Raw genomic sequence first — 57671 nt, forward strand, 5'->3', positions numbered from 1 at the left:
CGTATCATCAGGATATGGATACACGCGATACCATTCTCCTGAGCAAACCCGAGTACATCCATATCATCCATGCTGTCTTCTGAGACGTACTGCTGCTCTTGAACACGCCTAATCGCTTGGATTTGATCGCGAAATTTAGCGGCATCTTCAAAGCGCAATTGCTGACTGGCATCTTCCATTTTCTCAATCAACTGTTTGAGTACTTGCTGATCTTTGCCTTGCAAAAACATGCGCACAAAGCCAACCAACTCTGCATATTCTTCATCAGAAATGATGGTATTAACGCATGGTCCTGCACAACGACCAATTTGGTACATCAAACATGGGCGCGTTCGGTTGGAATAGACAGTGTCTTCACACTGGCGCACAGGAAATATCTTTTGCAGCAAATGCAATGTTTCTCTTACTGCACCAGAATCTGGGTAGGGGCCAAAATATTCACCTTTGCGCTTCTTGGCGCCACGGTGGATAGAAAGCCGTGGGTGCTTATGACCGCTAATAAAGATATAAGGGTAAGACTTATCATCTCGCAGCAACACATTGTATTTCGGTAAATACTGCTTGATGTAGTTATGCTCTAAGATCAGCGCTTCTGTCTCAGTATGAGTCACCGTGACGTCTATTTTGGCGATATTACTGACAAGCGCGCGAGTTTTCTCACTGTCTACTTTTTTTCGAAAGTAGCTTGAAAGGCGCTTTTTAAGGTCTTTGGCTTTACCTACGTAGATTACAACAGCTTCGGCGTTGTACATTCTGTAAACGCCGGGCTGATGAGTTACTGTCTTGAGAAAGGAAGCCGAATCGAAAGGAGGATTCACGCTAAAGGGTCTCGGTGTCCAGCATTCCGTGGCGAATCGCTAAGTGAGTTAACTCAACGTCACCATTAATGTCCAATTTACTAAAGAGTCGGTAGCGATAGCTGTTGACTGTCTTTGGACTTAAATTAAGTTGCTCAGAAATATCCGTTACCTTTTGACCTTTGGTGATCATAAGCATGATCTGCAATTCACGTTCGGATAAGTCTTTAAAAGGGTTCTCAGAGGCTGGAGAAAATTGACTCAATGCCATCTGCTGCGCAATCTCTGGCGAGATGTAACGCTGCCCACTATTAACTACACGAATCGCATTCACCATTTCGTCAGGGCCAGCACCTTTGGTTAAATAACCAGACGCACCTGCCTGCATCACCTTGGTTGGAAACGGGTTTTCTGTATGAACGGTAAGTACGATGATTTTCACATCAGGATTCACGCGAAGAATTTTTTTAGTGGCTTCCAAGCCGCCAATTCCTGGCATGTTCATGTCCATTAAAACGACGTCAGCATGATTACTGCGACACCATTTTACTGCATCTTCACCGCTGTCAGCTTCTCCTGCTACGTTCATTCCACGGACGTCTTCAATAATACGTCGTATCCCTGTGCGAACCAGCTCGTGATCATCTACAAGGAAAACATTTATCAAACTTGTATCTCCACACTTTGTATTGGTTCTGCACCCACATAACCATTATTTGTTAAATGTGGATATCAGTATGACTGCCTATATACTAACGTAATCGACAAAAAATTGCTTTCTATGAATATGTGCTGAAACGCAAACTTTAGCAAGAACTTATTCATAAACCACTCTATTATTTTAGAGCGTGATGAGCAGAACCGAAATCTAAGAAAAGACAATTAACAACATTAAGTACAATAAATCAAGTAACTAGGTTTCATATTGCCCAGAGAAACACGCTATAACTTAAAATGACACTGTCCCTCTTGCACCAAAGACTAACTTGTAATCACTAATTCCAGCAAAAATTTGAGACGCTTTCTTTACTGGTTATTTTTACAGTTCTTAGTGTTAAACTAACGTTCTTCAAGTTTTCTAAGGTTTCTCACATTTGAATATTCAACAAGGCTTCCTGCTAACTCGACATGCACGAGACATCAAAGGTCAAACTCAAATCGAGCTGTGGCTTTCGACAGAAGCAGGCCCTACTCAGTTACTTATTAATGGTGAGAAGCCAGTATTTTTCATCGCTCAGAAACACTCAGAGCAAGCAAAGACACTCGCACGAGAAAAAAACATATTCGTCGACATCCGCCTTTTGGATCTCAAAACGTTTGAACATACGCCTCTTGCTGCCTGCTATACCAATGTAACCAGAGACACTCTCGCACTCAAAGACACATTCGCTCAAAAAGATATCACTACGTATGAAAGTGATATTCGCCTCGCCGATCGCTACCTAATGGAACGTTTTATCAAAGGCAGTATCGAGTTTACAGGCAATGTGACTCGCACCAATGGCTACCAACACGTCCAGAGCGCAAAATGCCGTGCGGGGCAATATGAGCCGAAGTTAAACGTTGTCTCGTTAGATCTAGAATGCTCTGAGAAAGGCATTCTTTACTCAATCGGATTAGACAGCGTCATGGATTCCCGCGTTATAATGATCGGAGAACCAGAACCTTCGGAGACACCGATACAATGGGTTAAGGATGAAAAAGCGCTTCTAGAAGCACTCATCGTTTGGTTTAAACAATTCGACCCCGATGTCATTGTCGGTTGGAACGTCATTGATTTTGACTTTCGTCTGCTACACAAACGAGCAGAATGGCACAACATGAAACTAATGCTTGGTAGAGCAGACCAAGCCAGCTTTTTCAGAAGTTCATCTCAAAGCCAACAAGGGTTTATTTCCATTCCAGGGCGAGTTGTAATGGACGGTATCGATACGTTAAAAACGGCGACTTATCACTTTCGGTCTTGGTCATTAGAGTCTGTATCTCAAGAACTCTTAGGGGAAGGGAAAGAAATCCACAACGTTCATGACCGCATGGATGAGATCAATCGTATGTACCGCTCCGACAAACCATCGCTGGCTAAATATAATTTACAAGACTGCGTGTTAGTGAATAAGATTTTCAATCACACTCACCTGCTAGACTTTGCAATAGAGCGCTCTCGTCTCACTGGTGTCGAACTGGATCGTGTCGGCGGTTCGGTTGCAGCATTCACAAACCTATACATGCCTCAGATACACCGAGCAGGCTACGTTGCTCCGAACCTACACCCTGAAAATTGGATTGCCAGCCCCGGAGGTTACGTGATGGACTCCATCCCTAACCTATATGATTCTGTTTTAGTATTGGATTTTAAGAGTCTATATCCATCGATTATTCGCTCTTTCTTGATTGATCCTATGGGTTTAGTTGAGGGGTTATTGCTCGATATTGGAAAAGAAGAAAATCAGGCTGTACCTGGCTTTCGCGGTGGGCAGTTCCATCGTACGAAACACTTTTTACCAGAAATGATTGAAAAGCTTTGGGCAGCACGTGATGTTGCAAAGAAGAACAATGAAAAAGCTTTTTCTCAGGCAATCAAAATCATCATGAACTCCTTTTATGGCGTACTGGGCTCATCGGGATGTCGTTTCTTTGATACTCGGTTAGCTTCTAGTATTACCATGCGCGGACATGAAATCATGAAGCAAACTAAGGTGCTGATTGAGGAGCAAGGATATCAAGTGATTTACGGCGATACGGATTCCACATTCGTGTCGTTGAATCGACCATACAGTCAAGTAGAAGCTGACGCTGTTGGAAATCAATTAGTTGATTACATCAACTCTTGGTGGCAAAAACACCTGCGTTCTGAGTACAACCTAACATCTATGTTGGAAATCGAGTATGAAACCCATTATCGCAGATTCCTTATGCCAACGATTCGTGGCGCGGAAACTGGCTCGAAAAAGCGCTATGCGGGTTTAATCGGTGAAGGAGAGCAAGAACGGATTGTATTTAAAGGGTTAGAAAGTGCCCGTACTGACTGGACCTCGTTAGCACAGAAATTTCAAAATACACTCTATAGCATGATTTTCCATGGTGAAGATCCAAGCGACTATGTCCGAGAGATGGTTGAGAAAACTAACAACGGTGAATTTGATGAACAGTTGGTGTATCAAAAGCGACTGCGAAGAAAACTGCATGAGTATCAGAAGAACGTCCCGCCACAAGTGCGTGCAGCTCGTTTAGCCGATGAGATAAATGCCAAGCTTGGCCGCCCATTACAGTATCAAAACAAAGGGCGAATTGAATACATTATTACCGTGAACGGCCCTGAACCTTATGAGTACCTCAATAGCCCGATTGATTATCAACATTACATTGATAAACAACTCAAACCCGTTGCGGATGCGATTCTCCCTTTCATTGGGACGGACTTTGACAGGCTTTCAGCGCCACAAATGGGGTTGTTTTAGCCGATACGAAACTCTGTTTTCTGGTACTGTTTGACTAACCAATCACCAAACGCATCAATTAGCCCGATAACAGAACGCTTGGGAATACCCCGGCCAGAAAGTAAAATTTCTAGCCGCTCGATCTCAAGCTGCTTTTCAGGATGATAAGTTAAGAATACCTTGCCACATTGTATAGGGTCATCAAACCAACGTTTATCTCGATACATCACCAAAGAGTATGACGCTCTTAGTAACTTTTTTGCAATCACGCGCTGGGTGGCCACCTGCTCTTCTATCGTCTTCGCTTGTACGATTTTTTTGCGATACACCGTAATCCAATCTTCCACATCCATATTCCAGTGCTTAGCAATTTCCCAACTTGGGACGTAATCACCGAAGCAGTCTGCTAGATCATCACCATAAACACAGACACAGCAATGCTTAAGCATAAAGCCCCAAGTAAAAATACTATCTAAATTAGCCACTTCGCTCACTAAGGCTGTACGGACCGATACACCATTAACGTGAGGGTAACTCTGCTGCGCACGCCACTTAATTGTGCTGAGCAAAGTCGCGCGATTGTGCTCAAAGGATGATTGAGTAACGACAACCAAGTCTAAGTTCGACTTCCCAACGATCGCTGTTTTGCGAGCAACACTACCGTATACATAAACGCTGTGTAAGTTTTGCCCCAGTCCACCTTTGAGACAAGCGGTGACTTCCCTAATTAAAGGCGCAAACTCTGGTTGAAATGGTTGTTTAGGATCGATAACAGGCAGAGACATGACTTAAAACGTGTTCTCAGATGGTTCAAGAAGTTGGACTATATGTTCTCTTAGCCGACTCACTGAATCAAGTCCATTCAGGTGTTTAGTCATGGGAGTAACAACAAATTTCTGCAATGAATTTTAATGCTAGGCGGCTAACTTAGCGCTATAATCACCGAGTTTTGCTTAATAAGTATGAATAGGAATATACAATGCCAAAGGCAAGTGAAATCAAAAAAGGCTTCGCAATCGAGTCTAATGGTAAAACTCTTCTAGTTAAAGACATCGAAGTAACGACTCCTGGCGGTCGTGGCGGCGCTAAAATCTACAAAATGCGTTGTACAGATCTAAACACGGGCGCACGTGTAGATGAGCGTTACAAGTCTGATGACGTTGTTGAAACGGTAGAAATGAACAAACGTGCAGTTGTGTACTCATACGCTGACGGAGATGAGCACATCTTCATGGATAACGAAGACTACTCACAATACACATTCAAGCACAATGAAGTTGAAGACGACATGCTGTTCATCAACGAAGATACACAAGGTATCCACATTATCCTTGTTAACGGTGCTGCAGTGGGTATTGAACTACCATCTTCTGTTGAGCTAGTGATTGAAGAAACTGACCCTTCAATCAAAGGTGCTTCTGCATCTGCTCGTACTAAACCAGCACGCTTCGCTTCAGGTCTTGTCATCCAGGTTCCTGAGTACATTGCAACTGGTGACCGTGTTATCATTAACACAGCTGAACGTAAATACATGAGCCGAGCATAAGCATGTCTGATTTGATTTCTTACGACGACGTCATCGACGCAGCGTACGACATTTTCCTTGAGATGGCTCCAGATAACCTAGAGCCTGCTGACGTGATTCTGTTTACTGCGCAATTTGAAGATCGTGGTGCCGCAGAACTTGTTGAAACCGGTGATGACTGGGTTGAACATGTTGGCTTCGAGATCGACAAAGAAGTATATGCAGAGGTTCGTATCGGCCTAGTAAATGAGGAAAATGACGTTCTTGATGACGTATTTGCTCGTATGCTAATCAGCCGAGACCCTGAACATAAGTTCTGCCATATGCTTTGGAAACGCGATTAACGTTTCTTCATCATGAACAAAGATACCAGCCTAGTGCTGGTATTTTTTTATCTGCTGTTTTTGTTTAGCTGAGATATTTGTTTATCCAAAACACCCTGCTCTATATCGGCTTTAGATCCTTTTGTTATGTAACAGATAAGAAAAAGGCTTGCCGAATTGGCAAGCCTTTCTGATGTTTTGCTATCGATTAACGATGCTTGTTGCGTGCGCCTTGGTCACCAGCAGTCTTCTTCGGCTTACGACGAGAAGGGTTGTTGCTGCGACCTTTTGGTGTGTTAACACGCTCTTCATGGCGCTTAACTGCGCGACGAATTTTTTGGCTGCGTGCACGCTCACGTTTGCGTGACGTGTTGTCTTTGTTCAGATCAAGCATGGTTTCTTTCTCTGGACGAAGCTCTACAAGCTCACGCAAGTAGTTTACTTCTTTCAGGTCAAGCTCCATCCAACCGCCACGAGGCAGTTTCTTGTCTAAGAAGATGTCGCCGTAACGAACACGTTTCAGACGGCTAACGGTACACTCTTGCGATTCCCATAGTCGACGAACTTCGCGGTTACGACCTTCGTTGATAACAACGTAAAACGTGTGGTTCATGCCTTCACCACCCGCGTAAACAACATCTTCAAAGCGAGCTAAACCGTCTTCCAGTTCAACACCTTTTACTAGATTACGAACTTTCTGTTCAGTTACTTCACCGAACACACGTACTAGGTATTCACGTTCAACTTGGCGGCTTGGGTGCATTAAGCGGTTCGCCAGTTCACCATCCGTTGTGAAAAGTAGAAGACCAGAAGTGTTCGCATCCAGACGACCAACTGAAATCCAACGAGAGCCACGAATTTTTGGCAGACGATCAAAAACAGTACGACGACCTTCTGGATCGTGACGAGTACACAGTTCACCCTCAGGTTTGTAGTACGCAAGTACACGACAAATCACTTCTTCTTGAATCTTTGCAGAGACAATGTGACCATCGATACGAACTACGCTGCTCTCGTCTTCAAGTCTTTCACCAAGCTTAGCGACTACACCGTTCACGCTAACGCGACCAGATTTAATTAACGATTCAATCTCACGACGAGAACCGTGACCAGCACGTGCTAATACTTTTTGTAACTTTTCGCTCATTTATCTACCTATGTGTCGTCTTCACAGACGTCTAGACCAGGATTGGTCTGTATTTTGCTATTTACCCATTTCAGTGGGATTTTTCGGTCGGACATTATACGTAACTTTCTTAGTTAATGTAAGCTAAATCGGCGCCATTCTCCACACCAAAATTCACTTCAAAAATGACCGAAATATTTGTCCTATTCTGCAACTTTTTTACTACTTAAAGCAGGCATTGCTCAACGAGAATCCCACTAATATCGGTCTTCCTGAACCACTTTAACCACGCGGTACCTGATAAAATTGTCAGGGTTACAACAATAACCACTTGGGGTGTGTTTACTGTTCGTATTGCTAGAAAGCAACGAAAAATAAGCCGTCCCTGTTTGCTGCTAAGTAATACCAATCACCGCAGACAATGAGCGCTCATAGCAAAGCAAGGTCGTGGGTAACAAGACAAAAATTGTCTTTAAGTCATTAGTTCACATCAAAAATAACACTAATGCTATCGTGTACTCTGACTCACTAGGTTCGCTCTGCACTCTCGGCGATTGGCATAAATCAGACAAAAAGGAATAGAACAATGTCTATGCTAAATCTCGACCTAAATTGGATTTTTGGGACATCTCAAGATGACGATATGACAGGCACAAAAGGCTCTGAAACAACCGATATTTTCTTCGGCTTCTGTGGTGATGATAAGTTTGTAGGATACGGAGGTAATGATATTGTCTTCGGTGGCTGGGGAGACGATACCTTGCTTGGTGGCCGAGGTAACGACTTTGTTTCTGGCGGCTTTGGAAACGATTTCCTATCCGGCGGATTAGGAAACGACAAACTCTTTGGTGGCTGTGGCGACGACACAATTTTTGATTATTCAGGCAACAACTACTTGAGTGGTGGCTGGGGTAACGACACGCTCGTTGTTGGTGATGGTGAATCAGTACTGAGCGGTGGCTGTGGAGACGACACCTTCGTGCTTACAAACCGCCTGGCTATTGGTGTACCTGATCAGCCAGTGTCTTCCAACGATATTGATGTTAAAGCCGACATTGTCGATTTTAATATTTTCCATGACAAACTTGTCTTTGATATGGGCCGAGACACTGATAACGATGGCATTCGAGATACGTTCTTGGATTCAGCGGATGATCTGACTTTATCGTACAATGAGTGTGGCTGGGCAGTATTCTCAAGTGATGAATACAATGTTGAAGTGACACTAAACGGTGTGAGCTCTGCATACATCAACTATGCAGAACAAAATGGTATCGACATTTTCGATTTCGCTTAACCTCAATCAGTTAAGTTCAATGAGATATTCGATATGACAACTAAAATAGGAGGCGCGATGCCTCCTATTTTGTTTGACGGTGGTGTGCGTCTACTATTCGAATGGTGCAGGATCACCTGATCCTAAACGCACTACAACAGGTTCACCTTCGCTAAAGTCAATTACAGTCGTAGGTTGTTCACCTAGGTAACCGCCATTAAGAATCACATCAACCGCATGTTCTAGTTTATCGCGAATATCCTCTGGATCAGATTCTGTTACGTCACTGCCAGGTAGAATCAACGACGTAGACATCATCGGCTCACCTAATGCTTCCAACAAGTCCAAGGCAATTTGATTGTCTGGAACACGGATACCGATGGTCTTACGTTTTGCATTCATCAAACGACGCGGCACTTCTTTTGTGCCTTTGAAGATGAAGGTGTAAGGACCTGGTGTGTTATTTTTCAGCAGTCGGAATGCAGAGTTATCCACTCGCGCATAGAGAGAAAGCTCCGACAAATCACGACACAGTAAAGTAAAGTTATGCTTATCATCCAGACGACGAATCTGACAGATTCGTTCCAGTGCCTGTTTGTTCTCCAACTGACAGCCAAGTGCGTACCCTGAATCAGTAGGGTAAACCACAACGCCGCCGTTACGAATGATTGCTACTGCTTGATTAATCAAGCGAGCCTGTGGGTTTTCTGGGTGAACGTAAAAAAACTGGCTCATTGTAATTCCTCATTATCGAGCCTCTCGGCTCTATATTTTTATGGGTTCTCGACTTCGTATTACTGAGTATTATTCAACGAAGGATCTATTCCCCAATCTTTCCAAACTGGTTCGACGCCAGCAGGCAACCATAGGTTCCTTCCTAGCTCCATCCACGGTGATGGGTAGTGAAAATCACTGCCTTGAGAGGCTAATAGTTTGTATTGTATAGCATAATCAGCCAAGTTGCGCCTTTCTTGTTGCGCTTGCTGTGGCTGTGCAACTTCCATCGCATCACCACCTGCTTCGACAAACGCTGCTAGAAGACGCTTAATCCACTTCGCTGTCAACTTATATCTGCCAGGATGCGCTAATACCGCCATTCCACCAGCCGCATGGATAGCATCAACCGCATCCTTCATCGAACACCAATTCGGTGGTACATAACCTGGGTTATTACGCGTTAGGTATTTTTTAAACACCATTTGCATGGTTTTTGCGTAACCATTATCTACCAACCATTTCGCGAAATGCGCTCTTGTCACTGGAGCATCACCGGCGATTTGCCTTACCTCTTCAAGCACACCTACTCGAGTTGCTTTTTGTAGTCGCTCTGCAATTAACTCAGATCGTGTTATGCGATGCTGCTTCTGCTGTTCTATGAGGGCAGATAATTGTTCATTTTCCGGATCAATATTCAGGCCGACAATATGAATGTCTTTGTTTTGCCAGACGGTCGATATCTCAATGCCATTGATGATTTTTATCGGCAAATTATTATCTTGAACGTATTGCTTAGCTAACGCCAAACCGTCAACCGTATCGTGATCAGTGATCGCCAAAACCTCGATATCAAAACTCAGCGCCCTTTCCACTAAATCTTTAGGTTCTAACCGACCGTCCGATGCAGTGGTGTGACTATGTAAATCAATTCTCATATTTTTATCGTTTTAATGCCGTTTTGGGGTTGACTTTTTACTCTCGCACTAGTTAACTAGTACACAAATACAAAGTACGTAATTTAAGGTTCACCATGTTACAAGAATTTAACCAAAACCAAAAAGCGAAAGTTGCGGTTTGTCTTAATAAGGCAAACTCATCAGATCTTGCTTGGTGGCGCACTTGGACTAGTTCTTGGTGGGCAAACGTATACTTCTAGTTTATAGAACCAAACGTTGTAAAGCCCGCTACTTAAGCGGGCTTTTTTGTTTTGTTGCTCATTTCACATTCAACTGCCTAAACATTAATCGAATATAGCCAACTCTAGATTGGGAGAACGTTTGCTTTATGCGACTATGTACGGCAGGAAGATTTAAACAGCTACAAGGAGGTCTTGTGAACAAGGCCATTGAAATTAAGAAACTTGGACAGCTTGAAGTGCTAACGGCTTCCGTCCCTTATACTCAAGACCCGACTCGCTTGTTCCACACACTATGTGAGAACAAAACTGACAGCCTATTGCTGGAATCTGCTGAGATCGATTCAAAGCAAAATTTAAAATCCCTGCTGATCGTAGATTCAGCGGTTCGCATTGTTTGCTTCGGCCATACCGTTAGCATGCACGCCTTGACCAATAACGGTAAAAACCTACTGTCTCACCTAAACCAGAACATCCGTGGTGACGTTGAGAGCAAGTTCGATGGCGAAACGCTAACTTTGCAGTTTAACCAGCCATGCGACACGTTAGATGAAGACTCTCGCCTACGTGAAGCCTCTTCTTTCGATGCGCTGCGTTTGGTTCAGCATAGTTTTGATATTTCACAGCAAGACAAACACGCAATTTTCCTTGGTGGTCTGTTTGCCTACGACTTAGTCGCAAACTTTGAGCCGCTTGGTAATGCCGAAGCAACAAATCAGTGTCCAGATTACGTTTTCTACGTCGCGGAAACACTACTTGTTGTCGACCATCAAACGGAATCTTGCCAGCTTCAAGCGACGTTGTTTGTTGATGGTTCAGAGAAAACAGCGTTAGAGACTCGTATTGCAGAAATTAGCGCCCAATGTGCAGCGCCAAAACTGTTGCCGAGTGCAGAGCAAATAACAGATGTAACGGTAGAACCTAGCGTGTCTGATGCAGACTTCTGCCAAACCGTTCGCGACTTAAAAGAGTTCGTAGTGAAAGGCGATGTATTCCAAGTTGTACCGTCTCGTAGATTCACTCTACCTTGTCCTTCTCCACTGGCTGCTTATAAAGAACTGAAACAAAGTAACCCAAGCCCTTACATGTTCTACATGCAAGATGAGCTGTTCACTCTGTTTGGCGCATCACCAGAAAGCGCGCTTAAGTATGAAACCGATACCAACCAAATTGAAATCTACCCAATCGCAGGCACTCGTCGCCGCGGTAAGCGCCCTAACGGCGAGATTGATTTCGACCTAGACAGCCGCATCGAACTTGAACTGCGCACCGACATGAAAGAAAACGCAGAACACATGATGTTGGTTGACTTGGCACGTAACGACGTCGCTCGTATTGCTCAAGCTGGTACTCGCCACGTAGCAGACCTTCTAAAAGTCGACCGCTACAGCCACGTAATGCACTTGGTGTCTCGTGTGGTTGGTCAACTGCGTGAAGACCTAGACGCGCTGCACGCATATCAAGCATGTATGAACATGGGTACGCTCACCGGCGCACCTAAGATTCGTGCCATGCAGTTGATTCGCGATGTAGAAGGCGCACGACGCGGTAGCTACGGCGGCGCTGTTGGCTACCTCACTGGTGAAGGCACACTCGACACCTGTATCGTGATCCGCTCAGCGTACGTTGAGAACGGCATTGCTCAAGTTCAAGCTGGTGCTGGCGTGGTGTTCGACTCTGATCCGCAAGCGGAAGCAGACGAAACGCGCGGCAAAGCACAAGCGGTAATCTCTGCTATCCAAGCAGCGCATAAGTCACAATAAGGAATAGGGTTCAGAGATGGCTAATATCATTTTTATCGATAACTTTGACTCGTTCACCTACAACCTTGTGGATCAGTTCCGCTCGTTAGGTCACTCGGTCAAGATTTACCGAAACAACATCCCAGCAGAAACCATCGAACAAGCGGTAAACGAGCTTGAAAACCCAGTGGTTCTGCTATCGCCAGGCCCTGGTGCTCCTTCAGAAGCAGGCTCAATGCCTGAGCTTATCCAACGCATGAAAGGCAAAGTGCCGATGATCGGCATTTGTCTTGGTCACCAAGCGATTGTTGAAGCGTACGGTGGCACCGTTGCTGGCGCGGGCGAAATCATTCACGGTAAGGTCTCTATGATGGAGCACCAAAACCATGCGATTTACCAAAACCTACCATCACCACTTGCAATTGCACGTTACCATTCGCTGGTTGCGACCAAGGTTCCTGAGAGCCTAACCATCACAGCAGAAGTGGATGACTTGGTAATGTCTGTTGTACATGAAGAAGATAAAGTTTGCGGGTTCCAATTCCACCCGGAATCTATTATGACGACCTACGGAGCAACACTGTTGGCCAATGCCATTGAATGGGCACTTGAAGAACAAACTTCAGCGAACCCACTCACTGCTTAAAAAGCACTTGGCACATAAGAAATTTATGAGAGGAAATATGGAAGCAATCATCAACCCTATTATTACCAAACTGTACGAGCAAGAATCGCTTACTCAGGAAGAGAGCCAACAGCTATTCGACATCATTATCCGTGGTGAACTAGATCCAATTTTGATGGCGTCAGCGCTGACTGCACTAAAAATCAAAGGCGAAACGCCAGACGAAATTGCAGGCGCGGCAAAAGCACTGCTGGCAAACGCAAACCCATTCCCTCGTCCAGATTATGATTTCGCGGATATCGTAGGTACTGGCGGCGACGGTCACAACACCATCAACATTTCAACCACTGCGGCGTTTGTTGCTGCAGCATGTGGTCTAAAAGTAGCGAAACACGGTAACCGCAGCGTTTCAAGCAAATCTGGTTCTTCTGACCTTCTTGATTCATTTGGTATCAACCTAGCTATGAGCGCAGAAGATACGCGCAAAGCGGTAGACGATATTGGTGTTGCTTTCCTATTTGCACCTCAGTACCACGGTGGTGTACGCCATGCGATGCCAGTGCGTCAAACCATGAAAACACGCACCATCTTTAACATTCTTGGCCCACTGATTAACCCTGCTCGTCCTAACATCGAATTGATGGGCGTTTACAGTAAAGAACTGGTTCGTCCTATCGCAGAAACCATGCTACAAATGGGTATGAAGCGCGCCGCTGTAGTACACGGCAGTGGCTTGGACGAAGTAGCAATTCACGGTGAAACAACCGTTGCCGAAATCAAAGACGGTGAGATCACAGAATACAAATTAACGCCTGCAGACTTCGGTCTAGACGCGCACCCACTAGAAGCAATCAAAGGTGGCGATCCTGAAGAAAACAAAGCGATCATTACCAACATTCTGACGGGTAAAGGTACAGACGCACAATTGGGCGCAGTGGCAGTGAACGTTGCTCTGCTAATGCGTCTATTCGGCCACGAAGATTTAAAAGCCAACACGCAACAAGCGATTGAGGCAATGAATTCAGGCAAGGCGTACCATTTGGTACAACAACTTGCCGCACACGCTTAAGGAATTGAAGAAGATGACTGACTTCAACACTCAGCAAGCTGACAACCTGTCTGAACACGTTTCTAAGAAAGAAGCAGAAATGGCAGAAGTACTGGCGAAAATTGTCCGCGACAAATATCAGTGGGTAGCAGACCGTAAGGTGTCTCAGCCGCTAAGCACATTTCAGTCTGATTTACTGCCATCGGACCGCAGCTTCTACGATGCTCTGAGTGGCGAAAAGACGGCCTTCATCACCGAATGTAAGAAGGCATCTCCTTCTAAAGGTTTGATTCGTGATCACTTCGACTTGGATTACATTGCATCGGTTTACAACAACCATGCTGATGCGATTTCAGTCCTAACAGACGAGAAGTACTTCCAAGGTAACTTTGACTTTCTTCCTCAAGTGCGTGGCCAAGTCAAACAACCGGTTCTGTGCAAAGACTTCATGGTAGATACCTACCAAGTTTACCTAGCGCGTCATTACAGTGCTGATGCCGTGCTACTGATGCTTTCTGTCCTGAATGACGAAGAGTACAAAGCGCTAGAGGAAGCAGCGCACAGCCTGAACATGGGTATCTTGACCGAAGTCAGCAACGAAGAAGAGCTTCATCGTGCCGTTAAGCTTGGCGCACGCGTTATCGGCATTAATAACCGTAACCTTCGCGACCTAAGTACTGATTTGAATCGTACTAAAGAACTGGCACCGACCATTCGCGAACTGGCTCCTAACGCAACAGTAATCTCAGAATCTGGCATTTATACGCATCAACAAGTTCGTGATTTAGCGGAATACGCAGACGGCTTCTTGATTGGTAGTTCACTGATGGCGGAAGACAACCTAGAACTTGCTGTACGTAAAGTGACGTTAGGCGAAAATAAAGTGTGTGGCTTAACGCATCCAGATGACGCAGCAAAAGCATATCAAGCAGGCGCAGTATTTGGTGGCCTGATTTTTGTCGAGAAGTCGAAGCGTGCGGTCGACCTTGAAGGTGCGCGCTTAACCATGAGCGGTGCTCCACTGAACTATGTAGGCGTGTTCCAAAATCACGATATCGATTTTGTTGCTTCTGTCGTGACCTCTTTGGGTTTAAAAGCGGTGCAACTGCACGGTCAAGAAGACCAAGCTTACGTAAACCAACTCAAAGCCGAACTGCCAGCAGCGGTAGAAATTTGGAAAGCTTACGGCGTGACTGATGCCAAGCCAGAACTGCTAGCAGACAACATTGATCGCCATTTATTAGATGCGCAAGTTGGCACTCAAACTGGCGGAACTGGTCAAGTGTTCGACTGGTCACTGATCGGCGACCCAAGTCAAATTATGCTAGCGGGCGGACTGTCGCCAGAAAATGCTCAACAAGCAGCGACACTAGGTTGCTTGGGATTAGATTTAAACTCTGGTGTAGAAAGCGCACCAGGCAAAAAAGATTCACAGAAGTTGCTCGCGGCCTTCACCGCCATTCGCAGCTACTAAAGCTGGATATCAGCTAAAAAATTTAAAGCTATTCGTAGCGAAAAATACGAGAAGGAATATAACGATGGCAAAACTGAATGCCTACTTTGGCGAATACGGCGGTCAGTACGTTCCGCAAATTCTAGTTCCAGCACTGGAGCAACTAGAGCAAGCGTTTATCGACGCGCAAGAAGATCCAGAATTCCGCAGCGAATTCATGACGCTTCTCCAAGAGTATGCGGGCCGTCCAACGGCTTTGACTCTAACTCGTAACCTAACCAAAGGTACGAAAACCAAACTGTACCTAAAACGTGAAGACCTACTTCACGGTGGCGCGCACAAGACCAACCAAGTGTTAGGTCAAGCTCTGCTTGCAAAACGCATGGGTAAAAACGAAATCATCGCAGAAACAGGCGCAGGCCAACACGGTGTAGCAACTGCACTAGCGTGTGCGCTGCTTGGCCTTAAGTGTCGCGTTTACATGGGTGCAAAAGACGTTGAGCGTCAAAGCCCGAACGTATTCCGTATGAAGCTAATGGGCGCAGAAGTTATTCCTGTCCACTCGGGTTCAGCAACGCTTAAAGACGCATGTAACGAAGCGCTACGCGACTGGTCTGCAACTTATGAAGACGCGCACTACCTACTAGGTACAGCGGCAGGTCCTCACCCATTCCCAACCATCGTGCGTGACTTCCAACGCATGATTGGTGAAGAAACGAAGAATCAGATTTTGGCACGTGAAGGCCGTCTTCCTGATGCGGTTATCGCATGTGTGGGCGGTGGTTCAAACGCTATCGGCATGTTTGCTGACTTCATCGAAGAAGAAAGCGTTCGCCTAATTGGTGTTGAGCCAGCAGGTAAAGGTATCGATACTGACCAGCACGGTGCACCACTTAAGCATGGTAAAACAGGCATCTTCTTCGGTATGAAAGCGCCATTGATGCAAGATCCAAACGGCCAAGTTGAAGAGTCTTACTCAGTATCTGCTGGTCTTGATTTCCCTTCAGTTGGTCCACAACACGCCCACCTAAACGCAATCGGCCGTGCTGAATACGACAACGTAACAGATGATGAGGCGCTAGAAGCATTCCAAGAGATTGCGCGTCACGAAGGTATCATCCCTGCTCTAGAATCTTCTCACGCACTGGCTCATGCACTGCGTATGGCTCGTGAGAACCCAGAAAAAGAGCAATTGTTGGTTGTTAACCTATCTGGTCGTGGTGATAAAGATATCTTCACTGTGCATGCCATCCTAGAAGAAAAAGGAGCAATCTAATGAGCCGTTATGAAAAGATGTTTGAGCGCCTAAACGAAAAGAACCAAGGCGCGTTTGTACCGTTCGTAACGGTTTGCGATCCAAACGCAGAGCAGTCTTACAAAATCATGGAAACACTGGTTGAGTCTGGCGCAGATGCCCTTGAACTTGGTATTCCATTTTCAGATCCGCTAGCCGATGGCCCAACCATCCAAGGCGCTAACATTCGTGCTCTAGATTCAGGCGCAACACCAGATATCTGCTTCGAGCAAATCGGTAAGATCCGAGCTAAGTACCCAGAGTTGCCTATTGGCCTTCTGATGTACGCGAACCTTGTTTACTCTCGTGGTATCGAGAACTTCTATGAGCGTTGTGCAAAAGCAGGCATCGATTCTGTTTTGATTGCAGACGTACCAACTAATGAAAGTGCTGAATTTGTTGCTGCTGCAGAAAAGTTTGGTATTCACCCAATCTTCATCGCACCACCAACGGCAAGTGATGAAACACTGAAGCAAGTATCAGAGTTGGGTGGCGGATACACTTACCTACTCTCTCGTGCAGGTGTTACTGGCGCAGAAACCAAAGCAAACATGCCTGTAGGTCATATGCTCGATAGACTGAACCAATTTGATGCACCACCAGCGCTACTTGGTTTTGGCATCTCTGAGCCTGCACAGGTGAAACAAGCACTAGAATCTGGTGCGGCTGGTGCAATTTCTGGTTCAGCCGTGGTAAAAATCATTGAAGCGAACGTTGAGCAGCCACAAATTATGCTCGACAAGCTAGGTGAATTCGTTTCTGCAATGAAAGCTGCCACTCAAAAATAATTTCAGTTTGATATGACACAACAACGCCCGCTTAACATTATGTTTAGTGGGCGTTTTCTTACTATCGCGTTTATACCACGTCATTTTTTGTTCAACGCCCGCACTTTCCAAATCTATCTCAAGCAGAGCACTCAAAGAGTGTTAAGCTTGGGTAACTTAACTAACTCAATAAAGCAATGTGCAGTAAGGTTGCTACATGGAAGAAGTCAAAACACTGCTAGCCAAATGTCCTGTACTATCAGGGCTGCCAGATAAAGGGCTTAGTGAAGCAGCGCAAATGACTAAGGTTCGCTGCTTCGACGAAAAAGCACTGATTTGCAATAAAGGTGCGCTTCAATCTTCTCTTATGGTCATAGCTCAAGGTGCAGTGAGAGTGAACTCAATTAGTTCAAAAGGCAAAGAAGTCACACTGATGATTTTCGAAGCTGGTGGTTGGTTTGGAGACAATGTTTTTTCTCCCGGCATGCCTCGTATTTTTGGTGCGACCGCTCATTCTGACGTGACTGTAATGGAGCTTCCTGGAGATAAATTTCGCCAATTACTCGCCAAATACCCTCAAAGTTACCCCACTATACTCGACTTACTTAGCCGCCGCTTGTGGTCTGCTATTTCTGTTATCGAAGATGACGCGATTAGAGGAATTGAAGAACGAGTCGCCAAAAGGTTGCTGCTGCTTGCTGAATACCAACTTAATCAAGCGATCGATACTCGACCATGCGTTGTCAGGGTAACAAGAGAACATATCGCTAACATGATGGGGCTAACTCGTCAGAGTGTACACAAGATACTAAAACGATTAGAAAGTATCGGGATGCTAGAGCTAAACTATGGCTCAGTAACCATTACCAATCCGAAGCGCTTAGAAGAATACTTTAAAAAACTCGAGCAATAGATCCATTCAACAAACGCTAAGTATTGTCTAACGATAGCTAAAAACCTTATGCATCTAATTGGTCAAGAGCACAACACCATTTGCGCTTAGGCAAGTGGCGCTGTGACACAAAGACCATTGAATTGACTAAGCTATATTCAATTCAGATTTCAACTCACGTTTCAAAATCTTTCCTGTCGCACTCATCGGGAGGTGTTCACGAATTTCGACATAACGAGGATATTTAAACGAGGCTAATTGCTCTTTACCCCACTTTTGTAATGAATCGGCGTCAATGTATTCTTTTGGTTTAAGTACAACGTAAGCTTTTATCTCTTCGCCATACTCTTCATTTGGAATCCCTATCACCGCGACCATTGAAACTGCAGGATGAGTCATGAAAACTTCTTCAATTTCTCTGGGATAAACATTAAATCCACCTCGAATGATCAGATCTTTCATTCTATCGACAATAAATAAATTACCAGAACTGTCAAAGCGGCCCACATCACCAGTATGGAACCAACCATTTTGTAGCGCAGATTCAGTAACTTCTGGACGGTCAAGATATCCCTTCATAACATTATGACCACGCACAACAATCTCACCTTCTTCGCCTATCGGTAGTGCATTGCCTTCAATGTCGATAACTCTTACTTCGACGCCTTGAACCGGTTGACCTACCGAGCCTGGTATACGCTCCTGATCCAAATGATTAAAACATGCAATAGGACTTGTCTCCGATAACCCGTATCCTTCTAAGATCGGCACATTAAATGTTTCTTCAAAGGTTCGAAAGATTTCGGTTGGCAATGGCGCACCACCGCTTACTGCAACACGCAATGACGAGGTATCAAATTGATGCTGCACGTGAAGCAGACCGATGTACATCGTTGGCACACCAGCAAATATCGTCACCCTATGTTTTTCCACCAGCTCAAGAACATATTTAGGCTCAAACCTAGGCACTAACACCAATGTTGCCCCGCCCAAAACACTAGCATTTAAGTGGACGGTTTGACCAAATGTATGAAATAAAGGCAAAGTTACTAAGTGAATATCATCGGCCTGGCTGCCCATAATGTTTTGTGCCACCAGAGCGTTCATTATGATGTTCTGCTGAGTCAGTTCAGCGCCTTTTGGTAAGCCTGTCGTCCCTGATGTATACAAAATCACACATGTATCATCCGCATTACGCGGTATATAATCCGGCAACGGTTGGACATCGGCTATAAACGCATTGAGAGTTATTACACCATTCCAATAGCTTTCATCTTGAGATTGAGTCAATACGACTATGCCTTCGCATGTATCGACTTGTTCAAAGGCTTTGACACCCTCTTTTGCCATTGGCAGTTCTTTCGTCCCTTCAAAGCAGAAATAAAACTTCGCTTTTGAATCTTCTAAGTGATACTTAATTTCTCGCGCTTTCAAAAGCACATTTAATGGGACTGCAACCGCGCCGGCTTTTTGTATTGCATAATAAACAAACGCGAAAAAAGGAATGTTTGGGCATGAAATCGCAACGCGGTCACCTGGCTTTACGCCTTTATTGATTAAAGACGCTGCGATCTTGCCAGCGATCGCATCAAATTGCGCATAATTTATCTTTTCAGCGCCACATATCAACGCCGTTTTATCTGGTTTACTCGCAGCATTTCTTTGTAACGCAGCAGCAAGATTCATCATAGTCTCTTCACCTCTTACTTGTCTTTCTCGTCTAATCAGCTCAGGAGCATTAACTAAGCAAGTTATCCCTAACACTGGATCGTCAGCATTTGATTCTCACCAGTCATTATCATTTAACATTATGTTTACAACGCAATTAGAGCCAAGAATGTAAAGCAATTAACATTTCAGAACGCAAATTAATAAAAGTGTGAGCTTGAAAGAGATGAATTGTTATAAATATCACCCCAAGTCACTAAAAACTCTGACTGCAATAGCAAATACAAAAGCGGTTAAAATTAACAAAAAGAAAACAAATAAAGAAAAATAAACTTGAACAATCCTAAGCGCGACCCTTATAAGAAAAATCAATAGCAAACGTTTGCTATTGAACAAAACTTTATCGTTCGTCAATAAAATATCGATTAATCCATCAATAATACCTTGCTGCATATTGCCAATTGTAAACGATAAGTGTAAAAAGCAAGGCGAGATAATTATCCGTAAATCCATTTATGGTTAGTGGGTAATTTTAGGATTTTACATTTTATTAGCACAGAGGTTATGGAAGTGTTAAAAGAAAAGAGTTTGCTAAACAACATTGGCGTACAAGTCGTAATCGCCATGATCGTGGGCACAGCCGTTGGTGCCATGATGGGTCATGATGCGACAGTGTTCGCTCCTTTAGGTGCTATCTTTATCAACTTAATCAAAATGTTGGTTATTCCTTTGGTCGCTGTAGCCTTGATTTCTGGTGCCGCTGGTCTTGGGAACAGCCAGTCAGCAGGTAAAGTTGGTATAGTCACTCTAGGTTATTTTGGTTTAACATCCGCCCTAGCCGTTGCGCTTGCACTATTTATGGGTGAAGTATTCCAACCAGGCATGGGTATCGACGTCTCTGGCGTTGAAGGCATGTTCTCAGCAGAATACGCTTCAAAAGGTGAACTACCTACTTTCTGGGCAACCATCACGGGTATGATCCCAACCAACGTCTTCCAATCACTAAATGAAGCAAACATCCTACAGATCCTCGTTTTCTGTATGTTCTTTGGTATTGCGATTTCTAAGCAAGCAAAAGAACGTCGTGAACCAATCATCAATGGTGTTAACTGCATCGTTGACGCAATGGTTTGGATGATCAACAAAGTAATGATCATTGCACCTATCGGTGTATTTGGTCTGATGGCAGAAGCCGTCGGTACGTTTGGTTTTGGTGCGCTAATGGTGGTATTTAAACTGTTCGTTGTTTACGTTGCCGCCATCCTAATCTTCGGTTTCGTTGTTTACCCAGCAATGGTGCATGTTTTCACGAAGACATCTGCGAAGAAATTCCTGTCTTCAATGAAGAAACCGCAAGCAGTTGCGCTTTCAACAGCGTCTTCTATGGCAACACTGCCTGTCACAATGGACACCTGTGAAAAAGAGCTGGGCGTAAAAAATTCAACTGCATCATTTGTTCTGCCTCTAGGCGCAACGATCAACATGTCAGGTAATGCGATTTACTATGGCTTGGTTGCTATCTTCTTTGCTCAACTGTTCAATATCGATCTAGGCATGGGCGCTTACATTGCAATTATCGTAACGTCTACATTGGGTGCGGTTGGTCAAGCGGGTGTTCCTGGCCCTTCTTTCCTAGTGGTTGCCGTGCTTCTTGCCGCTGGCATTCCAATTGAAGGTCTACCGCTGCTATTCGCTCTTGACCGTATTTTCGATATGATTCGTACAGCACTGAACATCACAGGTGATGCTGCATGTGCAGTTATCGTTGATGCGCTAATTGAAGAAGAAACGGCAGAAGCTGAGCTAAAAAAGCAAGAAGCCTAACCCTTTCTTGAATAGACCAAAAACCGCTCATAATGAGCGGTTTTTTTGTCTTTTCTTGCATTACGTAACTATACAAATAGAAACCGATGGCATAAATTTTTCAAAATGATATAAACCATTACAAAATATAACAAAACGTTAGAGCTAGGTTTTATCATGAGTCTTGAGCAATCTTTGGAATATCTCACCAAAATAAATTTGCCGATCGAATCAAAGCAGCAGGCCCTGGTTGACTCAGTTATTCTTACCCTAACGAAACAAAAACGAGATGCTCTTTTTCAACAGGTTGCTCTGTATCGAATAAAACTGCTTAAATCTCTCTTTCCTAAACACGCATCAAAAAGTCTTTCTGCACTATTTGAGTTAATGGATTATCGAGATTTAGTGCAACAGTATCCGACAGGTTTCTCCAAAGAGATTCGTTTACTTGAACAACTTGCCGCAGATTGTTACCCGCATTGGATGGTTTTCTGGTGTCAATGCGAGATCGAAGCAATCAAGCAAAAATATCCTTCAAACGAAGCTGCGATTCCTACTCCGCTTCCGTTTGACGACCACAGCTATACTAGCGTGTTAATTGAAGATATCGCAGATTGCGATCTTGAGGTAATGCTGCCAAATCATGCAGCGTTAATGCCGATTTCCGAAGCGATCACACTGAGTAATCTTGAGCTTTTCGTCCAAACTGAACAATGGTTTGAAATCTTGCCTCTTTTATCACTCTCGCAAAAAGGGCAGCACTTTGCCCTCTTGCTCAAATCGTCATCTTCACCAATCATGGTCTCCTCCGCTTTAGTGCAAAGCTGGCATCAACGAAATAACTGGCTCAGTTACTCACCACAGTTTAGTAACGAACAATGGCAGTTTTGCTTTCCTAATCATGGGTACAGTGTTCTCAATCAACTGGGTATTTTGGAGTGTCGTGCTCTAACTCATGAGCACACTCTTATTGAGTTTGATGCTCAGTTTCAATCTCGTGTAAAGAACAGTGAAGCGGTTTGCGAAGTGCTGCGTCTTACGGTGGGAGGCAACATTCAACAAAAGCTGTATTTTTTGTATCTGGCGCAAAAAACTATGATGAGCGAGCTCTATAAAGCAGGCTATAAGCTCGGCTTTACCATTATTGAGCAAGTATTTATGTTAAATTTCTATCAATCTATTGATTTAAGTGCCTACTTTCACTCAGGATACCGCGACATTAACGGTGACGGTACCAAGACATACCGCGGTTTCTGGAATTTAGGTATGATGGTTGAAGCATTTCAAGACATACAATTTCGCGACTACAAACATTGCGTACGAACAAAAAGAATGGATAAAAAGGTGAATGAGCATGCTTGATGTTCATTTGCACGGTCTCTTTTACCCAAAAGCAATGGCATTGTACGCGACTGTACTAATAGTATTCGCTTGGCTACTGTATTACTGCTATCGCCTAAAACAGAAGAGTGAATCAATCTTAGGCTCGCATCACGCGCCTTACATCGCTTATTCCAGCTGTATCATTGTTTGGATAAGCAGCAACGCCTATTTCCATACCGATTTATTGCCAGAATTAGGCTCTGTTGGTGGCATTTTTATGGCTAAGTTAGCGAACTTAGCGTCTTTTTTCGCCTTTGCGTTTGCATTCTATTTTTCTTGCCAGTTAACCGCAGATGTTAAAAAAACAGCGGTCAAAGTCTGGCAAAAAGTCGTCTTTGTCGCACTAGCAACGTATTCACTGTACATCAACTTAGTGCCGAATCTTACTGTCGAAAATGTCACCATTAGTGGTCCAAGCCAGTTCGTCATTGAATTTGGCCCACATACCTCATATTTTTTCATTAGTTTGCTAGCTTTCGTGGTACTAACGCTGCTTAACTTGATTGCCATGCGCGCTAACAGCAGTAAGCTCACGCTAGCAAAAAGCAACTATATGATCGCTGGCATTTTGGTATTCATGTTATCTACGGCAGTGATACACCTTGGAATGACGTATTTCCTTGGCGACTTCTCCCTAACTTGGTTACCACCAGCACTTTCAATCAGCGAAATGTTGTTTGTGGGCTATGCCCTACTTACCTCTCGCTTCTACAGCGCTAAATATCTCACGTACTTAACGGTAAGCGCGCTCTTAGTCTGCGCCATTTTTGTTCTGCCGCTAGGGGCGATATTTATTCCTATCTCTGAAGATAACCAATGGCTTGTTGCGGTACCTTTATGCGCGCTTATCGGTATCACTTGGCACTTGCTTTTTAAGCGAGTCAGTCGTTTCGCTTCGTATTTTATTTATGGGAAACGACACACTCCCGTTCAGCAAATCCTTGGGTTAGAGGAAGAGTTTAAACGCTCAATAGATGATGCTATGCGTCAGTTGGCATCGTTACTTAACATACCAAACAACAAGCTACAGCTAGTCACTAGCAATTACACAGAAACGTTTTACGAAGAGTACCTGCCGTCAAGCAAGTCAGTTCTCGTGCTAGATGAGTTGTCTGAAGAAATTGATTATGCCTCCTCTTCTAAAGGGTCGATGAGAAAGCTCTACGAGCGCATGCGCTCAAGCAATACTGCGCTCGTTATGCCTCTCTTCGGTCGTGGAAAGTCTGTTACTCACTTACTAATTTCTTCACATAAAATAGATAATAAGCTGTTTTCTAATGAAGAAATCTCAGCTCTGCAAACGTTATTAGTTCGCATCCAGAGCACCATTGAAGCCGATAGAAAGGTACGCCAAAGCCGTGCGCTGGCTAACTCCATTGCACATGAAATGCGTAACCCTCTCGCTCAAGTACAATTACAATTTGAAGCTTTAAAACAGCATATAGAGTCAAACGCCTCACTGGATACGCTAAAAAGAGAAATTGATAAAGGTGAAGCCGCTATACAACGCGGTAGACAACTTATCGATATTATTTTACGAGAAGTTAGCGACAGTTCACCAGAGCATGAGCCTTTAGCTCTCACTTCCATACATAAAGCCATCGACCAAGCAGTAAGCCGTTATGGTTTTGAAAACGATCAAATAATAGAGAGAATTAACCTGCCACAGGCACACGATTTTGTCGCGAAGTTAAATGAGACCCTGTTTAACTTTGTCATTTTCAATTTGATTCGTAACGCTATCTACTATTTTGATTCTTATCCCGACAGTCAAATTGAGATTCGTACCCAGACGGGGGCTTACGAAAACATTCTGATCTTCCGAGATAGTGGGCCAGGTATAGATAGCAGTATCTTACACAAGATATTTGATGACTTTTTCTCGTATCAAAAAAGCGGAGGCAGTGGCTTAGGTTTGGGCTATTGCCAACGTGTTATGCGCTCCTTCGGAGGACGAATAGAGTGCCAGTCTGAATTGAACGAGTTCACAGAATTCTACTTGTATTTCCCAGTCGTACCAAACGCACCAAAACCAGAGACATTAAGAGCACCGGACTTTGATAGCTGGAAAGCAACTGCATCACATTCTGAAAATCATTCAGCTCAACACGTACAAGTATGTAAAGATGCACCAACAGTGCTCATTGTTGATGACAAAGAGGTGCAACGCACCTTGGTACAGATGTATTTAAAAAGATTGGGAGTCAACAGCTTACAAGCAAATAATGGAGCCTCTGCGGTAGAACTATTCCACTCTCACAAGATTGATCTCGTTCTTATGGATGTCCAAATGCCGGTAATGAATGGATTTGACGCAAGCCAACGGATTAAGCAAATCACATCCTCCGTTCCAATCATTGCCTTATCTGGTGAGTCTGGAGCTAGAGAGTTGGAGCTAATTTCGAAACTCATGGATGACAGACTCGAAAAGCCCACCACGTTAAATGCACTTCAAGTCGTCATCCAAAGATGGTTACAGAACGAGAATTTTGCACCTTCCAACACTTTTTAATCTGCAAATATAGAATTGGCACTAGATGTGCATTATTGGAGTAAATCGAATTATCCAGAAGGTCAAGCAGGCTGCAAAAGAGTAGCGTATGAGCTTGATAAGGAGATCGCCATGTTACTTCATCGACATACATACTACGGCTTGATTCATCATGGAATCAAAACACTGTTACTTGATCGCTTAGGCCACTATACAGAAGAAGAGTATCATCAATATCTGAGCCTGATGACAGGTAAATCCACTTGCTTCACGATGTCTCTCGAAGAGCTAGAAGCAACGGTCGATAACTTACTACGGGAAGGCTATTTAGAAGATGTAAAAACGCTTATTTCCCAATATCAACGTGTGGCTTAAGGTTTAAAACTCTCAACTCTATTGCCGCTTCACGCGGCAATTTTTATTCCTTCCATATGCTGTTTCGACATGGAAGAATCTTGCGGTCTATACGATATACTAAGCGTTACTATTCTTACCTTAACTTCCTCAGTATTCACATCTTGTCAGATTCCGTTAGACTGTCTTCAATTCAATAATTAGGTAGATTTTGCCATCATGAAGCAGATCCTAGACTTTATACCACTCATCATTTTCTTCGCTTTATACAAGCTGTACGACATCTACGTGGCGACAGGTGCACTGATCGTAGCAACAGCCATTCAGCTTGTCGTCACCTACGCGCTGTATAAGAAAGTCGAAAAGATGCAACTAATAACATTTGTTATCGTCACTACCTTCGGCGGCATGACCCTTTTCTTCCACGACGACAATTTTATAAAGTGGAAAGTCACCATCATTTACGCGATTCTGGCGATTGGCTTAGCAGTGAGCCACGCATTGGGAAAATCAGCCATCAAAGGTATGCTAGGCAAGGAAATTACGTTACCTGACGCTGTTTGGGCAAAGATTAACTGGGCTTGGGTTGGCTTCTTCTCATTCTTCGCTGGCCTAAACATTTATATTGCTTACGAATTGCCGTTGGATGTTTGGGTTAACTTCAAAGTATTTGGAATGTTGATCGCGACATTTGCCTACATGATTGCGACTGGCTTTTACATTTATAAACACATGCCAAAAGAACAAAAAAATAACTCATCCGATGTGTCCACTGATGATTAAAAACTCAGTTTTGCTATAATCCGCGACTTCACAGCGACCTTAGGGTCGCTGTTTTGCTCCATGTATCAGTAAACCGCTCAAACAACGTACCGTTTTCAGACCATTCTTGCTGCTGTAAACCAACTTTCTCTGGTCCGGTATCTGCGGTTTTTTAAGGACCTTTGGTTCTAGGTATTTACTATGTTGGCGCTTAGTTTGAGCGCCTTTAAGATTTAGGATGTCACAATGAGTCAAGAAATTAGCTCTCCGAAAGGTCAAATGCTGCTTCGTACCCTTGCAATGCCTGCAGATACAAACGCCAATGGCGATATTTTTGGCGGTTGGATAATGTCTCAGCTCGACTTAGCGGGCGCGATTCTGGCAAAAGAGATCTCTTGTGGTCGCGTTGTCACCGTTTCGGTATCAAGCATTACGTTCAAAAAACCTGTTGGTGTGGGCGATGTCGTATGCTGCTACGGCGAATGCACTAAGATCGGCCGCACATCCATGAGTGTCGATTTGGAAGTATGGGTCAAACCCGTCAAAGCTCACGGTGTTGGCGAACGCTTCATGGTTTGTGATGCGACCTTCAACTACGTAGCCATTGACAGTGAAGGTAAACCACGTCCGGTTCAGAATTAGTCAACCTACAACGCTAACAGTTAGAAAGGATCTCACATTTTCTGTTGTTCACTTGTGAGAGACACAAAAAAGGCGTTAAATTAACACTTTACCCTACCAATTAAGGAACTATGCTATGTGGTATGTCATCTTTTCACAGGACGTTGAGAACTCGTTGGAAAAACGCATGAGCGTTCGCCCACAACACTTGGATCGCTTACAAAAGCTACAAGACGAAGGTCGCCTTCTTACAGCTGGTCCGATGCCTGCGATAGATTCTGACAATCCTGGTGAAGCTGGATTTACGGGCTCAACTGTCATCGCTGAATTCGCCTCTCTAGAGGATGCTAAAGCGTGGGCAGAAGCCGATCCTTACGTAGCGGCTGGTGTTTACGATCATGTAATCGTGAAACCGTTCAAAAAAGTGTTTTAATTTATGAAAAAATTACTGTGTCTTTTCTTGGTATTTGGTGCTCTGGCTGGCTGCTCATCAACCGATGATAAGCAGCGCCAACTTGAGCTTATGGCATCAAACCGAGCAGGAGTCTTGTCAGCGGGTCTCCCTTTAGAGTACGGTCCACTGCAAATAATGCGTGTCTCATCCAACAAAAATGTTGTAGAGATGATGATGATTTATAACGATGGCGCCCTCGGTGCAAAGCCGTTAAATCAAGTACTGAATACCAGTATCTATACCTACTGCAGCAACCCAGAAGTTCGCAAGCAAATTGATATGGGCTTGATGTATCGTATTAAGGTACGTAATTCTCGCGGTCAGTTGATGGCAGATGAGTTGGTTTCCGCACAGACTTGTACTCAGGTGAAGTAGCTACAGTAATTTTTGTTGCTTTCGGCATGAGACGATGATTCGCTATTATTGGATAATCTGAAAACGAAAGTTAACAATTAAGAATAGAAAAACGGAGACCACAGTCTCCGTTTTTATTTGCTGTAACGACGTGTTACGCCAGCTCAGCACGGAGCTTCTTCGCCGCTGAAACCAGATTTGCCAATGCGGCTTCTGTCTCCTTCCAGTTTCGTGTTTTCAGACCACAATCTGGGTTTACCCACAAACGTTGAGCCGGAATTTTTTCTGCCGCTTTCTTGATTAAACCTTCAATCCATTCTTCCGTAGGAATGTTTGGTGAGTGAATGTCATAAACACCAGGGCCAATTTCGTTCGGGTAATTGAACTCTTCAAATGCTTTCAGCAACTCCATATTCGAGCGAGATGTTTCAATGGTAATGACGTCCGCATCGAGTGCCGCAACCGAATCAATGATTTCATTGAACTCGCTGTAACACATATGAGTGTGAATCTGAGTTTCTGGTTTTGCACTTGCCGCAGAGACCTTAAACGCATTTACGGCCCATTCTAAGTACGCTTTGTGATCGCGTTTTTTGAGTGGTAAACCTTCTCGAATGGCTGGCTCATCAATTTGAATGATATTGATGCCTGCATCTTGCAGGTCAGACACCTCATCACGCAGTGCCAAAGCAAGTTGCTGCGCAATTTCTTGACGTGTGATGTCTTCACGTGGGAACGTCCAACACAAAATCGTAACTGGTCCAGTCAACATGCCTTTCATCTGTTTGCTGGTTAGCGACTGGGCGTACGTCGACCATTCAACCGTGATCGGTTTTTCACGTTCAATGTCAGCAACTACAATGGCAGGTTTCACACAGCGAGAGCCATAACTCTGTACCCAACCAAATTTGGTCGTTTGAAAACCCGCCAAGTTCTCAGCGAAGTATTCCACCATGTCGTTACGCTCTGCTTCGCCGTGAACAAGCACATCTAGGTCGAGCGCCTCTTGACGTTTTACTGCGTCAGCAATATGTCCTTTAAGTGCTTGGATATATTCAGACTCAGATAATTGACCTGTACGATAAGCGCTGCGCTGCACCCGGATTTCACCCGTTTGAGGAAAAGAGCCGATTGTCGTTGTTGGCAACAAAGGCAAGCCCAATACTTCAGCTTGATGCGCGGCACGCTCTGCATAAGGTGCGCTGCGCTCGGCAATTGACGAGGTAATGTTGTTTATACGCGCTTGTACTTGAGGCTTATTCACATGTGTTGCTGTCTTGCGCGCTTTGATTGGCTGGCTATAGGTATCACAAGCGCGAATCGCATTTTGGTCACCATCGAGCGCGCGGCCAAGCAAGGCGACTTCTGTTACTTTTTGTTTTGCGAACGCAAACCAGCTTTTCACTTCCTCACTGAGTTCTGTTTCCTGTTCCAGATCAACCGGGCTATGTAGCAGAGAACATGAACTGGCAACCCAAAGTTTGTCGCCCAGTTTCTCTTTGACTGGCTGTAGACGCTCGAGTTGGGCACTTAAATCCGAACGCCACACGTTACGACCATTCACAACGCCAGCAGAAAGCACCCACCCCTCCGGTAACTTGGCAACCACATCGTCAAGCTGCTTAGGGACGGTAGATAAATCGATATGCAAACCATCTACCGGAAGCTCTACAATTTTGCCTAGCGTATCGCTTACGGAGTCAAAGTACGTCGTTAGCAGCACTTTTACATCGCTTCGAATCACTTGGTAGGCTAGCTTAAACGAATCAGCCCATTTGCTTTCTAGCTCCAGTGACAAAATTGGCTCATCAATCTGAACCCACTCAACACCTTGACTTGCTAGCTTTGCCAAAATAGCTTGGTAAGCAGTAAGTAAGCGTGGTAGCAGGGTTAAGCGGTCAAACCCTTCTTCGACCTCTTTGCCCAAGTAAAGGTAACTGACTGGACCAAGCAAAACAGGCTTCACTTGGTGGCCAGCTTGAAGCGCTTCGTTGACTTCTTCAAACAGTTGCGGCCAGCTCACTTCAAACGTATCGTCCTTGCTGAATTCAGGGACAATGTAATGGTAGTTTGTGTTGAACCATTTGGTCATATCCGATGCCGCAGCGCCCGCACAGCTGCAACCCGCCTGAGATTGACCGCGACCCACTTTGAACAACGTATCCAGGTTAGGGAAACCATCAGCGTGACGCTTTGGCACATGACCCAATAGCAACGTGGTCGTCAGTACATGATCGTACCAAGCGAAGTCGCCAGCGGTGGCAAAACTCAAGCCAGCATCTGTTTGCGTTTGCCAGTTTTTAGCGCGCAGATCTGCTCCAACCTTTTTAAGCTCTGCTTGATCAATTTCTCCGCGCCAGTATTTTTCCTGAGCGAATTTTAATTCTCGTTTTTCACCGATGCGTGGATAACCTAATATGTGAGTCGTTGTCGCCATGTCCCTATTCCTTTCTCAATTTTGTTCAATTTGTTTGGATCAGAGCATCTTTCGGTAAAGAATAAGATATCTGGATGGCTAAACTATCGCTCTCATCTGATATTAGAACAACGTCCATTTATTCAACTTGTTTATTAAAAAAATTCATCATGAAGCGACATGATTCGCAAATAAAAACAACAAATAGACGTCTAGACGTTTACATATCCATTTTTTGTCGTTAAGTTATTTACACGATTGCTATTCTGTTCATAGCGAGCAACAAAGGATGAAAGGAATTCATGATAGAGCTAAAACATTTGCGGACACTCACTTCGCTTCGAGACACTGGCTCTCTAACGGCAACAGCGACCGCTTTACATCTCACTCAGTCGGCACTGTCTCATCAGATCAAAGATTTGGAGGCGCGAATTGGAGGGCAACTGTTCCTGAGAAAGACTCGTCCGGTGAAGTTCACTTCAGAGGGAGAAATCCTATTGCGTCTTGCAGAAGATATCCTTCCGAAACTCGCAAGAGCAGAAAATGATTTAGCGAGCTTGAAAGAGGACGTCAATGGCCGATTACATATGGCCATTGAATGTCACTCTTGCTTCCAATGGCTAATGCCTGCACTTAGGGAGTACCAACTTGCTTGGCCTAGCGTAACATTGGACTTTTCCTCTGGTTTTGGCTTTGAACCACTCCCAGCTCTATTGGCAGGCGAACTCGATCTCGTTATTACTTCCGATATCCAACCTCGATCTGAAGTCCACTACGAGCCTCTATTCGACTTTGAAATGCGTTTAATTACCGCAACCAACCACCCATTGGCGGAAAAAGAAATTATTGATCCGCAAGATCTCGCAGATCAAACCATGCTCTCTTATCCGGTTCAAAAACAAAGGCTAGACGTCGTAAAGCACTTTCTTCAGCCAGCAGGAATAGAACCTGCGAAATGGAAGCAAGCCGACAACACTCTCATGTTAGTTCAGATGGTCTCTGCTGGATTAGGGGTGGCGGCACTACCCAATTGGGCGATTTCTGAATTTTCTCGCCAAGGTCTTATTACCAGTAAACCTTTCGGCCAAGGCTTATGGCGTCGCTTGTTTGCAGCAACGCGTCACTCAGAGAAAGAAAAGCGTTACTTACAAGCTTTTTTCGCAACCGCGAGGCTACAATGTAAAAGCCACCTTGACGGAATCAAGATGGCTTAAAAGATTTGGATTATGAAAGGCTTAGCGTTGATATGCTTTAAATTGGTTAGTCAATGGATCGTACTGATAACCGAGCATATCAAGCTTGCCGACTACAGACTCTACATCCATCTCATACACTGATACTAACTCGTCAAAACTGTCGCACTCTAAACGTAGCTTTTCGTTGACGATACCTAGCAAAATAGTGCTGTCCAGATTACCTACATTGCTTAAATCCATCGCGACTCTCCTCTTCGACAAGGTATATAAACAAGCGTAGTAGTAATCACGCGAATTTAAAGTGAGTGCGATCTAAAACGTGATCACCTTATACCCAAACACCAAGAAAGCACTTGGATATAAGCCGTCTAGCTTTGTCTTTAGAATAGAGGTTAAGCCGCGAGAGAGAATAAACCTTGCAGGCTCGTCATCGACGCGAGTGCTAGCAACAAGGCTACGCTCAGTTGCACCTTTTCTGGTTTCTTATGCGTAAAAATATGCCAACACCACACGATAATTGAAGAAATTAGCATAGCTAAAGACAGCAAGATTGGCTGTGTTGCAGCGTTTAGTGTGGCTTCATTTAACTGGTAAGAAGCAAACAACGTTGCGATGACTAATAGCATTCCAGACACAATGCCCGTAACTGGTAAAATACGGTGAAATGCCTGTAATCTGCTGCGAGCTATCGTAAGCAGCAATTGAGAAAATGACGCCCCAAGGAAAAATATCATTAGCGCCATCGCTATCGATGCTGGCCAGCTTGATTGCTCAAATACTTGAATACTCACATACGCAAAGGCCAAACCATTCGCTAAATGCATCGCCCATAGTGGCCCTTTTTCACGCGTTTTCTTGGTTTGAACCTGAGAATAGAAGTAGAAAATAGCAAACACGATCATAAATGCTTCAATGCGAAGTGACGCAACAGCGAGCCACAATACAGCTACTGCAGGCAACATTTTATGAAGACGTCCTCGCTGACCAGGACAAATATCGCCCTTGATTAGAAGCAAAGTCAGTAGCGCTTGTGCGCCAAATAGCATCGGAGGGAAAGTAACCAGCAATTGTTGAATCATGTTGAATGCACGCTCAAAAGTCATTTTGGGGGGCGATAATATCAAATCAACTATCGCCAAACCACCGAAAGTCGGCCCCAAAATGAGCTAAAACGGTAAGACAATTTTATTCACAGAGAAGCAAGATACTTCAACGCGTCTTCCTGCGTTAAAACTCCACGGTACTCTTCTTTGGTATTACACAGTACCCAAGGGAAACGAATCCCGGTTTTAACCAACTCTCGAATAACAGAGACAGGTAAATCCTCATCAACCAACACAAATTCGGTGCTCATTATCTGATTAACAGGACGTTTCCAAATTCGGCTTTCTCGTTCAGTTTCTCGCTCTGTGCCCATCGAGGGCGTTAGGTGTAAATTCACCATCTCTTTCGTAATTAACCCAACACAACGATTTTCATTGAGAACAACTAAAGGCAAGCTTGGATTCAAATTCATGTACTCAACTGCCAAGGAGAGGTTCTCCAGGGTCCATAGACCTGACTTGTTCATGGCTCAAAGATTGCAACACATCACTTTGCTTAGACTCAATCGCGATGTCAGAGAACAGATGCTCATAACTGTCCGCTTTATCCATCAAATCGACAGGCACGGCAGCAGAAAATAGAAAGCCCTGCATGTAATCGACACCGATTTCTGCCAATACTTGAAGTTCTTGCTTAGATTCCACGCCTTCAGCAACCACTTTTACATTCATTTGCTGTGCAAGCTCGGTGACCATTTTCACAATGTTATAGCTGGTGCTCCCTTTATGAATGTTCTTGATGAATTTTCGGTCTATTTTCAGTAAATCAAACTGCCCTTTTTCTAGATAAGAAAAAGAAGAATACCCAGTACCGAAGTCATCAATCGCGATCTCAATGCCCTCTTTCCGCACTTCCTCTAGAGCTCGAATATGCTCCTCATCTTGTTCAAAATACGCGGTTTCTGTTAGCTCGATAGTTACTCGCTTAGGGTCTACACCACTGGCTTTAATCAAATCATGCGACCGCTGAAGGATCTGAAGAGAATCCAATTTCGTATTGAGGGAGCGATTGATGGTCACGCCCACTTCCTCGCCATAAATTTCTTGTAAGCGCGGAAAGTGCTTCAACGCAGCTTGGCAGACCACATCATCAAGTGCCGCTATGAGTTCTAGATCTTCAATAATAGCGATCATCTTTTGCGTGCAATACGCATCATTTTCATCATAGAAGCGTGCGAGAGCCTCGAACTTAACCACGCTTCCGGTTTGAACGTCGATAATCGGTTGAAAGTAAACGTCCACTAGCCCACTCTCTATTTGCGCCTCCAAAAACGCCTCGAGATGTTGGCGCTTCACTAATTCAGAGTGAAGTTCACTGTCGTAAAAGTTGAAATAGCTACCTTCACCGAAAATAGAGGACAACATTGCTTGCGCTGCATGTGCTAGCGCTTGTCTTGGTCGGTTCGTATCATAGCCAAGGATTGACACACCAGTTTGGCCTTTAACGATAGTGGCATGCATTTTTGTGCCCATTTCATTTCTAAGCTCATTAAAGAACCCTTTCATGGCAATTTGGATCAAACGAACCGGGCTCAACCATTGACAATGAGGGGTCTGCAAGCATACGACAAACACATCCCGAGATAACTGCCCCGCAATACTGGTGTAGCGACTTCGCATAATAAAATCTGCAAAACCTAATTGCTGTTCAAGCAAGTATCTCTCCGAAAACTTGGGTCTTAGTGTCATAACAATGTTGAGTTCTTTATTTCTGCTTTCATTCGCTAAGGTAGCTAATTGGAGTTCAAATTCTTTCCTCGTCGGTAAAAAGGCAGCCCAATCATGCTGTTGTTCACAACGATTTTTCATCCACAACAACGAAGCAGAAATATCCGTAGAAAATCCGAGATAAAGAATTCGTCCAGAGTGAAACGTAAGTCGGTAAATACAAAGATGATGAGCTTGGTTGCTACCGTTTGCTGTTTTGCTCAGCAAGTTACCACACCAACATCCTTCATCATTAATTTGCTGCCACAGCTGATCATAAAACGCTTGGCTATGGTGAGAGGTACTGAATATATGAGTTTTAAGCCCAACCAGATCTCGGTTTTGATAGCCCATTTGTAACTCAAAGGCACGGTTACAACCTAAGATGCGCGTATCTTCATCGGCAACTAAAACGCCTACATTTGGCAAATCAAAAATCGTTTCGAGGATTTTCGCTAACTCCTCGCAACCAGTGATTGTTAATTGTGGAATGATAGTGCCTTGGATAATGCGCTTATTGAGCCTTTCAAAACTAATAGTAACGTGCACTAAGTTAACGTTTTTTAGCATCATGCAACAAGAAAACCGCCCCCGTCCGCCAAAGAGTTCCACTTCTAGAATTCGTTGTTTTAGCGTTTCTTGTTGCCCCATCAGCATATGATCAAACAAGTTATTTAGGCTGGTTACTGGCGTACTTATCCCAAATGCCTTTGCCATTCCTTGCTGATCACATTCGAACTCGCGAGTATCAATATCGTAAGACCACTCTATAACAGGAGTTAGACTGGAAGTCGTTTGCATTTTTGGATGCACTGTTGTCGTAGATTCACTCATACCCTAGCCCCTTTTTTTGTAATTAGCCCAAGGCTCAAAATTCACAGTCAATTCGCGACATTCCAGTTGGGACCTGCCGATCCTCTTTATAGATGGATTGTGTCAACGATAAGCCTATCGACTTAGAACTATTTCCAGAGCAGCTCAGCCTTTTGCATTTAATATGCACTAATTTGATTATAGGCTTTACCCCATATAAGCACACCATTGCTTATACTTTGTATTAAGATTGCGACATTTTTCATGAACCGATCTATAACCATGAGGCTTTCAAGGTGAAATTAGACAGAAAATCGCCGATAGAGCATTGATATTTTTACAAACCAAATAAAACTCGATGAACTAAGCTGGAATAGATGAGTTTGTTATAGATACCTGATAATCAAATCGCTATAATTCGCGCTCCCTGGAACAGAGAGCAAAATATGACCAATAACATCACTCCTATTCATGAGTACAAAAAATACTGGGCAGAGTGTTTTGGTACGGCACCTTTCTTGCCGACCAGTCGCAAAGAAATGGATGCCCTAGGATGGGATAGCTGTGACATTATCATTGTAACCGGTGACGCTTATGTGGATCACCCAAGCTTTGGTATGGCTATCATTGGCCGCCTGCTAGAAGCACAAGGTTTCCGTGTCGGTATCATTGCTCAACCAGAATGGCAAAATAAAGATGAGTTCATGCAACTTGGTAAGCCAAATCTGTTCTTCGGGATCACTGCGGGTAACATGGACTCCATGATCAACCGTTACACCGCGGATAAAAAGCTTCGTCACGATGACGCGTACACACCGAATAACGAAGGTGGTAAACGCCCAGACCGCGCGACTTTGGTTTACTCTCAGCGTTGTCGTGAGGCATACAAAGAAGTACCTATTGTTTTAGGTGGTATCGAAGCTAGCCTACGCCGTGTGGCGCACTACGATTACTGGTCAGATAAAGTTCGCCGTTCTGTACTGTTTGATGCAAAAGCAGACATCCTACTTTTTGGTAACGCAGAGCGCGCACTTGTCGAAGTAGCACATCGCATCGCAAACGGCGAAGACATCAGCACCATGACCAATATTCGTGGTACTGCCGTGAACTTGCCAGCGGCGCCAGAAGGCTACACGGTTATTGATTCTTCTCGCATTGAAAAACCTCGTAAAGAAGCGTTCGTACCAAAGAACCCATACGAAGTAGAAACTCAGTGTGAAACTAAAAAAGACGAGCCAGTTGCACAACCAATCACGATTCGCCCATCACGCCACGATGCTGCGACGACTGCGGTCCGTTTACCTTCGTTTGAAAAGCTAAGAAACGATCGCATTCTTTATGCGCATGCAAGCCGTGTATTGCATCTAGAAACGAACCCGTACTCTGGTCGAGCGTTACTTCAAAGCCATGGTGATCGTGAACTTTGGGTAAACCAAGCTCCAATTCCATTGACGACCGAAGAGATGGACTTTGTGTTTGGCCTGCCTTACGCGCGTGTCCCTCACCCTATGTACGGGAAAGCAAAAATTCCTGCGTACGACATGATCAAGACGTCTGTGAACATCATGCGTGGTTGCTTTGGTGGCTGTTCTTTCTGTTCGATTACCGAGCATGAAGGTCGAATCATTCAAAACCGTTCGAAAGAGTCTATCATCAACGAGATTGAAGAAATTCGCGACAAAGTTCCGGGCTTTACCGGCACAATTTCCGATCTTGGTGGCCCGACTGCAAACATGTACCGCCTGGGCTGTAAAGATCCAAAAGCGGAAGCGAACTGTCGTCGTCCTTCTTGTGTATTCCCGGGCATCTGTAACAAGCTAAACACAGACCACAAACACACGATCGATTTATACCGCGAAGCGCGTAAAGTTGAAGGCGTGAAGAAAGTGATGGTTGCATCTGGCGTACGTTACGACCTTGCGATTGAATCACCAGAATACGTGAAAGAGCTCGTGACTCACCACGTAGGCGGTTACTTGAAGATTGCACCGGAACATACAGAGAAAGGTCCTCTTGATCTAATGATGAAGCCAGGCATGGGTACGTACGATCGCTTTAAAGAGATGTTCGAGAAATACAGTGCAGAAGCAGGCAAGAAGCAGTACTTAATCCCTTATTTTATCTCTGCGCACCCAGGCACAGAAGACGAAGACATGCTGAACCTTGCTCTGTGGCTGAAAAAGAACAACTTCGAATGTGACCAAGTACAAAACTTCTACCCTTCGCCAATGTGTAACGCAACGTCGATGTACTACTCAGAGACAAACCCTCTGAAACGCGTGAAGTACAAAAAACGTGAAGATGTACCTGTAGCAAAAGGTGAACGTCAACGTCGCCTACATAAAGCGCTGTTGCGTTACCACGATCCAGCAAACTGGCCAATGATCCGTGAAGCCCTAGTCAGTATGGGTAAAAAACATTTGATTGGTGACAAACAAGGCTGTCTCGTTCCTGCAGAAGACATTGAAGCACAAACACCTGCGCAACGTCGTAAATCTGGTCGTCACGGGGCAAACCGCTTTGCAACCAAACATACCAAAAATCAACCAGGCTTCGGTGGTCATTTGAACAAACGCTCTGAAAGCGGTTCAAAAGATGGTAAGCCATCTGGTAACCGTAACGGTTCTGGCAAAGCTACAGGTGGTCAACGCCCTGCAAGCAACGGCCAACGTCCTAGCGGCAACGGTGCAAACCGCCCGGCAGGTAGCAAGCCGCAAGGCCAAGGTCGCCCGCAAGGACAAGGCAAACCAGCTGGTCAACGTAAACCAAAGCGTCGCTAATTATTTAGAGCTTAAATACTAGAAAGGGCTCCAGAGTTAACTCTGGAGCCCTTTTGTTTTGTCGGTTCATTGAGGCATCACTCACAACTCAAACTTTGATTCAATCAATACAAAAAATGGTAAACACCAACCAACTTATTGGAAAAACAAACAATTATTTGATTGAAGCAAAACCATAAAAATCTAACTCATTGATTTTTAATTGCTTTATTTTGGTGCGATATTTGCGTAATAGAATAAAACTCTTAAACATGGGCTAACGATGAATAATCCACTTCCCCCAAAAACTTCTATGTTCTGGTATGACAACAGCTATACCTATGAGGAGGCCGTTCAGGCATTTGAAAGCGATGGTACACTGAAATCGCTGAATATCGTTCCAACCACGGAATCCGATGATCTTGCTGGCTCACCCCCAGAGCGCAGTATGTTTTGGGAGGGAGAAACAAAAAAAATCGATCCGCCACCGCCGTCTGAACCAGAGCCTCTCAATTTAAAAACTGAGAAGGAAGCAACGGAAGCATCACCTGCGCACTTTATCCCAGTCCGCTATGCCATCGATCAGCTAGAAACAGAAGAGACACAACCTTTTGGTTTGCCTGAAGAATGGAAAGGCCAAGGCCCAGCCAAACTCAATACCGTTGGTTACACCCTGCGTCAACTGCGCGACGGTTGGCTGTATGTGTATGATGCAATCAACAAAAGCTTAGACGAATACGAAATCAAAGGAACGCAATTCACGCTCTATAAGTTGGGAGAATCAGAAAGCCCAAAATCAGAGCAGCGTGGGACACCACAAGATGCAAAGCCCTTCCTTACTTACGTCAACGGAAGCGTACTATCAATTTGCTTCTCTGAGCACCGGTGGACATGGCACACGTTCATGCGCGTACTTAACAATCCGAGTAATCATATCGATCGCATGCAAACCATTGTTCTGTCCTCAAACGAGAATCAGCACAACATTGCACCAATAGATAAGTTAACCCAAGTCGCTGATATTGAATCTTCTGCCGTCGATGATGGTCGCTTTGCGGATTCTGGCATCGCCACCAAAGCAGATGAAGATGGTTCTGTCTTTAAACCTGTCGCAGTCGAAAGCGATTTAACCTCTGCGATTCCAGAAGAAGAATCAGGCTACTTCGTCGCGATAAAAGATTACGCCGCAGACATTCAAGATATGTCACTGCATTTTGTTGGTGCCGCAAGCCCTTACCGCCTTTTCACTGACCAGTTTTCAAACCAGTGGAACTTGATGCAGACTGCCATGCAACTGTGTATGTTTGGATCAAGTGACGAGATAGACATGCCAGCTAGCGTTAAGCGTAACGGCGAAGAGCTGTCGTTTTATACCGACATGGCTGACTATTATGACTCCTCTCACCAACTTAATTTGGCAGAGCAGAACAAAAGCTCAGTTCAGTCCGGCTATCCTGCTAAATTTTCCGCTGGAGCGATTGAATCACACCAACATACCCAAAGTGACATTGCTAAAGCGATACAGGACAAATATCGAATTTCTGCGAGCCGTTTTGGTAAATACGAACAATGGATAGCGACTGAACGCTGGCGTCAGCAGCTCAACTGGAAGCAAATGCTGAGCGAGATGCAAGAGCTGTCAGAACAAAAAGAAACCATGCTAGCCCAAGTGGTTTCGGTCAAACGCGACTTTATTGCTGTAATGGAATCTTTGACACCTCATCATCTTGAGAGAACCTTCGACCTATACAGCGAAGACACGCAGTACAGCTTGTATCAACTGCACAAGCAAGCCGTTGAGTCATTTACTCTGGTGATGCAAGAAGAAGACCGACAGTGGGCTGAAAGCCAATGGGAAAAACCAACCAGTTTACTTGCTCTCTATGCCTCAGGGTTTAGTCGTAGTTTATTTAAAGTGATGGAGAAGAATATTACAGAGGCGCTTGATGAACAGTCGATCGTCTCAGACAATCCTGAACCTGATAATCAGTTGATGGACCAGATATCTGATACAAGCAACCGCGTGAATATGTACTCTAAGATCATGGACTTTGTTTCCAACCCAAACACTGCGGAAACGGACTTTCTCAAGGATATCGCCAAAGGTTTCCAAGAGCTGGACATTATCTTTAAATCTGCAATAGGTGCACTTGCAAAAGGAGTTTTAGAGTTTGGCGTTAGCATGACTTCACAAGCATCGATTTTACTGATGCCTGTTTTCGCTAAACCTCTGAACCGTCAGAGCTATTATTTGTTAGCCGTTATTGCAGAGCATATGGCACACAATATGCCGGTGACTGTAAATGAAAGCTACGCTCGCGATTTTAAAAAATGGAAAACACGCGTAAATGATTACCTAAGTGAGCTCAAGAAAAACGATGCGGTCATTGCTGACTTCCAGAAAAACAACCGCAAAGCCGACTCTAAATACACAACAGCTTTAAAAAATAAAAAGAGAATTAAGAAGGCACTCGCTGTAACTACATTGGAGTACCCACAATATATTGAATTACCCGATGATCTACCGCAAAGAACCGTCGAGCTTAGAACTCGGATCGCTATGAATAAGCTCGATGATTTGAATAAACTGTTCGAGAATGCAGGTGGCCTAGGCTTTTTAGCACTAATATTCAACTGCATCGCGCTTGGTGATGCCATGAGTAGTATCCAAGACACGGGGTTAATGTCCTCAGATGAATTTTTGGATATTCAGCAAAAGCTTTTTTATACAGTAAACGCTTGGACGGGAATTCGCACCGGTAAGCTATGGGATAGCGTGAAAGGTGAAGCCCAACTCAGAGCACACTCACGGATAAGGCTTAAAAAGCTAATTGCAGATCAAGCCGATGGTTTCGAGCACCTAATAATAGACGACATAAAAACCTTCAATAAATGGCTTGCAGTTACTGGGATCATAGGTGCACTAGCGTCAGGAATAGAGGCTTATCGTGTTTTAAATAGCATCGATGACCTAGAAAGAGATGCAAGAATCGCTGGGTATTTTAACTTTTCTTCGTTGGTCGGATTAACGGTCGTTGGTGCCTTTCAGGCCATTGGTGGAATAACAGGTATATGGTCGGCAAACGTTCTCTTTGGAGGACCAGTAATGTTTGTCATTATGGGACTCACTGCGGTTTACCTTCTTAGTAATCATATCATGAGTAAACTTAAACAAGACGATTATCAAAAATGGTTAGATAAACTTCCTTGGGGCTATCACCCAGATAAAGCACGTTGGAGTCAATCCTCAAGCTTGGTAAAGAGAGAAAAGCATAATTCTTCTTTAGTACAAGAGGCCCTTTTTGAGTTAAAAACCATAATGGATAAACCTTTAATCTGCCAAACACCAATGATGCGTACCGTTCCGAATTCATCAACACAGTACCCAGCAGCAAAACAAGAATTGTTTGGTATTGAGCTACATATCCAAGTTCCCACCAATAATGCAAGAGATGGCATAAAACTTCGGACAAATACTTCTGTAACAGAGGAGGGACTGATGTCGGGAGCTTGGTACACTGGAGTAAATCTAGAAACGTTGAATAGTTCAACGGATTCCTCAGATTCTCAAAGCGTCTATAAATTAACTTTACCAATGAAAGACTCAGCTAACTATCTAGCATTTGAGATTGAATACATCCTTGATGATAAAAACGAATTAAGCCGTAAGTACTGGTTCCAAAATAATGCAAAACAGCGTGCAACTTATACGGCGATTTCAGACAATACTAAACAAGCAACGATCAGAAGTTCATTAACTTCTGATGCTAGTGAACTTAGCTTACAGGAGTAACCCTTGGCTTATTTACCTTTTTACATCACGCCAGACGAACTTTCGGCCTACCAAGAAGAACAAGAGCAACAAATTCTAAAGGGGAAAGATCTTGCAACCTGGCACAAGCACGATATTGAGGAACCTTTTCGATACTTATATTTATCGATTGCTATAGCCGCAGTTAGCCCATTATTTTTCCTTACCTATTTCCTACATGATAGTAGTGAAATGATCTTAACTTACATTTTATCGGGTCTGACGATAATCATGTCTGGAGTGTCCTATTTGACTTTTGGTTTAGACAATCGCTATGACTACACCTTGTCCGACAACGGCTTAGTGATAAAAAAGCGACGTGATTTACCTAATTGGGTAAACTCAGCAACGCAGGTCATGGGCTGGGTTGGTGCTATAGTTTGTGTAGTAATGGTAGGTATTGCTGGGCCCATGGTTCTTGTCGGTGCTGGAGGGTTTATACTGGTTTCATTTCGTATGCTAAATCGTCAGCCTGACGAACCTACGGAAGTTCGAGTAGCAGAGACAGAAGATTGGCTGTTCGCCTACTACAACAAAAAGCGTAAAGTGATTCGCTTCTACCACAAGTATGACGAGTGTTCTAAATGGAGCCTAGAGAAGCATACCATCTTCAGAGCTCAAACTCGTGGTTATAGCTACATATTCTTTAGGACTGTTCAAGACCTAGATGCAATGCTAGAGACCCTTTCAAACAAATACGACATTGAATGTATTGATTTTCCAGACCATAAAGCGTTTTTTGAAGGAAGACCTGAACCTCGAATTGAAGATATCCCTTCTCGCAGCCTTGAATTTCCGGTAGCCGATACCTTTGACCTGAGAGCTAAAAACGCCCCACTTCCTGAATGGCGACGTATTTACAACGGCAAGTGGCAAACGGAATCTGAAATCGAACAATCAAAACCTGAACTAACGACAGCCAAGGAGTAACCCTTGGCTTATTTACCTTTTTACATCACGCCAGACGAGCTTTCGGCTTATCAAGAAGAACAAGAGCAAGAAATTCTAAAGGGGATGAACCTCACAACCTGGCACAAGCACGATATTGAAGAGCCTTTTCGATACTTATACCTATCGATTGCTATAGCCGCTGTCAGTCCATTATTTTTCCTTACCTATTTCCTACATGATAACAGTGACATGATCTTAACTTACATTTTATCGGGTCTGACGATTATCATGTCTGGTGTATCTTACCTGACATTTGGGTTGGACAATCGTTATGATTACATCTTGTCCGATCGCGGATTGGTTATAAAAAAGCGACGTGATTTACCGAATTGGGTCAACTCTGCGACTCAAGCCATGGGCTGGATTGGAGCAATAGTTTGTGTCGTGATGGTTGGGGTTGCTGGACCCATGGTTCTTGCCGGAGCTGGTGGGTTTATATTGGTTTCATTTGGTATGCTTTAAACGTCAGCCTGATGAACCAACAGAAGTGAGAGTAGGCGAACGAGAAGATTGGCTGTTTGCGGGCTACAACAAGAAAAGGAAAGTGATCCAATTCTATTTTAAGCAGGACATATGCAGATATCGAGATACTGCTCATAAGACTATCTTTCGCTCACAAGATAGATCAGATTGTTATGTTTTCTTTAAAACTGAAGCAGATTTAGAATCCATGATCGCGCAACTGTCAAAGGTCTACAAGCTGGATTGTACAGAGGTAGATGACCACAAAAAGCTGTTTGAATCGAAGCCAGAATCAAGGCTCTTTAGTATTCCAGTTTGTAGTAGAGAATATCAAACCGAAGAGGTATTTGATTTAAGGGCGTCAAATGCCCCACTTCCTGAGCGTGAATACCTTTACAACGGCAAGTGGCAAACCGAGTCTGAAATCGAACAATCAAAGTCTAAACTAACTACAGCTCTGGAGTAACCCTTGGCATATTCACCATTTTACATCACCCCAGAAGAATTGGCAGTTTATCAAGAGGCGCAAGAGCAAGAAATACTCGCAGGCGATAATGTCAGAACATGGCACAAGTATGATGTAGAGGAACCATTTCGCTATTACTTTAAACTTTTTGCGCTTCCATTTGTGATCGCTCCATTCCTATTAACTTTGTTTATACACACGAGTGACACGGTTGACGTAACTATTTTTTCTTTTATTTTGTCGGTGATGGTGTCTGGAGCCTTTTACCTTACGATTGGCCTCGACTATCGCTATGACTATATTTTTTCTGACAAAAGCTTTGTGATGAAGAAACGTCGCAACATGCCTAACTGGGTGAATACCGCCACGCAAGCCGTTGGCTGGATAGGTGCTGTGGTGTGTGTGGTGATGGTTGCGGTGGTTGGCCCGATGGCGTTAGCAGGCGCTGGTGCTTTTATATTAGTATCCTTTAAAATGCTTAAACGTCAGCCTGATGAACCAACAGAAGTGAGGGTCGGAGAACGTGAAGACTGGCTCTTTGCTGATTACAATAAGAAAAGGAAAGTAATTAAGTTCTTTTTTAAGTATGACAGGTGCGAATACCAAGATACTGCTCAGGAGATTACTTTTCGCTCACAGGGACGATTTTATTGTTACATTTTCTTTAAAAATGAAGCGGAATTAGAATCCATGGTCACGCAACTGTCAGAGGTCTACAAACTGGATTGTAAAGAGGTCAATGATCATAAAAAGCTGTTTGAAGCGAAGCCTGAACCTAGACTTTTTACGACTCCCGCTTATTATCGAGAATACCCTACCAATGAAGTGTTTGATTTAAGGGATGCGAAAGCGCCACTCCCAGAGTGTAAGTATCTTTACAACGGCAAGTGGCAAACCGAGTTTGAAATCGAACAATCAAAATCTGAACTAACGGCAGCCAAGGTATAAACCTTGGCTTATTTACCTTTTTACATACCCCATGAAAAGCTTTAGGTTTACTCTGATGTACAAAAAGAAAAATTGGTTCAAATAACGAATTTTTAACTCGAGGATAGGATAGTAAGCCCGAACCTTTCTATCCTCAACTAAACACCCATTTTGCACTGAGCAAATAATTACTCACCATGCCTGCCAATATGCCTAAGATCAAAGCCAAATAGACCATCACCCCTTGCGTTCCTAGCGCGAGCGTTACGCCTTTGAACACAATAAAGTTCGGCAAAGCACTGATAAAGACACTCGCCATAAATTTTTGCCATTGAGCGAAAGGGTTGGTTTTTTCTGCTTGATAGAAAGTCAGCCAGCGATTGCCAAGCCACGTCGTGGTTGCCGCAAACAAAAATGCTATCCCACGAGCCAGCATCAGCTCCAGACCAAACCAATGGAACAACACAGAAAAGATAAGGGTGTCGACCATAAAGCCGACACCTCCTACCAGAGCAAACCTTGTTAACGAAGCAAGTTGTATTAATTTGCACATTCCGTTATCCAACCACACAGGTGTAGAGTGAGCGTTTCGATTTTGCTGTGAACTCGTTGGTACAGCTCAACGCATTTTCATGAATCATGCTATCCACTTGCTGCGATTTACCAATCAGGTGGAATTTCTTCAGATTGTTTAAGTCATTCTTATGTTTAAGCTTTTTTGCCTGACCATGACTATAGAACTGGCCTGAGAACGGGCGCTTACCAATGTAGAAGACTGGAGCGTTGTCATTAATTTGCGCGAAGATGATGCGGTCGCTGCGGCTATCTGCTTTGCCCATATTCAAAACCAACATCGCAATCATAAGCAGCGCTGGCAACACCGCTGCCGTTCCGGTCAGCCATTTGAAATCGTGTTTATCCACCAGCATCGCAATCAAGATACCCAATGCAGGCACACCCGGTAGCACGTAAGCAGGCAAAATATTCCCAGCCATGGTGAACAAGATCATTGGGGAAATCAGCCAACACATCAGGAAGCTAAATAAACCTTGATGATCCGTTTCAATGGCTTTGAGCACCTTACGACGTTTCCACGCCAAGATAGGCAATACAATTGACCAAGGCGCAGCCGATTGCAGCCAGAATACCCAGATCATCCCACGTGGTTGATCATGAGCAGAGCCATACAGGTCCCCTTCCCAACCGCTGACAACAAAACGCTTAAAGTGCTCGCCAACAATGAAGTAATCAATAAATCCAGGCGTCGCCATTTCTGCCATGATGTACCACGGTAGAGCAATCGCCAGCATGAGCGCCAACCCCGACACAATTGGAAAACGCTGCCACAAGGCTTTGAAGGCACCAAAGAAACCATGCTGAATCACGAGCCAAGGAAATACTGCGATGCCCATGATCACGATCGCCACTGGACCTTTTGCTAACAGCCCACAAGCCAAGCCAAAGAAACCGAGGTAACCCCACAATCGGTCGTGTTTGTCTTTACCAAGCCAGCAATAGTAAAAACCGACCATCGCCATGGTCATTGCCAACGTCAGTGCCATGTCTGTCATCACCGCGCCCGCCGCGATTGAAAAGATGCCACACGTCGCCAATACCAACGCTGCGATGACAGCATTAAAGCCTGCGCGATGCGCCATGAAAGCAACAAAAACAATTGTCGCAACCCCCGCCAACCAATGAGGTGCGCGCACTGCAAATTCATTCAATCCAAACAGCTCAATGCCATAAGCACTCATCCAAGTGAACAGGGGGGGCTTCCCCCAGAAAGGCACGCCGTAATCAAACTGTGGGGTAAGCCAATTGCCGGTTTCCACCATTAAGCGCGCCATTTCGCCGTAGCGGGCTTCCGTGGTGTCCATCAAAGGGTAAGCGGCAAGTGAAATAAGACGGAGTAAAAGAGCAAACGCCAACAACAACCACAGATGGGTTTTATTAATACTCATGATTACGCGGTTTCTCCCAATTTAAACTTCATGGTTTGGATGGATTGATGTTTTGCAGGCTGCTCGTAAACAGACTGAACAAGATAAAGAGGACGTTGCTTGGTCTCGACAAAAATGCGGCCAATGTATTCGCCCAAAAGGCCAATCGACAGCAGTTGCACACCGCCCAAGGCAAGTTGGACGACCATCATGGATGGGTAACCAGTGACGGGTTCATCAAACACAACGGTTTTCATCACTATGAATGCGCCATAGATAAAGGCACTGAACGCCACTAACGCACCAGCAAGTGTCGCTAAGCGCAAAGGACGAATGGAAAACGAGGTAATGCCGTCCATTGCAAGGCCAATCAGCTTGAGATAGTTCCATTTGGTCTCACCACAGAAACGAGCGTCACGCTCAAACTGAACCGTCACTTGCTTGAAACCCGGCCAAGAAAAAATGCCCTTCATGTATCGGTTGCGTTCTGGCAGCGCATTGATGTGCTTAACCACTTTTGCGCTCAGTAGACGGAAATCACCCACGTTCTCCGGCACATCCAATTTCGCCATGCTGTTAAGCACTTTATAAAAGCAAGCGGCCGAGAAGCGTTTGAACCAAGTTTCACCGTGGCGTTCGCTGCGCTGCATGTTCACCACGTCATACCCTTCACGCCATTTTGATACCATTTGCGGGATCAACTCCGGCGGGTCTTGCAAGTCGGCATCAATCACGATCACCGCTTCACCTTGGCAGTGTTCCAGGCCAGCGCTCATGGCGGACTCTTTGCCGAAGTTACGGCTTAGTGCAATACAACGAACGTCGCTAGAAGATTGAGAAAAGTTTTGCGCGATCATTAGGCTGTCGTCTTTGCTGCCGTCGTCCACATAAACGATTTCACAGCGTTCTGGCATTTCATCCAAAACGGCGGCTAAACGACGATGAAATTCAGGTAAGACTTCTTGCTCGTTAAAGAATGGCACCACAACAGACAAAACTGTTTTAGGCTCAGTGTGTTGGCTCACCTTTGAAAAGGTTGCAGCGTGAATGTTGAAGGTTGACATGCTACTCTTCCACTAAATCTGATGAATGAATCCAGTCTACAAACATCAACGTGAAAGAGATGTTATTGACATCTTTTTCACGCCCTTAGTGAATAATGTTCGGTTAAAAAGAAGTCTTATTTTCGAACACCTGCCCACTTGGAGAGAAATACATGAAACGCGTACTTTTAGTCGAAGATAATCGAGAAATCGCAGGCATGCTGTTCGATTATTTTGAGTGTGCAGGTATGGAACTCGATTATGCAGACAACGGCGAGCTCGGCCTGAAACTGGCGATGGAAAACACCTTCGACATCATCTTGCTCGACCTCATGCTGCCACGCATGGATGGCCTGACCATGTGTAATAAACTTCGCGACGCGGGCAACAACACACCGGTACTTATGCTGACGGCGCTCGATAGCCGTGACGATATGCTCAAAGGCTTCCAACACGGTGCGGATGACTATCTGACCAAACCTTTCGATCTGGATATTCTTGAAGCGCGCATGATGGCACTGATCCGCCGTTACCGTGGCACTGTCGCATCGAGCAAGTTGGAATACGGTGAAGTGTCTATCGACCAAAAAACGCGTAAAGCTTATCGCCAAGATAAACTGTTGGCGCTAAACCCTACCACTTACACCATTCTGGAAATGCTTGTGAAAAGCGCGCCAGACGTAGTGACACGCGAAGAAATCGCCTTCCAACTTTGGCAAGAGAACGAGCCGAACAACGACGTTCTGCGCAGCCACATTTACCAACTTCGCAACCAACTTGATAAGCCATTTGAACAACATGTGCTTATCACCGTGCCGAAAGTTGGCTTCCGCTTGGAGACAGGTGCATGATCAATCGCTTACTTGCTAGCACGCAAAGCACACAAAGTATGACAGGGCGACTCGCTCTGTTTTTCTCTTTTGTGTCGGTCGTGATTGGCATCTTCTGCTTTTTGTTGATTACCGGCTCCCTGCTTTGGTCTGAAGACCGCGTGGGCGAGCGTCGTATTATGGTCGACAAAAAAGAAGCGATTGAACATTTCCAGTCCCACCCAGAGCAAGGCAGTATTCAGCTTGACCTGCTCACCACCGCATACAACGACATCTCATTGGTTGCCGAGCGCTACCAAAAATACCTGATTGGTCAAAAGCACTTTCTTGATGAAGTAGAAGACGGTGAATACTCGCGCATGGTTTACATGAGTACTTACACCTACAAAGGCGTTGAACATCCCGTGATTCTGGTTTCCTTGATTGATGAAATCGAGATCACCTCAGAGGAATTCATTCTCGTCGTCGCTATGGTGCTCTCCATTGTCGCCGTATTGGTGTTCCTGTTTGGTAGCCTGCTGCTGCGCTTATCGCAGCGCTTAATTGAACCCGTCAATGCGCTTAAAACCCAACTCGATCATCACCAAGGCGACGCCACGCAAACTTTTAGTGTGCCAGAGGGCTCAGCCAAAGAGTTCCAAACCCTTGCGGACGAATTGAATGAGTACCGCCACAAAATCAACCAAGTCATCAAGCGTGAGCAAGCCTTTGCACGATACGCAAGCCATGAACTGCGTACACCCTTAACCGTAATGAAAGGCTCAAGCAGCTTACTGGCGAGAAGTGCGAACACGGATTTCCAGACCCGCCAAGTGAATCGAATTCAAGATGCGACGCAGCAAATGTCGACCATGGTGGATGCCCTACTCGGCTTAGTGCGTTACGAGCGTAATGCAGATGATTCACCAGTACGCAGCATCACCGAAGAAGAACTCAACCAAATCATCTTCCAAAGCCAAGCTCAGGCGGATGAGAAAGCACTCAGCTTTGATGTTCAGATCGACGGAAACCCAAAAACGCGCGCGACCAATGCTGTGTTGACCATTATTCTTGGCAACCTGATTCGCAACGGCATCGCCGCGACACCATCGGGATCAATTCATATCAGCATCGGGGAAAACACCATCTCGGTACGTGATGAAGGCGAAGGCTTTTCGACCATTCCACATTCTGATGGGCACGGATTGGGTTTGATGATTGTGGATGATTTATGCCAGCGTTATGGCTGGCAATTTAAGATTGGTACACATCCAGAAGGTGGTTGTGAGGCAAAAATTAACCTCGCAACAGAACATCAGGAATAACCGAAATGGAAGACCTGAAACCCAGACTTTTTATCTGGGTTTAATGGCGTTACACTACGCGCCCTTTTTAAATGGCAAAGGTGACACGGTTTATTCCGTCAGCATCGACATGAAACTCTCAGAAAGTCCTATCACCCAACATAGCTTTAATGGGCACAAATTTTTCCTTAAACGTGACGACATGCTCCACTCCCACTTTTCTGGGAACAAAGCACGTAAGTTTATGACGTTAATGGAAGAGCAAAATCCCGACATCACCACGTTAATAAGCTTTGGCTCCGCTCAATCTAATGCCATGTACTCGCTAGCGGCTCTCGCCCAGATTAAAGGTTGGGCATTTGAGTTTTATGTTCATCACATTCCATCTTGGCTAAAAAGCTCCCCCATCGGAAACTATCGCGGCGCTCTCGATTTGGGTATGAAAATCACCGCCATGCAAGACATCGGTAGCGAACTTCACCCTAGTGAATACATCCACCAGGTACGAAGAGTAGATGAGTCGACATTGCTGATTCCAGAGGGTGGACGTTCCCACCTCGCTGAAGCTGGCATCAAACAGTTAGCACGAGAAATTCTTGATTGGACGCGATTGAGAGGTAAAGAGCAGTTTACGGTCGCCCTGCCATCAGGTACTGGCACGACGGCTTTATATCTTCATAAACATTTAAGCCCACACGGCATAGAAGTGCTAACTTGCCCTTGCGTAGGCGATGCAGATTACTTAACTGAGCAGTTCAACCAGCTCGGTGAAAACAGCCACCCAACCATTTTAACCGTGCGCAACAAACACCATTTTGGTCGCTTGTACGAAGAAGATTACATCACATGGAAAGCACTCTTTGAGCAAACCGACCTCGAATTTGACCTGTTATACGACCCGTATATGTGGCAATGCCTCACCCCTTGGTTGGAAGAGAACACAGATAAAACGGTGATTTATATTCACCAAGGCGGGTTACTTGGCAACGAGTCGATGTTGCCAAGATATCAACGAGAATTTGAATAGCGTGTTCAAATAAAGTTGTTGCTGATTACAGTGATTCCACTATTTGATGAGCGCCAGAATTTCTTTGAATTCAGGTGCTCGGCAATCTTCGACCATTTCATACAAACACATTTCTAACCCAGTGAGCACCACACCGTTAGCGGTTAACTTCGCAAGAGCGAGCGCTTTATTGGCAGCGGTTCGGGAAGAGACACAATCCGTGACTAATTCAACGCGATAACCGGACTGGCGCAGAGAAACCGCGGTTTGATAGACGCAAATGTGGGATTCAATACCGCAAACCAACCAGGTATCAACTTTCGCGTTCTCCACCGCGACCTTAAACGTCGCCTCTTTGCAACCATCAAACGTGTACTTGGTAATAGGTAAATGCGTGCTTTCAAGCACTTCACGAATCGGCTCCGCGGTTGGGCCCAACCTTTCTGGATTCTGTTCTAGCCACAGAATAGGCAAATCTAGTGCTTTGGCGCCCTTTACCAGTTTCGTGATATTTTCAATCAGTGCGTCGCTTTCATGCATTAATGTAGCGAGTTTGCCCTGAACATCCACCACAATCAGGCCCGTGTTTCCTTTCGATAACATTTCCATCTCCTATCTTGTGCGACCACAAACCATACTCAACAAGTTGAGCAACAGTTAATGTATCAGAACCCTTTCATGTTAGAGCAATAAAACCTAGAAAGATGACCTTCGCTCACACATTTGCCCTTAGGTAAGAGTGGTTTGAACTGACTATTTAAATTTCTCTCGAATTAGTTCAATCAAGGCTTTGACTTTATTGGGCAGAAATAAGGCCGAGGGATAAATCAGAGTAAGATGCTGCTTCGGATGCGCAAATTGAGGCAGCACCTCGACCAACAAACCATCTCGCAATGCAGGCTTGGAATGAATTTGTGGAATAAACGCGATGCCGTTTCCTGCTATCGCCATCGAGCGCAGCAAGTTGAGGTCGTCCGAGCGCAACGCCACATGCAGATCTGAATCGAGCAAATCAGCATTGTAACGATTAGTTAAAAGGCGATGCTGCTTAAGATCTTCCACCGTTTTTACTGGCGGATGCGATTCTAGATAGGCTTTTGACGCAACAAAGTGACTACGATAAGGCAAAAGACTGAACTGCACATAGCTGTCATCGGTGACTTTGACCACGCTCGGAAGAAGCTGCAAATCAAACGATTGACGCTTGAGATCGACACTCTCTTGATGGTTTTCAATCTCGACCGAAATATCCGGATACCGCGTTGTGTACTCGGTGATGATCGTGTTAAACGCGGCAGAGCTCATCAATGCGGAAGGAATGGCTAAACGCACCTTGCCCGTCAGCTCTTGTTGATATTCATGCATGGCATTTAAACCTTGCTGAATATGGTCAATAGGCTGCCCCACCAACTCAAACAAGCGTTTCCCGTGCTCCGTCAACTCAATGCTGCGTGTTGTGCGAATCAAAAGCTGTACCCCGAGTGATTTCTCTAATTCTTGCAGGCGACGACTCACTTTTGAGCGTTGTAGTTGATTCGCCTCTGCCGCTGCACTTATACCGCCGTGAACCACCGTCTGAGTGAATAGGTAAATATCATCAAAACTAACGTTCATTGTCCTATTTTTAGGTCATTTATGTTCGTATTATCATTCTACTGAATTGTGAGTGACTTCTCTATAATCCGCTATCCAATATGTTTAACGGAACTTGTAATGACGGCTGACCAAAAATTCAAACACTGGATGCGAACTTTGATTGTCCTGTTCATCGTACTATTTTTGTACATTATCATTGCTGACCGCCACGCACCCTTAACGACCGAAGGACGAGTGCAAGGATACGTTGTCCAAGTCGCACCCGAGGTATCTGGTAAAGTGACCGACGTTCTCATCGAGAATAACCAGTCCGTTCAAAAAGGCGATGTGTTGTTTACGATTGATGATCGTAAATACAAGATAGCGCTTGAACAGGCGGAGCTGTCTCTGCAATCCGCCTATGAAAAAGAAGCAACACTGTATTCTCAACGCGAAGCCGCTCTTGCCAATATTGCCCGCGCACGAGCGACATTTGATAATGCACACCGCGAGTACAACCGCTTACTGACACTATCGAAGCAGAAAGTCATCTCTCAATCGACACTCGATAATGCCTTTGCCCAAAATCAGGTATCACGTGCAGCGCTTAAAGCGGAACGACAAAACTTAAAAGTCATTGAGGCGCAATTAGGCGACCAAAAAGGTCAAAGCACCGCCGTTCGAATTGCCAAAAACGGCATCGAAAAGGCGCAACTTGATTTGGCAAATACCGCGGTACTCGCTCCCAGTGATGGTGTCGTGACCAACCTGCAACTAGAAGTTGGCACGATGGCAAACACCAACATGCCATTGCTGACGTTTGTACCAACAGGATCACTCTGGGTAGCCGCTGATTTTCGTGAAAAATCCGTCGCGAACGTAGACAAGACTTTCCACGCCTTGGTCACATTTGATGCCAACCCAGGTTCGGTGTACGACTTTGATTTAGCTAGCCGCGATTACGGTGTAGCAGCCGCACAACAAACGCCTAATGGCGCACTAACCAAAGTGGAAGTGAACAACCGCTGGGTACGTGATGCGCAGCGTACACGAGTGAACCTAACCAGCAGCGATGAGTTACCACCAGCACTGTTTGTCGGCTCTCGCGCTACCATTGTTTTGTACCCAGACAACAGCATTTTCTGGCAGTTGATGGCGCAAGCACAGATTCACCTCGCAAGCTGGTTCCACTTCATTTACTAGGCGGCGACAATGAAAACCTTACGAATTTGGTTCGGCTGCTCTTTAGGACTCGCGCTAAGCATGATCTTCGGTTGGTCTTACGGATTTTTTGCCATCATGATGCCGCTGTTTATATTGGGCAGAATGGACAACTTTAATCTAGCGGCTTTATTGATCGTGTTTTTCTCTGCGGTGTGGACAACCATACAAGCCACATTTTTGCTGGAATACTTGCAGTTTCATCCAACATTAATGACCATTGCCGTCGGAATCATGATGCTGTTCAAGTGCATTGCAATGATGAACCAGAAAACCTATTTGTTTGGTTACATGGGGCTGTTGGTGGGTTCAATTGTGTTGAATTTTGCCAGCTATAACTTCATGGATATTGAAGAGTTCAATGTCAACATGTGGGTGATGGCGTTCAGCAATATTTTTGTTTGCGCATTCGCGTATTGGTTGTTCCCTGAGCCAAAATCCTCCGCCGAACACATTGAGATATCGACCCCCGTAAAAAGCGATATTGACTACATCAGCCAAGTTGCCATGGGTTGGGTAGTGGCGATGGCGGCATTTATCGTATTCCAAGTAGCAGACTTATATGACTCGCTATCCGCACAAGCTTCCATTTTGATCATCCTAACCCCAATGACTTTAGCGGGCTCGCTCGCCATGGCAAAAATTCGCATCATCGGCACCGCACTAGGCTGCATCGCAGGGATGGCTGTTCAGCTGATATTGGGCAGTTGGTATGGGCATGGGCTACTCTTTTGGCTCGCCTTTACCATTGCAATGGGGCCATTCTGCTTGTGGCTCACCAAGGGGCAAATTAAAGCGGCTATCGCGTTTTCTGCCATGTCTGCCCTATCGGTTCCGCTGACGACTTCATTGGTGCCAGAACAAAAAGACGCGTTCTTTTCGATCTTGTACCGTTTCAGCTCGATTTTCGTCGCGGTTCTGCTCACCGCGATGGTGATGTGGGTGGTGCATCACTGGATTCGTGTGATGTTGCTAAAGCATCCTGAGATTAAGAACGTAGAGTTGAATTAAATCTGGCCGAGGCTGGAAACGGGAAATGTATGCCGCTCACTATACTGTGAGCGGCATTTTTATTTAAAACGGTCACCCTGAACAACGAGGGACGAGGTGATTCAGGAGCTACCCACCGAGTGCTGTGAAGTTCTAAGGTTATCGCCATTTTCCAGTGAGTTGTTAGTAGATTCCTAGTCTCGTTTAGACTCGCTGGAATGACCCAACTTTGGATACAAACCAAATAGTTGTGTACATGAGTAACGTATATCTCAACAACCGTCATCCTGAACAGCGAGGGACGAGCGTGATTCCGGATCTACCCACCGAGTGCTTTGAAGTGCGAAAGTTATCGTCATTTCCTAGCGAGCTGTAACCCGATTCCTAGTCTCGTCTAGACTCGCTGGAATGACGCTATCCTGAAACTGCTCTAATAACTAGGGTTGTGGCGAGCAATATATCTTCCAACATCCGTCATCCTGAACAGCGAGGGACGAGCGTGATTCAGGTTCTACTAACCACGTACTTTGAAGTGCGAAAGTTATCGTCATTTCCTAGCGAGCTGTAACCCGATTCCTAGTCTCGTCTAGACTCGCTGGAATGACCCTACCTTAGAGCTGATCTAATACCTGAGGGATGGCGAGCAATGTATCTTCCAACATCCATCATCCTGAACAGCGAGGGACGAGGTGATTCAGGAGCTACCCACCGAGTGCTTTGAAGTGCGAAAGTTATCGTCATTTCCTAGCGAGCTGTAATCAGATTCCTAGTCTCGTCTAAACTCGCTGGAATGACCCTATCTTGGAGCTGCTCAAATATCGGTTTTGTGGCGAGCGATGTATCTTCCAACATCCGTCATCCTGAACAGCGAGGGACGAGCGTGATTCAGGAGCTCCCCACCGAGTGCTTTGAGGTTCGTAGACTATCGCTATTTCCCAGCGAGTTGTAATCAGATTCCTAGTCTCGTCTAGACTCGCTGGAATAACCCAAATTTGAATACAAGCCAAATAGTTGGGTATGTGAGTAACATATCTCCCAACATCCGTCATCCTGAACAGCGAGGGACGAGCGTGATTCAGGATCTACCCACCGAGTGCTTTGAAGTGCGAAAGTTATCGTCATTTCCTAGCGAGCTGTAATCAGATTCCTAGTCTCGTTTAAACTCGCTAGATTGACCCTAATTTTAGTTCATGGTGCGGAGCCTAAGTATTAATATCAACCCACCAACTCTTTACGAATGATCTCCGCACCCGCACTTAACGCATTGAGCTTAGCGGTCGATACTTCACGAGACAAAGGCGCCATACCGCAGTTGGTACATGGGTAAAGCTTGTCGGCATCAACGTACTTCAACGCCTCTCGCAGTGTGTTCGCCACTTCTTCTGGTGTTTCAATTTCGTTGGTAGCAACGTCAATCGCACCAACCATCACTTTCTTACCACGAATCAACTCAAGTAACTCAATAGGCACTCGTGAGTTATGACACTCAAGCGAGATAATATCGATATTTGACTGCTGCAATTTAGGGAATACTTCTTCGTATTGTCGCCATTCAGTGCCTAGCGTTTGCTTCCAATTCGTGTTCGCTTTGATGCCGTAGCCATAGCAGATGTGCACTGCAGTTTCACATTTCAGCCCTTCAATCGCACGCTCTAAACATGCAATGCCCCACTCGTTCACATCATCGAAGAACACATTGAACGCAGGTTCATCGAATTGAATAATGTCGACACCCGCCGCTTCAAGCTCTTTCGCTTCTTGGTTGAGGATCTTCGCAAATTCCCAAGCTAGCTTTTCACGGCTACCATAATGATCATCATAAAGCGTATCGATCATAGTCATAGGGCCTGGCAGCGCCCACTTGATAGGTTGCTTAGTTTGCTGACGTAAGAACTTTGCATCTTCAACAAACACGGGCTTTGTGCGGCTTACTGGGCCAACCACCGTCGGAACACTTGCTTCATAACGGTTGCGAATGGTCACCGTTTTACGGTTTTCAAAATCTACGCCGCTTAAATGCTCAATAAAGGTCGTCACAAAATGTTGCCGAGTTTGCTCGCCATCACTGACGATATCAACGCCTGCCAGCTCTTGTTCTTGCAAAGCGACACGTAGCGCATCGCGTTTGCCATCAATCAGTTCTTCACCTTGCAGTTTCCACGGTGACCAAAGTTTTTCTGGTTCTGCCAGCCAAGAAGGTTTCGGTAAGCTGCCAGCCGTTGAAGTCGGTAATAGTGTTTTCATCGTCATTCCTTTCTAGATTCTCGTTATCGATTACGCGTAGCTTGCAGACCATTGTTCAAGCACAGATTGATAAGGTTTGATGAAATGCTCCTCGGCAAATTTCCCTTGTTCAATCGCCAGTTGGCTGCGCTCTTCTCGGTCGTAAACGATTTGAGTTAGCGAGTGGTCTAGGTTTTTTAAGTTTGGCTGGTAGCAATTACCGGCAACCGCGTTGGCATTGTAAATCTCAGGTCGGTAAATCTTCTGGAATGTCTCCATCGTGCTAATCGTACTGATAAGCTCTAGGTTTGAATAATCGTTCAACAAGTCACCGAAGAAGTAGAATGCCAATGGTGCAACACTGTTTGGCGGCATAAAGTAGCGCACCTGTAAGCCCATCTTTTTGAAGTACTGCTCCGTCAACGAAGATTCGTTCGGCTGATATTCAAAGCCCAAAACAGGATGTTGGTTTTCGGTGCGTCGATATACCTTGTTGTCCGATACGCTCAGACAAATCACTGGCAGCTTTTTGAAATGCTGTTTGTAAGACTCAGAATTAACGAAAGCTTTGAACAGTTTGCCATGCAAATCACCGAAGTTCGCTGGGATACTGAACTGTGGCTGGTTTTTGTTGTGGTCCAACAGCAAAACGCTAAAGTCGTAATCACGCACGTATGAAGAGAAGTTGTTGCCCACAATGCCTTCGATACGCTCGTTAGTGTTGTGGTCAACAATGTTAGTTTTGAGCACTTCAATCGATGGGAATGCTTCTCCACTACCTTGGATATCCATATCAACAGAGATGATTTCAAGTTCAACTGAGTAGCGGTCACCTTGCGCGTTATCCCAATATGCCAACGCATTAAAACGATTATCGATCATTCGGAGCGCATTGCGCA

At 44.8% G+C, this 57671-nt stretch carries 47 protein-coding genes, 2 pseudogenes and 1 other annotated feature (2 of these 50 cut by a window edge); of the genes and pseudogenes, 31 read left to right on the forward strand and 18 right to left on the reverse strand.

What is annotated here, in order from left to right; all coding sequences use genetic code 11:
- Both uvrC and uvrY read right to left on the reverse strand, forming a co-directional pair.
- Window positions 1–818: the start of an excinuclease ABC subunit UvrC gene (gene uvrC / locus R7Q39_RS13345; protein WP_203345909.1), read on the reverse strand. 1015 nt of this gene lie to the left of the window's left edge; 818 of the gene's 1833 nt are visible here — the first part of the coding sequence; its start codon is at window positions 816–818; the stop codon falls past the left edge of the window.
- Window position 819: 1 nt separating this feature from the next.
- Window positions 820–1464, reverse strand: a complete 645-nt coding sequence (uvrY, locus tag R7Q39_RS13350) for a UvrY/SirA/GacA family response regulator transcription factor (protein ID WP_005386783.1) — start codon at window positions 1462–1464, stop codon at window positions 820–822.
- A gap of 427 nt (window positions 1465–1891) precedes the next feature.
- Here uvrY and R7Q39_RS13355 point away from each other — a divergent pair, with 427 nt between their 5' ends.
- Window positions 1892–4255: a DNA polymerase II gene (locus tag R7Q39_RS13355; protein WP_205390931.1), complete on the forward strand. Its 2364-nt coding sequence runs from the start codon at window positions 1892–1894 to the stop codon at window positions 4253–4255.
- On the opposite strand, the gene R7Q39_RS13360 is transcribed toward R7Q39_RS13355, so the two are convergent.
- Window positions 4252–5019, reverse strand: coding sequence for a nucleotidyltransferase domain-containing protein (locus tag R7Q39_RS13360; protein WP_318076368.1), 768 nt, complete (start codon window positions 5017–5019; stop codon window positions 4252–4254). The two genes, R7Q39_RS13355 and R7Q39_RS13360, sit on opposite strands and share 4 nt — an antisense overlap.
- Window positions 5020–5213: 194 nt before the next feature.
- On the opposite strand from R7Q39_RS13360, the gene yeiP reads away from it, so the two are divergent.
- On the forward strand, window positions 5214–5780 hold the full coding sequence (gene yeiP / locus R7Q39_RS13365; RefSeq protein ID WP_005376801.1) for an elongation factor P-like protein YeiP: 567 nt from the start codon (window positions 5214–5216) through the stop codon (window positions 5778–5780).
- 2 nt (window positions 5781–5782) lie between these two features.
- Complete coding sequence (locus tag R7Q39_RS13370) at window positions 5783–6103, forward strand: HI1450 family dsDNA-mimic protein (protein ID WP_005376800.1); 321 nt, start codon at window positions 5783–5785, stop codon at window positions 6101–6103.
- 187 nt (window positions 6104–6290) lie between these two features.
- On the opposite strand, the gene rluB is transcribed toward R7Q39_RS13370, so the two are convergent.
- A complete protein-coding gene (gene rluB, locus R7Q39_RS13375) occupies window positions 6291–7229 on the reverse strand; it encodes a 23S rRNA pseudouridine(2605) synthase RluB (protein WP_005376798.1) in 939 nt (312 codons plus the stop codon).
- Window positions 7230–7794: 565 nt separating this feature from the next.
- Between rluB and R7Q39_RS13380 the strand changes: the two genes are divergently transcribed.
- Window positions 7795–8505, forward strand: coding sequence for a calcium-binding protein (locus R7Q39_RS13380; RefSeq protein WP_005376796.1), 711 nt, complete (start codon window positions 7795–7797; stop codon window positions 8503–8505).
- 93 nt (window positions 8506–8598) lie between these two features.
- Here the strand turns inward: R7Q39_RS13380 and R7Q39_RS13385 are convergent, their stop codons facing one another.
- Both R7Q39_RS13385 and rnm read right to left on the reverse strand, forming a co-directional pair.
- Window positions 8599–9219: an L-threonylcarbamoyladenylate synthase gene (locus tag R7Q39_RS13385; protein ID WP_005376791.1), complete on the reverse strand. Its 621-nt coding sequence runs from the start codon at window positions 9217–9219 to the stop codon at window positions 8599–8601.
- A gap of 59 nt (window positions 9220–9278) precedes the next feature.
- Window positions 9279–10136 carry an RNase RNM gene (gene rnm / locus R7Q39_RS13390; protein WP_005386777.1) on the reverse strand — a complete coding sequence of 286 codons (858 nt, stop codon included), beginning with the start codon at window positions 10134–10136 and terminating at the stop codon, window positions 9279–9281.
- A 95-nt stretch (window positions 10137–10231) separates the two neighbouring features.
- Between rnm and R7Q39_RS13395 the strand changes: the two genes are divergently transcribed.
- The 8 genes from R7Q39_RS13395 to R7Q39_RS13430 all read left to right on the forward strand — a co-directional run bounded on the left by R7Q39_RS13395 (window position 10232) and on the right by R7Q39_RS13430 (window position 18178).
- Window positions 10232–10357 (forward strand): trp operon leader peptide, encoded by a 126-nt coding sequence (locus R7Q39_RS13395; protein ID WP_005376787.1) that lies wholly within the window; start codon window positions 10232–10234, stop codon window positions 10355–10357.
- Window positions 10304–10407, forward strand: a sequence feature (Trp leader region). (Overlaps the previous gene by 54 nt.)
- Before the next feature lie 126 nt (window positions 10408–10533).
- On the forward strand, window positions 10534–12099 hold the full coding sequence (locus tag R7Q39_RS13400) for an anthranilate synthase component 1 (protein ID WP_033905669.1): 1566 nt from the start codon (window positions 10534–10536) through the stop codon (window positions 12097–12099).
- 16 nt (window positions 12100–12115) lie between these two features.
- Window positions 12116–12724, forward strand: a complete 609-nt coding sequence (locus tag R7Q39_RS13405) for an aminodeoxychorismate/anthranilate synthase component II (protein WP_005434961.1) — start codon at window positions 12116–12118, stop codon at window positions 12722–12724.
- Between the two features lie 37 nt (window positions 12725–12761).
- A complete protein-coding gene (gene trpD / locus R7Q39_RS13410; RefSeq protein WP_206953364.1) occupies window positions 12762–13772 on the forward strand; it encodes an anthranilate phosphoribosyltransferase in 1011 nt (336 codons plus the stop codon).
- A 13-nt stretch (window positions 13773–13785) separates the two neighbouring features.
- Window positions 13786–15225, forward strand: a complete 1440-nt coding sequence (trpCF, locus tag R7Q39_RS13415; RefSeq protein WP_171346203.1) for a bifunctional indole-3-glycerol-phosphate synthase TrpC/phosphoribosylanthranilate isomerase TrpF — start codon at window positions 13786–13788, stop codon at window positions 15223–15225.
- A 64-nt stretch (window positions 15226–15289) separates the two neighbouring features.
- On the forward strand, window positions 15290–16480 hold the full coding sequence (gene trpB / locus R7Q39_RS13420; protein ID WP_005445041.1) for a tryptophan synthase subunit beta: 1191 nt from the start codon (window positions 15290–15292) through the stop codon (window positions 16478–16480).
- Window positions 16480–17286, forward strand: a complete 807-nt coding sequence (gene trpA, locus R7Q39_RS13425; protein WP_025767264.1) for a tryptophan synthase subunit alpha — start codon at window positions 16480–16482, stop codon at window positions 17284–17286. Before trpB ends, trpA begins: the two co-directional genes overlap by 1 nt.
- Before the next feature lie 196 nt (window positions 17287–17482).
- A complete protein-coding gene (locus tag R7Q39_RS13430) occupies window positions 17483–18178 on the forward strand; it encodes a Crp/Fnr family transcriptional regulator (RefSeq protein WP_182016734.1) in 696 nt (231 codons plus the stop codon).
- Between the two features lie 126 nt (window positions 18179–18304).
- On the opposite strand, the gene R7Q39_RS13435 is transcribed toward R7Q39_RS13430, so the two are convergent.
- On the reverse strand, window positions 18305–19846 hold the full coding sequence (locus R7Q39_RS13435) for a long-chain-fatty-acid--CoA ligase (RefSeq protein ID WP_318076369.1): 1542 nt from the start codon (window positions 19844–19846) through the stop codon (window positions 18305–18307).
- Between the two features lie 543 nt (window positions 19847–20389).
- Here R7Q39_RS13435 and R7Q39_RS13440 point away from each other — a divergent pair.
- From R7Q39_RS13440 to R7Q39_RS13475, 8 genes are all read left to right on the forward strand, one after another.
- Complete coding sequence (locus R7Q39_RS13440; RefSeq protein ID WP_005376774.1) at window positions 20390–21649, forward strand: dicarboxylate/amino acid:cation symporter; 1260 nt, start codon at window positions 20390–20392, stop codon at window positions 21647–21649.
- 156 nt (window positions 21650–21805) lie between these two features.
- Window positions 21806–22990: an acyl-homoserine-lactone synthase gene (locus R7Q39_RS13445; protein ID WP_054730548.1), complete on the forward strand. Its 1185-nt coding sequence runs from the start codon at window positions 21806–21808 to the stop codon at window positions 22988–22990.
- Window positions 22983–25523: a hybrid sensor histidine kinase/response regulator gene (locus R7Q39_RS13450; protein ID WP_170897279.1), complete on the forward strand. Its 2541-nt coding sequence runs from the start codon at window positions 22983–22985 to the stop codon at window positions 25521–25523. The genes R7Q39_RS13445 and R7Q39_RS13450 overlap by 8 nt, the downstream gene beginning before the upstream one ends.
- Window positions 25524–25634: 111 nt before the next feature.
- Window positions 25635–25877 carry a hypothetical protein gene (locus R7Q39_RS13455; RefSeq protein WP_005376770.1) on the forward strand — a complete coding sequence of 81 codons (243 nt, stop codon included), beginning with the start codon at window positions 25635–25637 and terminating at the stop codon, window positions 25875–25877.
- 198 nt (window positions 25878–26075) lie between these two features.
- Window positions 26076–26639 (forward strand): septation protein A, encoded by a 564-nt coding sequence (locus tag R7Q39_RS13460; protein WP_171344312.1) that lies wholly within the window; start codon window positions 26076–26078, stop codon window positions 26637–26639.
- A gap of 225 nt (window positions 26640–26864) precedes the next feature.
- Entirely contained in the window at window positions 26865–27260 is a 396-nt protein-coding gene (gene yciA, locus R7Q39_RS13465) for an acyl-CoA thioester hydrolase YciA (protein WP_005376768.1), read from the forward strand.
- Between the two features lie 115 nt (window positions 27261–27375).
- A complete protein-coding gene (locus R7Q39_RS13470; RefSeq protein WP_005386727.1) occupies window positions 27376–27672 on the forward strand; it encodes a YciI family protein in 297 nt (98 codons plus the stop codon).
- 3 nt (window positions 27673–27675) lie between these two features.
- Window positions 27676–28068 carry a GspS/AspS pilotin family protein gene (locus R7Q39_RS13475; RefSeq protein ID WP_005376765.1) on the forward strand — a complete coding sequence of 131 codons (393 nt, stop codon included), beginning with the start codon at window positions 27676–27678 and terminating at the stop codon, window positions 28066–28068.
- Between the two features lie 133 nt (window positions 28069–28201).
- On the opposite strand, the gene metE is transcribed toward R7Q39_RS13475, so the two are convergent.
- Window positions 28202–30484 (reverse strand): 5-methyltetrahydropteroyltriglutamate--homocysteine S-methyltransferase, encoded by a 2283-nt coding sequence (gene metE, locus R7Q39_RS13480; protein ID WP_318076370.1) that lies wholly within the window; start codon window positions 30482–30484, stop codon window positions 28202–28204.
- 281 nt (window positions 30485–30765) lie between these two features.
- On the opposite strand from metE, the gene metR reads away from it, so the two are divergent.
- On the forward strand, window positions 30766–31677 hold the full coding sequence (gene metR / locus R7Q39_RS13485; protein WP_170890396.1) for an HTH-type transcriptional regulator MetR: 912 nt from the start codon (window positions 30766–30768) through the stop codon (window positions 31675–31677).
- A gap of 21 nt (window positions 31678–31698) precedes the next feature.
- On the opposite strand, the gene R7Q39_RS13490 is transcribed toward metR, so the two are convergent.
- From R7Q39_RS13490 to R7Q39_RS13500, 3 genes and pseudogenes are all read right to left on the reverse strand, one after another.
- A complete protein-coding gene (locus R7Q39_RS13490; RefSeq protein WP_005376762.1) occupies window positions 31699–31899 on the reverse strand; it encodes a DUF4250 domain-containing protein in 201 nt (66 codons plus the stop codon).
- 152 nt (window positions 31900–32051) lie between these two features.
- Window positions 32052–32762, reverse strand: coding sequence for a hypothetical protein (locus tag R7Q39_RS13495; RefSeq protein ID WP_005389354.1), 711 nt, complete (start codon window positions 32760–32762; stop codon window positions 32052–32054).
- An 86-nt stretch (window positions 32763–32848) separates the two neighbouring features.
- Window positions 32849–35303: pseudogene (locus R7Q39_RS13500) on the reverse strand (EAL domain-containing protein).
- A 425-nt stretch (window positions 35304–35728) separates the two neighbouring features.
- Here R7Q39_RS13500 and R7Q39_RS13505 point away from each other — a divergent pair.
- The 5 genes and pseudogenes from R7Q39_RS13505 (at window position 35729) to R7Q39_RS13525 (ending at window position 44679) form a co-directional block, all read left to right on the forward strand.
- Complete coding sequence (locus tag R7Q39_RS13505) at window positions 35729–38062, forward strand: YgiQ family radical SAM protein (RefSeq protein ID WP_132936814.1); 2334 nt, start codon at window positions 35729–35731, stop codon at window positions 38060–38062.
- Window positions 38063–38324: 262 nt separating this feature from the next.
- On the forward strand, window positions 38325–41834 hold the full coding sequence (locus R7Q39_RS13510) for a T6SS effector BTH_I2691 family protein (RefSeq protein WP_182016744.1): 3510 nt from the start codon (window positions 38325–38327) through the stop codon (window positions 41832–41834).
- A 3-nt stretch (window positions 41835–41837) separates the two neighbouring features.
- Window positions 41838–42782 (forward strand): hypothetical protein, encoded by a 945-nt coding sequence (locus R7Q39_RS13515; protein WP_033905695.1) that lies wholly within the window; start codon window positions 41838–41840, stop codon window positions 42780–42782.
- Between the two features lie 3 nt (window positions 42783–42785).
- Window positions 42786–43731: pseudogene (locus tag R7Q39_RS13520) on the forward strand (hypothetical protein).
- A 3-nt stretch (window positions 43732–43734) separates the two neighbouring features.
- On the forward strand, window positions 43735–44679 hold the full coding sequence (locus tag R7Q39_RS13525) for a hypothetical protein (RefSeq protein WP_318076371.1): 945 nt from the start codon (window positions 43735–43737) through the stop codon (window positions 44677–44679).
- 133 nt (window positions 44680–44812) lie between these two features.
- On the opposite strand, the gene R7Q39_RS13530 is transcribed toward R7Q39_RS13525, so the two are convergent.
- The 3 genes from R7Q39_RS13530 to R7Q39_RS13540 are packed head-to-tail and all read right to left on the reverse strand — an operon-like array spanning window position 44813 to window position 47665.
- Window positions 44813–45211: a GtrA family protein gene (locus R7Q39_RS13530; RefSeq protein WP_318076372.1), complete on the reverse strand. Its 399-nt coding sequence runs from the start codon at window positions 45209–45211 to the stop codon at window positions 44813–44815.
- Between the two features lie 4 nt (window positions 45212–45215).
- Complete coding sequence (locus R7Q39_RS13535; RefSeq protein WP_182016750.1) at window positions 45216–46622, reverse strand: ArnT family glycosyltransferase; 1407 nt, start codon at window positions 46620–46622, stop codon at window positions 45216–45218.
- Between the two features lie 2 nt (window positions 46623–46624).
- A complete protein-coding gene (locus tag R7Q39_RS13540) occupies window positions 46625–47665 on the reverse strand; it encodes a glycosyltransferase family 2 protein (RefSeq protein WP_318076373.1) in 1041 nt (346 codons plus the stop codon).
- A gap of 152 nt (window positions 47666–47817) precedes the next feature.
- Here R7Q39_RS13540 and R7Q39_RS13545 point away from each other — a divergent pair, with 152 nt between their 5' ends.
- From R7Q39_RS13545 to R7Q39_RS13555, 3 genes are all read left to right on the forward strand, one after another.
- The gene (locus tag R7Q39_RS13545) at window positions 47818–48495 is read left to right on the forward strand and encodes a response regulator transcription factor (protein WP_005389368.1); all 678 of its coding nucleotides are present in this window, start codon (window positions 47818–47820) and stop codon (window positions 48493–48495) included.
- Entirely contained in the window at window positions 48492–49778 is a 1287-nt protein-coding gene (locus tag R7Q39_RS13550; RefSeq protein ID WP_318076374.1) for a HAMP domain-containing sensor histidine kinase, read from the forward strand. The genes R7Q39_RS13545 and R7Q39_RS13550 overlap by 4 nt, the downstream gene beginning before the upstream one ends.
- Window positions 49779–49887: 109 nt before the next feature.
- Entirely contained in the window at window positions 49888–50784 is an 897-nt protein-coding gene (locus tag R7Q39_RS13555) for a 1-aminocyclopropane-1-carboxylate deaminase/D-cysteine desulfhydrase (RefSeq protein WP_031777262.1), read from the forward strand.
- A gap of 39 nt (window positions 50785–50823) precedes the next feature.
- Here R7Q39_RS13555 and R7Q39_RS13560 read toward each other — a convergent pair whose 3' ends face one another.
- Together R7Q39_RS13560 and R7Q39_RS13565 are read right to left on the reverse strand one after the other, a co-directional pair.
- Entirely contained in the window at window positions 50824–51366 is a 543-nt protein-coding gene (locus tag R7Q39_RS13560; protein WP_005457944.1) for a hydrolase, read from the reverse strand.
- A 150-nt stretch (window positions 51367–51516) separates the two neighbouring features.
- A complete protein-coding gene (locus tag R7Q39_RS13565) occupies window positions 51517–52377 on the reverse strand; it encodes a LysR family transcriptional regulator (protein ID WP_258624404.1) in 861 nt (286 codons plus the stop codon).
- Between the two features lie 99 nt (window positions 52378–52476).
- On the opposite strand from R7Q39_RS13565, the gene R7Q39_RS13570 reads away from it, so the two are divergent.
- Complete coding sequence (locus tag R7Q39_RS13570) at window positions 52477–53541, forward strand: HlyD family secretion protein (protein WP_047103347.1); 1065 nt, start codon at window positions 52477–52479, stop codon at window positions 53539–53541.
- Window positions 53542–53550: 9 nt separating this feature from the next.
- On the forward strand, window positions 53551–54570 hold the full coding sequence (locus tag R7Q39_RS13575; RefSeq protein ID WP_047103350.1) for a DUF2955 domain-containing protein: 1020 nt from the start codon (window positions 53551–53553) through the stop codon (window positions 54568–54570).
- Window positions 54571–55764: 1194 nt separating this feature from the next.
- On the opposite strand, the gene R7Q39_RS13580 is transcribed toward R7Q39_RS13575, so the two are convergent.
- A complete protein-coding gene (locus R7Q39_RS13580) occupies window positions 55765–56793 on the reverse strand; it encodes a methionine synthase (RefSeq protein WP_318076375.1) in 1029 nt (342 codons plus the stop codon).
- A 30-nt stretch (window positions 56794–56823) separates the two neighbouring features.
- Window positions 56824–57671: the 3' portion of a DUF1852 domain-containing protein gene (locus tag R7Q39_RS13585; RefSeq protein WP_139059381.1), read on the reverse strand. It continues 127 nt past the right edge of the window; only the last 848 of its 975 coding nucleotides appear in the window; its start codon lies beyond the right edge, outside the window — the gene reads right to left on this strand; its stop codon occupies window positions 56824–56826.

This window comes from Vibrio sp. 947 (genome assembly GCF_033339115.1).
Lineage (GTDB): Bacteria > Pseudomonadota > Gammaproteobacteria > Enterobacterales > Vibrionaceae > Vibrio > Vibrio alginolyticus.

Bases quoted from the DNA above. Each gene is read 5' to 3' on its own strand.
- R7Q39_RS13360 (WP_318076368.1), bottom strand. From the start codon at position 5,019: ATGTCTCTGCCTGTTATCGATCCTAAACAACCATTTCAACCAGAGTTT.
- yeiP (WP_005376801.1), top strand. From the start codon at position 5,214: ATGCCAAAGGCAAGTGAAATCAAAAAAGGCTTCGCAATCGAGTCTAAT.
- R7Q39_RS13370 (WP_005376800.1), top strand. From the start codon at position 5,783: ATGTCTGATTTGATTTCTTACGACGACGTCATCGACGCAGCGTACGAC.
- rluB (WP_005376798.1), bottom strand. From the start codon at position 7,229: ATGAGCGAAAAGTTACAAAAAGTATTAGCACGTGCTGGTCACGGTTCT.
- R7Q39_RS13380 (WP_005376796.1), top strand. From the start codon at position 7,795: ATGTCTATGCTAAATCTCGACCTAAATTGGATTTTTGGGACATCTCAA.
- R7Q39_RS13385 (WP_005376791.1), bottom strand. From the start codon at position 9,219: ATGAGCCAGTTTTTTTACGTTCACCCAGAAAACCCACAGGCTCGCTTG.
- rnm (WP_005386777.1), bottom strand. From the start codon at position 10,136: ATGAGAATTGATTTACATAGTCACACCACTGCATCGGACGGTCGGTTA.
- R7Q39_RS13395 (WP_005376787.1), top strand. From the start codon at position 10,232: ATGTTACAAGAATTTAACCAAAACCAAAAAGCGAAAGTTGCGGTTTGT.
- R7Q39_RS13405 (WP_005434961.1), top strand. From the start codon at position 12,116: ATGGCTAATATCATTTTTATCGATAACTTTGACTCGTTCACCTACAAC.
- trpD (WP_206953364.1), top strand. From the start codon at position 12,762: ATGGAAGCAATCATCAACCCTATTATTACCAAACTGTACGAGCAAGAA.
- trpCF (WP_171346203.1), top strand. From the start codon at position 13,786: ATGACTGACTTCAACACTCAGCAAGCTGACAACCTGTCTGAACACGTT.
- trpB (WP_005445041.1), top strand. From the start codon at position 15,290: ATGGCAAAACTGAATGCCTACTTTGGCGAATACGGCGGTCAGTACGTT.
- trpA (WP_025767264.1), top strand. From the start codon at position 16,480: ATGAGCCGTTATGAAAAGATGTTTGAGCGCCTAAACGAAAAGAACCAA.
- R7Q39_RS13430 (WP_182016734.1), top strand. From the start codon at position 17,483: ATGGAAGAAGTCAAAACACTGCTAGCCAAATGTCCTGTACTATCAGGG.
- R7Q39_RS13435 (WP_318076369.1), bottom strand. From the start codon at position 19,846: ATGATGAATCTTGCTGCTGCGTTACAAAGAAATGCTGCGAGTAAACCA.
- R7Q39_RS13440 (WP_005376774.1), top strand. From the start codon at position 20,390: ATGGAAGTGTTAAAAGAAAAGAGTTTGCTAAACAACATTGGCGTACAA.
- R7Q39_RS13445 (WP_054730548.1), top strand. From the start codon at position 21,806: ATGAGTCTTGAGCAATCTTTGGAATATCTCACCAAAATAAATTTGCCG.
- R7Q39_RS13450 (WP_170897279.1), top strand. From the start codon at position 22,983: ATGCTTGATGTTCATTTGCACGGTCTCTTTTACCCAAAAGCAATGGCA.
- R7Q39_RS13455 (WP_005376770.1), top strand. From the start codon at position 25,635: ATGTTACTTCATCGACATACATACTACGGCTTGATTCATCATGGAATC.
- R7Q39_RS13460 (WP_171344312.1), top strand. From the start codon at position 26,076: ATGAAGCAGATCCTAGACTTTATACCACTCATCATTTTCTTCGCTTTA.
- yciA (WP_005376768.1), top strand. From the start codon at position 26,865: ATGAGTCAAGAAATTAGCTCTCCGAAAGGTCAAATGCTGCTTCGTACC.
- R7Q39_RS13470 (WP_005386727.1), top strand. From the start codon at position 27,376: ATGTGGTATGTCATCTTTTCACAGGACGTTGAGAACTCGTTGGAAAAA.
- R7Q39_RS13475 (WP_005376765.1), top strand. From the start codon at position 27,676: ATGAAAAAATTACTGTGTCTTTTCTTGGTATTTGGTGCTCTGGCTGGC.
- metE (WP_318076370.1), bottom strand. From the start codon at position 30,484: ATGGCGACAACGACTCACATATTAGGTTATCCACGCATCGGTGAAAAA.
- metR (WP_170890396.1), top strand. From the start codon at position 30,766: ATGATAGAGCTAAAACATTTGCGGACACTCACTTCGCTTCGAGACACT.
- R7Q39_RS13490 (WP_005376762.1), bottom strand. From the start codon at position 31,899: ATGGATTTAAGCAATGTAGGTAATCTGGACAGCACTATTTTGCTAGGT.
- R7Q39_RS13495 (WP_005389354.1), bottom strand. From the start codon at position 32,762: ATGACTTTTGAGCGTGCATTCAACATGATTCAACAATTGCTGGTTACT.
- R7Q39_RS13505 (WP_132936814.1), top strand. From the start codon at position 35,729: ATGACCAATAACATCACTCCTATTCATGAGTACAAAAAATACTGGGCA.
- R7Q39_RS13510 (WP_182016744.1), top strand. From the start codon at position 38,325: ATGAATAATCCACTTCCCCCAAAAACTTCTATGTTCTGGTATGACAAC.
- R7Q39_RS13530 (WP_318076372.1), bottom strand. From the start codon at position 45,211: ATGTGCAAATTAATACAACTTGCTTCGTTAACAAGGTTTGCTCTGGTA.
- R7Q39_RS13535 (WP_182016750.1), bottom strand. From the start codon at position 46,622: ATGAGTATTAATAAAACCCATCTGTGGTTGTTGTTGGCGTTTGCTCTT.
- R7Q39_RS13540 (WP_318076373.1), bottom strand. From the start codon at position 47,665: ATGTCAACCTTCAACATTCACGCTGCAACCTTTTCAAAGGTGAGCCAA.
- R7Q39_RS13545 (WP_005389368.1), top strand. From the start codon at position 47,818: ATGAAACGCGTACTTTTAGTCGAAGATAATCGAGAAATCGCAGGCATG.
- R7Q39_RS13550 (WP_318076374.1), top strand. From the start codon at position 48,492: ATGATCAATCGCTTACTTGCTAGCACGCAAAGCACACAAAGTATGACA.
- R7Q39_RS13555 (WP_031777262.1), top strand. From the start codon at position 49,888: ATGAAACTCTCAGAAAGTCCTATCACCCAACATAGCTTTAATGGGCAC.
- R7Q39_RS13560 (WP_005457944.1), bottom strand. From the start codon at position 51,366: ATGTTATCGAAAGGAAACACGGGCCTGATTGTGGTGGATGTTCAGGGC.
- R7Q39_RS13565 (WP_258624404.1), bottom strand. From the start codon at position 52,377: ATGAACGTTAGTTTTGATGATATTTACCTATTCACTCAGACGGTGGTT.
- R7Q39_RS13570 (WP_047103347.1), top strand. From the start codon at position 52,477: ATGACGGCTGACCAAAAATTCAAACACTGGATGCGAACTTTGATTGTC.
- R7Q39_RS13575 (WP_047103350.1), top strand. From the start codon at position 53,551: ATGAAAACCTTACGAATTTGGTTCGGCTGCTCTTTAGGACTCGCGCTA.
- R7Q39_RS13580 (WP_318076375.1), bottom strand. From the start codon at position 56,793: ATGAAAACACTATTACCGACTTCAACGGCTGGCAGCTTACCGAAACCT.